Source organism: Acrocarpospora sp. B8E8 (assembly GCF_039871605.1).
GTDB classification, from domain to species: domain Bacteria; phylum Actinomycetota; class Actinomycetes; order Streptosporangiales; family Streptosporangiaceae; genus Acrocarpospora; species Acrocarpospora macrocephala.
Genome location: NZ_JBDPLV010000070.1, coordinates 1 through 56064 on the forward strand (window position 1 = coordinate 1; position 56064 = coordinate 56064).

General features: G+C 67.3%; 57 protein-coding genes and 1 pseudogene (1 of these 58 only partly in view). 23 read left to right on the forward strand and 35 right to left on the reverse strand.

The genetic code is table 11. The features are described 5' to 3' along the window. Nucleotides 1-206 (reverse strand): hypothetical protein (locus ABGB08_RS43480; protein WP_347603150.1); only part of this gene is annotated, 206 nt, incomplete at its 3' end. Between the two features lie 248 nt (nucleotides 207-454). Between ABGB08_RS43480 and ABGB08_RS43485 the strand changes: the two genes are divergently transcribed. Beyond that, entirely contained in the window at nucleotides 455-1012 is a 558-nt protein-coding gene (locus ABGB08_RS43485; RefSeq protein WP_347603153.1) for a GntR family transcriptional regulator, read from the forward strand. Between the two features lie 273 nt (nucleotides 1013-1285). Here the strand turns inward: ABGB08_RS43485 and ABGB08_RS43490 are convergent, their stop codons facing one another. Continuing rightward, nucleotides 1286-2452: a hypothetical protein gene (locus ABGB08_RS43490; RefSeq protein ID WP_347603156.1), complete on the reverse strand. Its 1167-nt coding sequence runs from the start codon at nucleotides 2450-2452 to the stop codon at nucleotides 1286-1288. A gap of 215 nt (nucleotides 2453-2667) precedes the next feature. Here ABGB08_RS43490 and ABGB08_RS43495 point away from each other — a divergent pair, with 215 nt between their 5' ends. Further along, on the forward strand, nucleotides 2668-3348 hold the full coding sequence (locus ABGB08_RS43495; RefSeq protein ID WP_347603159.1) for a hypothetical protein: 681 nt from the start codon (nucleotides 2668-2670) through the stop codon (nucleotides 3346-3348). 888 nt (nucleotides 3349-4236) lie between these two features. On the opposite strand, the gene ABGB08_RS43500 is transcribed toward ABGB08_RS43495, so the two are convergent. Then, nucleotides 4237-4962, reverse strand: a complete 726-nt coding sequence (locus ABGB08_RS43500) for an XRE family transcriptional regulator (protein WP_347603162.1) — start codon at nucleotides 4960-4962, stop codon at nucleotides 4237-4239. Nucleotides 4963-5226: 264 nt separating this feature from the next. On the opposite strand from ABGB08_RS43500, the gene ABGB08_RS43505 reads away from it, so the two are divergent. Continuing rightward, nucleotides 5227-5796, forward strand: coding sequence for a winged helix-turn-helix domain-containing protein (locus ABGB08_RS43505; protein WP_347603165.1), 570 nt, complete (start codon nucleotides 5227-5229; stop codon nucleotides 5794-5796). Then, complete coding sequence (locus ABGB08_RS43510) at nucleotides 5771-6343, forward strand: HD domain-containing protein (RefSeq protein WP_347603168.1); 573 nt, start codon at nucleotides 5771-5773, stop codon at nucleotides 6341-6343. Before ABGB08_RS43505 ends, ABGB08_RS43510 begins: the two co-directional genes overlap by 26 nt. On the opposite strand, the gene ABGB08_RS43515 is transcribed toward ABGB08_RS43510, so the two are convergent. Both ABGB08_RS43515 and ABGB08_RS43520 read right to left on the reverse strand, forming a co-directional pair. Beyond that, the gene (locus ABGB08_RS43515; protein WP_347603171.1) at nucleotides 6311-6787 is read right to left on the reverse strand and encodes an NUDIX domain-containing protein; all 477 of its coding nucleotides are present in this window, start codon (nucleotides 6785-6787) and stop codon (nucleotides 6311-6313) included. The two genes, ABGB08_RS43510 and ABGB08_RS43515, sit on opposite strands and share 33 nt — an antisense overlap. A 2-nt stretch (nucleotides 6788-6789) precedes the next feature. Further along, the gene (locus tag ABGB08_RS43520) at nucleotides 6790-7530 is read right to left on the reverse strand and encodes a DUF5919 domain-containing protein (RefSeq protein WP_347603174.1); all 741 of its coding nucleotides are present in this window, start codon (nucleotides 7528-7530) and stop codon (nucleotides 6790-6792) included. A 147-nt stretch (nucleotides 7531-7677) separates the two neighbouring features. On the opposite strand from ABGB08_RS43520, the gene ABGB08_RS43525 reads away from it, so the two are divergent. After that, a complete protein-coding gene (locus tag ABGB08_RS43525; RefSeq protein ID WP_347603177.1) occupies nucleotides 7678-7893 on the forward strand; it encodes a hypothetical protein in 216 nt (71 codons plus the stop codon). Between the two features lie 177 nt (nucleotides 7894-8070). Here ABGB08_RS43525 and ABGB08_RS43530 read toward each other — a convergent pair whose 3' ends face one another. Next, on the reverse strand, nucleotides 8071-8436 hold the full coding sequence (locus ABGB08_RS43530) for a winged helix-turn-helix domain-containing protein (protein WP_347603180.1): 366 nt from the start codon (nucleotides 8434-8436) through the stop codon (nucleotides 8071-8073). Nucleotides 8437-8543: 107 nt separating this feature from the next. On the opposite strand from ABGB08_RS43530, the gene ABGB08_RS43535 reads away from it, so the two are divergent. The 7 genes from ABGB08_RS43535 to ABGB08_RS43565 all read left to right on the forward strand — a co-directional run bounded on the left by ABGB08_RS43535 (nucleotide 8544) and on the right by ABGB08_RS43565 (nucleotide 13974). Continuing rightward, nucleotides 8544-8885: a hypothetical protein gene (locus ABGB08_RS43535; protein WP_347603183.1), complete on the forward strand. Its 342-nt coding sequence runs from the start codon at nucleotides 8544-8546 to the stop codon at nucleotides 8883-8885. After that, complete coding sequence (locus ABGB08_RS43540; RefSeq protein WP_347603186.1) at nucleotides 8878-10203, forward strand: FtsK/SpoIIIE domain-containing protein; 1326 nt, start codon at nucleotides 8878-8880, stop codon at nucleotides 10201-10203. The genes ABGB08_RS43535 and ABGB08_RS43540 overlap by 8 nt, the downstream gene beginning before the upstream one ends. A gap of 27 nt (nucleotides 10204-10230) precedes the next feature. Beyond that, nucleotides 10231-10914, forward strand: a complete 684-nt coding sequence (locus tag ABGB08_RS43545; RefSeq protein ID WP_347603189.1) for a DUF2637 domain-containing protein — start codon at nucleotides 10231-10233, stop codon at nucleotides 10912-10914. Between the two features lie 27 nt (nucleotides 10915-10941). Further along, entirely contained in the window at nucleotides 10942-11082 is a 141-nt protein-coding gene (locus ABGB08_RS43550; RefSeq protein WP_347603192.1) for a hypothetical protein, read from the forward strand. Nucleotides 11083-11177: 95 nt separating this feature from the next. Then, complete coding sequence (locus tag ABGB08_RS43555; RefSeq protein WP_347603195.1) at nucleotides 11178-12539, forward strand: replication initiator; 1362 nt, start codon at nucleotides 11178-11180, stop codon at nucleotides 12537-12539. Then, on the forward strand, nucleotides 12536-12712 hold the full coding sequence (locus ABGB08_RS43560) for a helix-turn-helix domain-containing protein (RefSeq protein ID WP_347603198.1): 177 nt from the start codon (nucleotides 12536-12538) through the stop codon (nucleotides 12710-12712). The genes ABGB08_RS43555 and ABGB08_RS43560 overlap by 4 nt, the downstream gene beginning before the upstream one ends. Nucleotides 12713-12714: 2 nt before the next feature. Continuing rightward, nucleotides 12715-13974 carry a site-specific integrase gene (locus tag ABGB08_RS43565; protein WP_347603201.1) on the forward strand — a complete coding sequence of 420 codons (1260 nt, stop codon included), beginning with the start codon at nucleotides 12715-12717 and terminating at the stop codon, nucleotides 13972-13974. Between the two features lie 75 nt (nucleotides 13975-14049). Here the strand turns inward: ABGB08_RS43565 and ABGB08_RS43570 are convergent, their stop codons facing one another. Next, the gene (locus ABGB08_RS43570) at nucleotides 14050-15213 is read right to left on the reverse strand and encodes an acyl-CoA dehydrogenase family protein (RefSeq protein WP_155361027.1); all 1164 of its coding nucleotides are present in this window, start codon (nucleotides 15211-15213) and stop codon (nucleotides 14050-14052) included. Between the two features lie 306 nt (nucleotides 15214-15519). On the opposite strand from ABGB08_RS43570, the gene ABGB08_RS43575 reads away from it, so the two are divergent. Beyond that, nucleotides 15520-16827, forward strand: coding sequence for a UDP-glucose/GDP-mannose dehydrogenase family protein (locus ABGB08_RS43575; RefSeq protein ID WP_347603204.1), 1308 nt, complete (start codon nucleotides 15520-15522; stop codon nucleotides 16825-16827). 16 nt (nucleotides 16828-16843) lie between these two features. Here the strand turns inward: ABGB08_RS43575 and purE are convergent, their stop codons facing one another. From purE to ABGB08_RS43590, 3 genes are all read right to left on the reverse strand, one after another. Further along, nucleotides 16844-17371: a 5-(carboxyamino)imidazole ribonucleotide mutase gene (purE, locus tag ABGB08_RS43580; RefSeq protein WP_347603207.1), complete on the reverse strand. Its 528-nt coding sequence runs from the start codon at nucleotides 17369-17371 to the stop codon at nucleotides 16844-16846. Nucleotides 17372-17487: 116 nt separating this feature from the next. Next, nucleotides 17488-18627, reverse strand: a complete 1140-nt coding sequence (locus ABGB08_RS43585) for a 5-(carboxyamino)imidazole ribonucleotide synthase (RefSeq protein WP_347603210.1) — start codon at nucleotides 18625-18627, stop codon at nucleotides 17488-17490. 11 nt (nucleotides 18628-18638) lie between these two features. After that, nucleotides 18639-19514 carry a hypothetical protein gene (locus ABGB08_RS43590; protein ID WP_347603213.1) on the reverse strand — a complete coding sequence of 292 codons (876 nt, stop codon included), beginning with the start codon at nucleotides 19512-19514 and terminating at the stop codon, nucleotides 18639-18641. Between the two features lie 260 nt (nucleotides 19515-19774). Here ABGB08_RS43590 and ABGB08_RS43595 point away from each other — a divergent pair, with 260 nt between their 5' ends. Beyond that, complete coding sequence (locus ABGB08_RS43595) at nucleotides 19775-20257, forward strand: GtrA family protein (RefSeq protein WP_347603216.1); 483 nt, start codon at nucleotides 19775-19777, stop codon at nucleotides 20255-20257. Here ABGB08_RS43595 and ABGB08_RS43600 read toward each other — a convergent pair. From ABGB08_RS43600 to ABGB08_RS43640, 9 genes are all read right to left on the reverse strand, one after another. Next, nucleotides 20230-21501, reverse strand: a complete 1272-nt coding sequence (locus tag ABGB08_RS43600) for an ATP-binding protein (protein WP_347603219.1) — start codon at nucleotides 21499-21501, stop codon at nucleotides 20230-20232. The two genes, ABGB08_RS43595 and ABGB08_RS43600, sit on opposite strands and share 28 nt — an antisense overlap. 6 nt (nucleotides 21502-21507) lie before the next feature. Further along, nucleotides 21508-22176 carry a response regulator transcription factor gene (locus ABGB08_RS43605; protein WP_030451323.1) on the reverse strand — a complete coding sequence of 223 codons (669 nt, stop codon included), beginning with the start codon at nucleotides 22174-22176 and terminating at the stop codon, nucleotides 21508-21510. Nucleotides 22177-22362: 186 nt separating this feature from the next. Next, on the reverse strand, nucleotides 22363-22845 hold the full coding sequence (bfr, locus tag ABGB08_RS43610; protein WP_155361021.1) for a bacterioferritin: 483 nt from the start codon (nucleotides 22843-22845) through the stop codon (nucleotides 22363-22365). 16 nt (nucleotides 22846-22861) lie between these two features. Further along, complete coding sequence (locus tag ABGB08_RS43615; protein ID WP_155361020.1) at nucleotides 22862-23041, reverse strand: (2Fe-2S)-binding protein; 180 nt, start codon at nucleotides 23039-23041, stop codon at nucleotides 22862-22864. A gap of 87 nt (nucleotides 23042-23128) precedes the next feature. Further along, on the reverse strand, nucleotides 23129-23752 hold the full coding sequence (locus tag ABGB08_RS43620) for an MBL fold metallo-hydrolase (protein ID WP_347603226.1): 624 nt from the start codon (nucleotides 23750-23752) through the stop codon (nucleotides 23129-23131). Then, nucleotides 23749-24834, reverse strand: coding sequence for an S-(hydroxymethyl)mycothiol dehydrogenase (locus tag ABGB08_RS43625; RefSeq protein WP_347603229.1), 1086 nt, complete (start codon nucleotides 24832-24834; stop codon nucleotides 23749-23751). The genes ABGB08_RS43620 and ABGB08_RS43625 overlap by 4 nt, the downstream gene beginning before the upstream one ends. A gap of 48 nt (nucleotides 24835-24882) precedes the next feature. Continuing rightward, nucleotides 24883-25866, reverse strand: coding sequence for an adenylate cyclase regulatory domain-containing protein (locus ABGB08_RS43630; RefSeq protein WP_347603232.1), 984 nt, complete (start codon nucleotides 25864-25866; stop codon nucleotides 24883-24885). Then, nucleotides 25863-26375, reverse strand: a complete 513-nt coding sequence (locus ABGB08_RS43635) for a PH domain-containing protein (protein WP_155361018.1) — start codon at nucleotides 26373-26375, stop codon at nucleotides 25863-25865. Before ABGB08_RS43635 ends, ABGB08_RS43630 begins: the two co-directional genes overlap by 4 nt. A gap of 58 nt (nucleotides 26376-26433) precedes the next feature. Then, a complete protein-coding gene (locus ABGB08_RS43640) occupies nucleotides 26434-27222 on the reverse strand; it encodes a biotin--[acetyl-CoA-carboxylase] ligase (RefSeq protein WP_347603235.1) in 789 nt (262 codons plus the stop codon). 180 nt (nucleotides 27223-27402) lie between these two features. On the opposite strand from ABGB08_RS43640, the gene ABGB08_RS43645 reads away from it, so the two are divergent. Continuing rightward, nucleotides 27403-29592 carry an FdhF/YdeP family oxidoreductase gene (locus ABGB08_RS43645; protein ID WP_347603238.1) on the forward strand — a complete coding sequence of 730 codons (2190 nt, stop codon included), beginning with the start codon at nucleotides 27403-27405 and terminating at the stop codon, nucleotides 29590-29592. Then, nucleotides 29589-30416: a formate dehydrogenase accessory sulfurtransferase FdhD gene (gene fdhD, locus ABGB08_RS43650; RefSeq protein WP_347603241.1), complete on the forward strand. Its 828-nt coding sequence runs from the start codon at nucleotides 29589-29591 to the stop codon at nucleotides 30414-30416. The genes ABGB08_RS43645 and fdhD overlap by 4 nt, the downstream gene beginning before the upstream one ends. A 227-nt stretch (nucleotides 30417-30643) precedes the next feature. Here the strand turns inward: fdhD and ABGB08_RS43655 are convergent, their stop codons facing one another. From ABGB08_RS43655 to ABGB08_RS43675, 5 genes and pseudogenes are all read right to left on the reverse strand, one after another. Further along, nucleotides 30644-33379: a phosphoenolpyruvate carboxylase gene (locus ABGB08_RS43655; RefSeq protein ID WP_347603244.1), complete on the reverse strand. Its 2736-nt coding sequence runs from the start codon at nucleotides 33377-33379 to the stop codon at nucleotides 30644-30646. 77 nt (nucleotides 33380-33456) lie between these two features. After that, on the reverse strand, nucleotides 33457-34905 hold the full coding sequence (locus ABGB08_RS43660) for a hypothetical protein (RefSeq protein WP_347603289.1): 1449 nt from the start codon (nucleotides 34903-34905) through the stop codon (nucleotides 33457-33459). 497 nt (nucleotides 34906-35402) lie between these two features. Beyond that, on the reverse strand, nucleotides 35403-36164 hold the full coding sequence (locus ABGB08_RS43665) for an ABC transporter ATP-binding protein (RefSeq protein ID WP_347603247.1): 762 nt from the start codon (nucleotides 36162-36164) through the stop codon (nucleotides 35403-35405). 123 nt (nucleotides 36165-36287) lie between these two features. Next, nucleotides 36288-37622 carry an APC family permease gene (locus ABGB08_RS43670; protein WP_347603250.1) on the reverse strand — a complete coding sequence of 445 codons (1335 nt, stop codon included), beginning with the start codon at nucleotides 37620-37622 and terminating at the stop codon, nucleotides 36288-36290. A 176-nt stretch (nucleotides 37623-37798) separates the two neighbouring features. After that, a pseudogene (locus tag ABGB08_RS43675) lies at nucleotides 37799-38164 on the reverse strand (transposase). Between the two features lie 53 nt (nucleotides 38165-38217). Here ABGB08_RS43675 and ABGB08_RS43680 point away from each other — a divergent pair. The 7 genes from ABGB08_RS43680 to ABGB08_RS43710 all read left to right on the forward strand — a co-directional run bounded on the left by ABGB08_RS43680 (nucleotide 38218) and on the right by ABGB08_RS43710 (nucleotide 44455). Further along, a complete protein-coding gene (locus ABGB08_RS43680; RefSeq protein WP_347603253.1) occupies nucleotides 38218-38571 on the forward strand; it encodes a transposase in 354 nt (117 codons plus the stop codon). 48 nt (nucleotides 38572-38619) lie between these two features. Beyond that, entirely contained in the window at nucleotides 38620-39531 is a 912-nt protein-coding gene (locus tag ABGB08_RS43685; RefSeq protein ID WP_347603292.1) for an RNA-guided endonuclease TnpB family protein, read from the forward strand. Between the two features lie 75 nt (nucleotides 39532-39606). Next, the gene (locus ABGB08_RS43690; protein WP_347603255.1) at nucleotides 39607-41193 is read left to right on the forward strand and encodes an acyl-CoA carboxylase subunit beta; all 1587 of its coding nucleotides are present in this window, start codon (nucleotides 39607-39609) and stop codon (nucleotides 41191-41193) included. Further along, nucleotides 41190-41402, forward strand: coding sequence for an acyl-CoA carboxylase subunit epsilon (locus tag ABGB08_RS43695; protein WP_347603258.1), 213 nt, complete (start codon nucleotides 41190-41192; stop codon nucleotides 41400-41402). The genes ABGB08_RS43690 and ABGB08_RS43695 overlap by 4 nt, the downstream gene beginning before the upstream one ends. A 111-nt stretch (nucleotides 41403-41513) precedes the next feature. Further along, nucleotides 41514-42461, forward strand: coding sequence for an NYN domain-containing protein (locus ABGB08_RS43700; RefSeq protein WP_155361008.1), 948 nt, complete (start codon nucleotides 41514-41516; stop codon nucleotides 42459-42461). Between the two features lie 93 nt (nucleotides 42462-42554). Next, a complete protein-coding gene (locus ABGB08_RS43705; RefSeq protein WP_347603261.1) occupies nucleotides 42555-43940 on the forward strand; it encodes an AlkA N-terminal domain-containing protein in 1386 nt (461 codons plus the stop codon). 11 nt (nucleotides 43941-43951) lie between these two features. Continuing rightward, nucleotides 43952-44455, forward strand: a complete 504-nt coding sequence (locus ABGB08_RS43710) for a methylated-DNA--[protein]-cysteine S-methyltransferase (RefSeq protein ID WP_347603264.1) — start codon at nucleotides 43952-43954, stop codon at nucleotides 44453-44455. Here ABGB08_RS43710 and ABGB08_RS43715 read toward each other — a convergent pair. The 11 genes from ABGB08_RS43715 to ABGB08_RS43765 form a co-directional block, all read right to left on the reverse strand. Beyond that, nucleotides 44445-45371, reverse strand: coding sequence for a hypothetical protein (locus ABGB08_RS43715; protein WP_347603267.1), 927 nt, complete (start codon nucleotides 45369-45371; stop codon nucleotides 44445-44447). The two genes, ABGB08_RS43710 and ABGB08_RS43715, sit on opposite strands and share 11 nt — an antisense overlap. Continuing rightward, nucleotides 45368-45976, reverse strand: coding sequence for a hypothetical protein (locus ABGB08_RS43720; protein ID WP_347603270.1), 609 nt, complete (start codon nucleotides 45974-45976; stop codon nucleotides 45368-45370). The genes ABGB08_RS43715 and ABGB08_RS43720 overlap by 4 nt, the downstream gene beginning before the upstream one ends. Nucleotides 45977-46068: 92 nt before the next feature. Further along, nucleotides 46069-49341 carry a hypothetical protein gene (locus tag ABGB08_RS43725; protein ID WP_347603273.1) on the reverse strand — a complete coding sequence of 1091 codons (3273 nt, stop codon included), beginning with the start codon at nucleotides 49339-49341 and terminating at the stop codon, nucleotides 46069-46071. 1433 nt (nucleotides 49342-50774) lie between these two features. Beyond that, a complete protein-coding gene (locus ABGB08_RS43730) occupies nucleotides 50775-51173 on the reverse strand; it encodes a pilus assembly protein TadG-related protein (protein ID WP_155360503.1) in 399 nt (132 codons plus the stop codon). 212 nt (nucleotides 51174-51385) lie between these two features. Next, a complete protein-coding gene (locus tag ABGB08_RS43735; RefSeq protein ID WP_347603276.1) occupies nucleotides 51386-51790 on the reverse strand; it encodes a TadE family protein in 405 nt (134 codons plus the stop codon). Then, nucleotides 51781-52167 (reverse strand): TadE family protein, encoded by a 387-nt coding sequence (locus ABGB08_RS43740; protein ID WP_246264914.1) that lies wholly within the window; start codon nucleotides 52165-52167, stop codon nucleotides 51781-51783. The genes ABGB08_RS43735 and ABGB08_RS43740 overlap by 10 nt, the downstream gene beginning before the upstream one ends. 359 nt (nucleotides 52168-52526) lie before the next feature. After that, complete coding sequence (locus tag ABGB08_RS43745; RefSeq protein WP_155360506.1) at nucleotides 52527-52760, reverse strand: hypothetical protein; 234 nt, start codon at nucleotides 52758-52760, stop codon at nucleotides 52527-52529. Next, nucleotides 52761-53759: a type II secretion system protein gene (locus ABGB08_RS43750; RefSeq protein ID WP_347603281.1), complete on the reverse strand. Its 999-nt coding sequence runs from the start codon at nucleotides 53757-53759 to the stop codon at nucleotides 52761-52763. Then, entirely contained in the window at nucleotides 53756-54661 is a 906-nt protein-coding gene (locus tag ABGB08_RS43755) for a type II secretion system F family protein (protein ID WP_155360508.1), read from the reverse strand. The genes ABGB08_RS43750 and ABGB08_RS43755 overlap by 4 nt, the downstream gene beginning before the upstream one ends. After that, complete coding sequence (locus ABGB08_RS43760) at nucleotides 54658-55956, reverse strand: ATPase, T2SS/T4P/T4SS family (protein WP_347603285.1); 1299 nt, start codon at nucleotides 55954-55956, stop codon at nucleotides 54658-54660. The genes ABGB08_RS43755 and ABGB08_RS43760 overlap by 4 nt, the downstream gene beginning before the upstream one ends. Beyond that, a protein-coding gene (locus tag ABGB08_RS43765; protein ID WP_155360509.1) for a hypothetical protein crosses the window boundary here: on the reverse strand, nucleotides 55953-56064 show its 3' portion. The gene runs 677 nt beyond the window's last position; the window shows 112 of its 789 coding nt (coding positions 678-789); the start codon falls outside the window, past its right edge — the gene reads right to left on this strand; its stop codon occupies nucleotides 55953-55955. The genes ABGB08_RS43760 and ABGB08_RS43765 overlap by 4 nt, the downstream gene beginning before the upstream one ends.

Sequence of the window (56064 nt, forward strand, 5' to 3'; positions counted from 1 at the left end):
CCCGATGAGAACCATCTACCGGTGACCCCAACCCGCTGACCGACCGCTCCCGCCTGCACCGGCGGCATCACATCCCGCCGCCGGACGCTGCCGCCTGCCCAGCTGAGGTCCTGTTTTCGGACTAGGCGCTGGGGTTTCTGCGGCTTCTGGCCGGAGCGCCTGGCGGGGGCTATGTGCTCTCGCCCCGCGTCGGCGTCGGGTGGCACGTGTTCATCCTTCACACCCGTGAGTACGCGGCGTTCTGTGAGGGGTTGGCGGGGCGTTTCCTGCATCACGCGCCCCGGGATCAAGACGACACCGGTTGCCACGCCGGCCCCGGGAAGAGGCAGAGGGGCGGGGATGTGGTTCGTACCGTCGCCGCGATGCGGGCGCGGGGGTTGGCGGTGGATGAGGCGCTGTGGTTCGGGATGAGCACGGGCACCTGTTGTGCGGGATACGCGGAGGAAGAGCTGGCATGAACAACGAGCAGTGGCGGCGAGCAAAGCCGGATGAGCTGGACCGGGAAGGCCCGGATCCGCTGTATCTCCAGGTGGCCGACATCCTGACGGACCGGATCAAGCGAGGGAAGCTGAGGATCGGGGACCAGGTTCCCGGCGAGACAGAACTGCTGCGGACCTATCGGATTTCGCGGGGGACGGCGCGGCAGGTGCATCGAGAGTTGCGCACGCGCGGCCTGGCTTACACGGTGCCGGCGATGGGAACCTTCGTCGGACGGCGGGACGTCACGCCCTCGCCGTATTCGATGCCCGCGTATGCGGTGATCGCCCAGGACCTGGCCACGCAGATCCGGGCGGGCGTCTACCCGCCGGACAAGGCGATCCCCACCCGTGGCGCGCTGAGCAAGCAGTATGAGGTCTCTGTGCATACGGTCCGGCACGCGATGAAGATATTGCAGGAAGCGGGCTGGGTGTTCTACCGCCACCCGCGCGGGACCTTCGTGGCGTCACCGGACCAGTGGCCCGACCCGGGAGTGTGGCGCAAGAAAATCGCGGTCGCGTGTGGTGCGGACTGAGTTTAGGAGAAATCCATATCCCGGGAAGAGCCACCGGGTTTGGCTCCCAAAGATCGGAAAGGTGCCTCGGATGGATCTGGTCGGGACGACAAGATTTGAACCTGCGACCTCTTGACCTCCAGGCAGATCGAATCCCGCTCGGTTTGAGGGCCGGGAGCGGTTTCCGCTCCCGGCCCTTTGTTTGCCTTCGGCTGGTCGTCCTGCTCGCGCATATTCCCCCGTCCTGATCTTCCAGAGTGCCCCACCTGGCATGCCTTCGCCCAGCGGTGCGGCTCAGTAATCCATGTTGTCGATCATCGCCTGCTGGTACTCGAAGAACTCCAGGAAACCCGTGAAGTCGTCCTCCTGTTGAGCCTGAGCGAGCCGCGCACGGAAGGACGCGTCGAAGCGGACGTCCAGTCCCGAGTTGATCCACCGCATGCCCTCGGGAAGCTCTGACTCCAGCCACGCGTCAATTTCGTCAAAGAGTTCGAATACCTGCGTGATGTCGGTCTCAGATGCTGGCATGAGGGAGAACAGCGGACTGCTGCGCACGCTGGTCAGACCGATCGGTATCGCTGCGTTTACCCCTGGCGTGTGCAGATAGATGGTTGCGCTATGGCCTTTCTCGAAGCCGCCGTGAGAGTAGGGATTACGCCATCGTTCGACAACGTCCGTGAGTCGCTGACGGTAGCGGGCGGCATCGTGGTCTTTGCCGAGAACGCGGTCGAACTTATCGCCCCACCGTGACCCGATCACGTCGGTGAGGTCGTCGCGATCCGGGTCAAAGCCATTGAACGCCAGGGCTAATACCAGGTCGTGCTCCAGCAAGCTGATGTACGCCGAGATCGCCGCGATCATGTCGTGGAAGGCGTTCATCTGTATCTGGAACTTGCCGCTCGTGAAGGAGTACCAGGACTGGATCAGTCCTTCGATCGGGTCGTGCGTGATGTGCTCATCCTCGATGAACAGTGGGTCGATGGCGCGTTCGCGGAAGTATTCGTAAGCACGCCGGAGCGATCTGTGCTGGTTCACTACGGTGGCGCTTCCTTTGCCAAGCAGTTCGGGTGCCGCGTCCACAATCAGCTTTTCGACCGTGCGCATCGAGGACCGGAGCTTCTTGACGATCTGGACCTGGGTCTTGCGTGCCTCCTCTTCAGGCTTCTCGGTGCACAGGTAGAGCCGGAGCCCGAACTTCTGATGCGCGAGCTCGCACCACTCGCCCCGGTAGGCGAAGTTAACCCACCACTCGACCTTCTCACCAGGTCCATACGCCGTGAGTCCGATGAGCGTGAGCGCATACTTGAACAGTGACGGAACCGGCACATCGTGCCGGCTCAGCGGCAGTTTGTAGGTCGTTCCTCGTCGATTGTGATCATCATCGGGGATCGGCTCGAAGTCACGAAACGCTGTCTGCTTCAGGCGCTTGCCCGCTTCGGCCTCTCCGGGGAGCGAGTTCATACGGGCAAGCATGCACGCATACGGGCCGAATCCGCTGCCCGATATCCACGGTAGGCCGCGGAATGTCCAGCCGCCTGTCGTGCGCCAGTATCCGGAGCCGTCCGTTGGCGTTGTCACGCAGCGAGCTCGCCGGCGTCACTCAGCCACACGGGTGAAGTCCGACGATTCGTATCAGCACGCCCACATGGCACTCGACCTACCTCTACGCTCAAGGCGTGGCAGCCGATCTTATGCCGTCGATCTTGACGGGAGCCTTCGCCCTGGGCGGTGGGCTCGGAGGTGTCCTACTCACCGGCTGGATCACTCGACGCAATGAAAAGCGTCGATTGGTCTCCGAAGATGCCAGGCGATGGTTGGCGGATCGGCGGCGCATCTATGCCAGTTACTTGGTACTTGCGCACTCAATGCTCCGAGAGATAGACCGAGTGGCGACCCGCCTGCCCTACGACGAAAGGGCACAGATATCAGAGGATGAAGCGGCTGAGATATATGAAGACTTAGTTGAGTATTTTCAGCGATGGGAAGACGAACTACAACCGATCCTCCTCGAAGTGGAGCTAATGGCTACGCCAGCAGTGGCAGATATAGCCGATCGGGTTTCAGGCGCTCTTATGGAAATCACTGTTGAAGTGGAGAGGCGAGGCAAATTCGTCGACTACTACCCGGGCTGGTTCCAAGCGAAGGATCTACTTGAAGTGCTACATAACGCAATGCGGGTAGAGTTAGGGCTGTCAGAGGCACTTTTATTGACTGATCATCGAGAGGGCAATTGGCCATGGCTGGATAGTCGCCCCTCACGAGAGTCTTACGTGCAACACCATCCAAGGAGTGAGCTCTCCCCACAAGTTGAGACTCGTGACCCGATTGACGATCAACAGCCAGTAAGCGGCGACTAGTGAATCTTGGTGCCAACGGCGGTGCCGCACAAGTTCCCCTGCCCTGATCTTCCCGTCCGCTGTCGACCCGCCCCGGAGGGGCAGTAGGCCAGCGTCGGAGGGTCAAGCTCGGCTTCGTGTGTACCTGTTCCCGGTGGCCTTCCTCGCGCGCTGGTTGCCCTGCCAGCACAGCCGGGCTTGAGCCGTAGGAGCTGGTCTGCTGGGCTTGCCCGGGTTGATGGCGGGCGGGACGATCAGGTCTCCTCAGCCATTCACGGGTTTCAGGTTCTTGATCTGCGAGCTTCCCAGAGCTGGAGCCCCCGGGGTTTGGGGCAGCGCCCCAAGGTCTCCCCCCGATTCAACCTCCCCGCTCATCCCCTCCCCTTCTCCGGCTTTCTCCCTTTCGCCAGTGTCGTCGCTCTGGTCTCCGGGAATCTTCTCGGCTCATGCTCTCTTCCCCGCCATGTCCGTTCACCCCTGCTGGGGAGAGAACCCCATCGGCACAAGGCAACTGCCGCCATCTATGTCCCACGCCGCTTGTCGGCGTGGTGCGCGCCGCTGCCGGCGGACCGGCCCGAAGAGGCCGCAGCCGCCGGCGGGCGAGCGCGCGGACCAACACATGAAACTCATCGTCGTGTGCACTCTCGTGCGGGCCGTGATGGCATCTGGGTAGCGCTGTGCACCACTCAAGACCTCGAACCCAACCTGAAGTGTCCCGGGAAGCAGCTTGAAGGAATAGCTTGTCGCCCGAACCACTTCCCCGGCGTGTCCGCTCCCCGCGGGCCGCCTTCTCTGTTGGATCGTCCAGGCTGACCCTCTCCCCAAAGGGTGTCCTCTTCCCTCGTCCTCCTCCCCTCACTCGCCCTTCCGCGATAGCGGCTTGACTACGTGAAGAGAAGTTTCTTTGGATCATGTTCCTGGGTCTGCGGTGTCCCAGGTGCGTTCGAAGCTGGTCAGGTAGACGGGGACGCTGCCCTGATCTCCGTTGGCTCGTAGGTGGACCACGGGGGCGTCGGCCGCTGGCACGCCGTAGACGTGGGCGTTGACGAGGAGTTCGTCGTCTGCTCGGTAGATCGAGTTGTAGAGGACCGTGCGGTGGAATCGGAGCTCGGCTCCTGGTAGTCCTCGCAGGGGCTGGAACAGGGTGATTGCGTTCCTGATCTTGGCGGCCATGGTGTGTCCGCCGATCCGTTCGTCGGATCCTCGTGCTGCTACCTCTTGGCTGTCGGGGTCGCCTAGAAGGATGCGGATCCTGACGCCGTTACGTGCTCGTTCGGCGATCTTGCGGATTAGTCCGGCGTCTTCGGCGAGGAAGAGGCTGCTGTAGGCGAGGATGCCGATTTCCTCGGTTGCGCTCTCGAACAGGTCTTGCCATACCGCGTGTGGTACGGCCCAGCGGTGTGGGTAGACGGCCAGGATTTCGTTTGAGACGCCTTGGCGGCGTGGCACGGTGTCGGGCCACAGTTCGCCTTCGTCGAGGTTGAGGAGTTCGGCGATGGCCCAGCGGTGGCGTGGGTAGGGGATGCGGCCTTTGAGCCACCGGTCGACGGTTTTGGGGTCCACGCCCAGTTCTGCGGCGATGTCTACGGGCCGTAGGTGGGCTCTGATCAGCGCGTATCGAAGGTTGTCGCTCACGGGCACCTCTCGTGGGCGTGGGGTTCTGCCAGAGACGCTAACATAAGAAGTCCCTAGACGTCCCTCAAGTGGGGTGGATAGGTCCTTCGCTCTGTCAGAGGCTCATCCAGCACGAACGCCGCACCTACGCCAGGGGCTAGGCGCTGTGGGCCGACCCAAGGGCCGGACCGTACCGGCCGTGGTCGTCGATGAACGAGAGGGAGCACCGTGGGCAAGCTTGACCGCGTCGTTCTCGAAGGTTCGATCGGTTTCCGGGCGTCGTAGATGAGCAGCGATCCCGACTGGCTGGTCCATCGACGGGTCTGGCCGAGAATCGTCGAGCAGCTCCGCCGGCGAATCATCGCGGCGGAATATCAGGCGGGATCGCTGCTTCCCTCCGAGGGAGTTCTTTGCAAGGAGCTCCAGATCGCGCGCAATACGCTGCGGCGGGCGCTCACCGAACTCAAACAGGAAGGCTTGTTGGACACGATCCCTTCCAAGGGCTGGATAGTCGCCGCAAGGGAACATCCGCAGCAGGATCGGTACAAGTATGAGGGCGTCGCCCGGATGCTCCGCGAGCGAATCCAGACCGGTCTCCTGCCACCAGGTGCCCTGGTGCCGAGCGAAGCAGCGTTGCGACAGGAGTTCGGAATTTCCCGATACACCGCCCGGTCAGCGCTGGCGGTCCTCGAACGTGAGGGACTTCTAGAGACGAAACACGGCAAGGGCCGGTACGTCACCCGCCGCGCACCTGCGGAAATAGGACGTCCCGGGACGTCCAACAATCGGGCTAGATGTCCCCCGGGGTCGCCTCCCTATCGTGAACAGCATGAGACAAGTCGAATGGGCTCGTGAGCTGGCACGCAAGGTCCTGGAGCGGCATCTGCCGCGCCGTTGGGAGCACTCGCAGGGCGTCGGCCGCCGCGCCGAATCCCTGGCGCCGATCCTCGGCAAGGACGCTGAAATCCTGGCCGCTTCCGCGTGGCTGCACGATATCGGGTACGCCCCTGACCTGATCGACACCGGGTTCCACCCGATCGACGGCGGCCGTTACCTCCGCGACATCCACGGGGCCGACGAACTCCTGTGTCGCCTGGTCGCCCACCACACCTGCGCCGAGATCGAGGCCGGCCAGCGTGGCCTCCTCGACATCCTCACCAGCGAGTTCCCCAAGGAGCGCGGCGACCTGGTGGAAGCGCTGACGTTCTGCGACATGACCACCAGCCCGGACGGGCTACCGCTGACGGTATTCGATCGGCTGGCCGAGATCCGCTCACGCTACGGACCGGACGATGAGGTGACCTGGTCGATCAATCGGTCTGAGCCGTGCATTCTGTCGGCGGTCCGAGCCGTGGAGACGCGGTTGGCGCTATCCGATGTGCGGCTTGACTGCCTGGTCTAGGTAGTGGCCGATCCGCAGACGCATTGAGCGATCCATCTTCAGAGTGGCCACCTGCTCGCGCGGCACCCAGGCGACCTCGGTTGATTCGCTGCTCGGGGTCGGCTCGCCGCTGACGGCCTGGGCGGTGAGGACGATGGAAAACTCTTGCCGGGCCTCGCCGTTGCTGGTGTAGAGGATCACGTGACGGGGATCGGAATAGGTCCCGACCAGTCCCGTGATCTCGCAGACGATGCCGGTCTCCTCAAGAGTCTCACGAACACCTGCGGCAGGCAGTGACTCGCCCAGATCGATCGCGCCTCCGGGGACGGCCCAGTTCCCGTTGTCGCTGCGGCGGATCATCAGAATATCCCCGGCCGAGTTGGTCACCACGACGTTGACCGACGGGACGAGGCTGTTGGCTGCGGGCGCGTCTGGGTCATCGTAGAAATCGATCCGTTTGCCCATACTCAGGACTCTACCGGGGCGGCCTCGGACCAGACGCGCTCGAAACTCTCCAGGTAGGTGGCCACCATGTCCCCGCCGGCGACCCGACGTAGATGGAGAACCGGGGCGTTGGCCGCGGGGGCGCCGTAGACATGCGTGTTGACGAGAAGCTGGTCATCGGCGCGATAGATCGAGTTGTAGAGAATCGTGCGATGCAGCCGGATCTGAACGCCTTCGATACGGAGGATGGGCCGGTAGAGAACGAGCGCGTTGCGGACTTTGGCCGCCATCCCCTCGTCAATGCCCTCGTCCGCACCCCGCTGGGCGACTTCCGTACTGTCGGGATTGCCGAGAAGAATCCGGACCTGGACACCCGTCCGAGCCTTCTCCCCCAGAACCCGGACCAACCCGGAATCCTCGGCGAGGAACATGCCGCTGTAGACCAGGATGCCGATCTGTTCCTCCGCGTCGGAGAACAGACGTCCCCAGGTGTCACGAGGGACCGCCCAGCGATGCGGATAAACGGTGACGATCTCGCTCTCTGATGCTGAGGCCACCTGGTCCCGCGTCAGCGCTTCCGGCCAGAGATAGGACTCGTCCATCCCGAGATGCGAGGAGACCGCGTACCTGTGTCTTCGGTACGGTGCGCGCCCTTTGGTGATCCACCGTTCGACGGTCTTGGGGTCCACCTCGATGGCTGCCGCCAGCTCCGCGACGCTCACCCCGCGCTCCAGCAGAGCCGCGCGCAGCCGCTCGTTCGCCATCTCACCTGCCCGTTCGGGACGTCCGGGGACCCGTTCATCCTAAGCCGGACGTCTTGAACACGTCCGGTCATGTAGTGATCTCGTCCTGACACTTCCTCGCACCCTCGGTAAGGAACAGCGAACCGACCGAGGAAAGGAGGAGTGATCATGACCAACACGATTGCTACCCCAGCGGAGGAACCCCCGGCCTGCCCCTGCGGCGCGGCCCTCACCGAAGGACAGAAACTCTGCCGCAAATGCGCGGCGCGCGAACGATGGGCCAGACGTCAGGCGGCCCGACTGCGCGTCAAGCGGCGGCGCAACCTGAACCGCCGTCCTCCCCGTGACCCGCACCGCGCCACCATCCAGGGCGTCACCTCATGAGCTGGCTGCCGCTGATCATCGCCGCGCTCCTGGCCGCCGCCGTCCTGATCGGCTTCGTCGTGGTCCTGGCCGGAATGCGCCAGGAGGACAACCGCCGGCACCTGCCCACCAACGCCCCGACCGTCCCGGCCGCGTTCGCCCGGCGGGTGACCGGCTGCCACGTCCACGACGGACGTCCTAGGCGCCGGCCTTCCGAGCAGCTGCGGGCAACGCCGCTTCCACCTGCTCCAGGCGTCGAGTCAAGTCCCGCACGGCACTTCGCAGGGCGGTGACCTCGGCTCGCAAGTCCGCATCCTGCTCGGGCTGCTCGGGCTGGTTGTCCTCCCGGACGAACACGCCCTTGCCCTGCTGGCCGACGACAAGGCCCTCGTTGCGCAAGATCCCCATCGCCATCTTCACCACCGACAACGAGGCGTCGAACTGCTCGGCCAGCTGGGCGGTGGACGGCAGCGGCTCTCCGGGCGCGAGAAGCCCGCCGCGAATCCGCTCCCGCAGTTCGTCGGCGATCTGAAGGTACCCGGGCCTGCCCGTCTTCTTGACCATCGCCCCTCATCTCACCACGAGAAACCGACCAAGCCAACCACGAGCACATTGACAACCAAGCCAACCAGGTTAACTATGTTGGCTATGTGAGCAAAGGAGGTCTCCTGATGCGAACCATCCCCATCCCGGTCGACACGGCCAAGCTCGTCTTCACCTGCGTGAAGGCTCCTCACCCCCGCGTCCTGAACCGCGACACCGGAGAAATCAAGCTCGACAAGACCGGCCAGGCCATCTACGAAACCGTCCTGTCGGTCGAAGACACCTTCGGCCGGATCGAACTCGTCAAGATCGGAACCTCCGGCGATCCGGGCGTCCCCGCCGGAGCGGAGGTAACCCCCATCGACATGATCGGTTATGTCTGGGAGACCTCCGGCCGGTGGGGCATCTCCTACCGCGCCGCGTCCTTCCGGCCCGCCTACTCCGGACCGGTGGACGGCGACCGTGCCTGACACCCTGCCGGAGCTTCTCGCCTTACCCGCAGGCCTGGCCGTCCTCGCGGCCGGGCTCTGGGCCTGGCGCCACTTCCACCCCACCTCGTTCTGGTACGTCCTCGCCTACCCCTGCACCGCCATCCAGGTCCGCGCCAGCTGGCGCAAGGTCGCCCTCGGCTGCGGCCTGACCAAGAAGCGTCAGCGCTTCTGGTGGACCATCACCCCGGCCGCACTCGTCTCCACCGGCACCGTGAAAGTCCGCCGCACCTTCCGCCGCGTCGCCGTCGACACCAAGCCGTGGATGTGGCTCCCCCTCCCCACCCGGTACGGCTGGCGCGTCACCCTCCGACTCCTGGAAGGGCAGATCCCCGCCGACTACTCCGAGGTCGCCGAACGCCTCGCCCACTCCTGGGGCGTCCACGCCGTCAGGGTCTCCTCCGACAAGCCCGGACGAATCCGCCTCAACGTCACCACCCATGACCCGCTCATCCGAGTCGACCACGTCCCACCCTCACCCGACCTCCTCAAAGTCACGGTAGGCCGACTAGAAACCGGCGGCGCATGGCTGATCGACTTCACCACCGTCCCGCACTGGATCAACGCCGGAGCGACCCAATCGGGAAAGTCGAATCTCGCCAACGCGCTCCTGGTTGGCCTCGCGCCCCAACCGGTCGCGCTGGTCGGCTTCGACCTCAAAGGCGGCGTCGAGTTCACCCCGTACAAGCCTCGCCTGTCGGCGCTCGCCACTTCCCGCAGCGAATGCAGTGAACTGCTGGCCGACTTGATCGGTCTCATGATCGGCCGCATGGGCCGGTGCCGGACCGCCGGCGCCCGCAACATCTGGCAGCTCCCGCCGGATGATCGGCCGGTTCCCATTGTGGTCCTGGTCGATGAGCTGGCCGAGCTCTACCTGATGGCCGACAAGAGCGAGAAAGACGAGATCGCCCGCATCTCCACCGCGCTCCTGCGCATAGCCCAACTCGGCCGCGCCTTCGGCATCTACCTGTTCTGTTCCGGCCAGCGCATCAGCTCCGAACTCGGCCCCGGCGTCACCGCCCTACGCGCCCAATGCTCCGGACGCATCTGCCACCGGGTCAACGATCCCGAAACCGCCACCATGACCCTCGGCGACCTCGACCCGTCCGCCCTCGACTCCGCCCGCGCCATCCCCGCCGAAAAGCCCGGCGTCGCCATCGTCGCCAACCAAGACGGCCAGTGGTACCGCGCCCGCTCCTTCTACATCTCCGAGAAGACCGCCGAACAGGCCGCGCACACCTACGCCCACCTCACCCCGGAATGGGCCGCCATCTGCGCCGAACAGAAGATCCCCGCCTGACCCGATCACGAAGGGAGGAAGCCCATCATGCGTGCCTTGTCCGCCTGGCTGATCGACACCGGCCCCGTCCTAATCCTGGCGCTCATCGCCGGTACGGGCTCCTTCACCCACATCCGCGACACCGCCACCGAACACGGCCAAGACGGCTGGATGGCCTGGGCCGTGGCCGTCTGCATCGACCTCACCTGCGTCATGGCCGCCCGCGAACGCCAACGCGACAAGAAAACCCGCCGCACGCGGCAGGGCTGGACCTCCTGGCCCACCCTCGTCCTGGTCGCCGGGATCGTCCTGTCCCTGGCCGCCAACCTCCACCAAGCCGAACCCACCCCCTGGGGATGGCTCACCGCCGCCACCCCAGCGGGCGCGTTCCTGATCGCCATCTCCATGCTCGAACGCCGCACCACCAGCCCACAATCCGAACCGTCCACGGCATCCGACCCCATCCCGACACCCGAGGACGTGTCGACCGAGAACACCGGCCTACCCGTCCTCGACCCGTCCCCATTAACCGCGCCCGTCCCCGCCGTCCGGGACGGTCGGCCTGCCCCGTCCTCGTCCCTGCTCGCCTACGCCCGCCGCGTAGCCGACGAACACCACGCCCGCCACGGCAAACCCATCACCCGCGACATGCTCCGCACCCGCCTCGGCGTGTCCAACCAACTCGCCTCCGACCTCCTCCGCGACATACGCGCCCACCCAGAACCCGCATGACCAGAGACCAGAGAAAGGAGGACACCCGTGAACGACTCCGAACCGGCCGAGCTCGACGAGCTCCCCGAGATTGCGCCCAAGCGCTGGCAGTGCTGCCACTGCGGCGGAACCGGCTCGGACTCCTACGGCGACACCTGCCGCCACTGTGACGGGCTCGGCAACTGCTGACCCGTCAACGCCCCCGGCCTGGCCGCACATCCGCCAAGACACACGCCAGGTCGGAGGCCCTCCCTCACCCGAACGAGCGAAAGGAGGTACCCATCTTGCCCACAAACCCGACCAACGCGCATGCGATCAGCGGCACGATCACCCGCCTCAACCACCTCAGCTACGAACGATGGGCCGATCAGATCAGACGGACCGGCGGATGCCGACAGCCCATCCACCTACGCGGCAAGATCGAACACCGCGACCGCACAACCGGCGCGCTACTCCACCGCTACAGCACCTACCTCGAACCGGACGGCGTCCTGCGCCTCCCGTGCAAGACCCGCCGCGCCTCCCGCTGCCCGGCCTGCGCCGAGATCTACCGCGCCGATACCTACCACCTCATCCGGGCCGGCCTCATCGGCGGCAAAGGCGTCCCCACCTCGGTAACCGCCCATCCCTGCCTGTTCGTCACCCTCACCGCACCCTCCTTCGGCGCCGTCCACACCCGTCGGGACAACAACGGCACGTTGCGTCCCTGCCACCCTCGCCGAAAGCCGATCACCTGCCCTCATGGACGGGTCCTGTCGTGCACCGCCCGGCACGGAACCGATGAGGAACGTCTCGGCGAACCCCTATGCGGCGGCTGCTACGACTACACCGGCTCGGTCCTCTTCAACGCCTGCGCTCCGCTGCTGTGGAAGCGATTCACCGATGCTCTACGACGCAACCTCGCCAAGCTCGGCGGTCACACCCTCAAAGCGATGCGGGAACAGCTCGTCGTCTCCTTCGCCAAGGTCGCCGAGTATCAGCGGCGTGGCCTCGTTCATTTCCATGCCATCATGCGCCTGGACGGGCCGAAGGGTCCCCAATCGGCTCCACCGGCCTGGGCGACCGTCGACGTACTGCGCCTCGCGGTGCATCACGCCGCCAGAGTCGTACAGGCCACCGTTCCCGCCCACGGCGACGATCCGGATCGAATGCTGCGCTGGGGCGACCAACTCGACATCCGTCCCATCACCTTGACCGGCGAACTCACCGAACAAGCCGTCGCCGGATACGTCGCAAAGTACGCCGTCAAGGGCGCCGAGAGTATCGGCATCCTCGACCAGCGCATCCTGCCGACCACCGATCTAGCCGCACTCCCCGTACGTGAGCACGCCCGCCAGCTCATCGCCGCATGCATGCGCCTCGGCGCACAAGACGAACTGGCTGACCTCCGCCTGATCCAGTGGGCACACATGCTCGGCTTCCGCGGCCACTTCTCCACCCGATCCCAGTACTACTCCACCACCCTCAACGCTCTCCGAGCCGAACGAACCGCGCACGTACAACAGGACCACGTCACCAACGGACGACTTCCCGCCTTCAACGGAAACACGGTGTTTGTCGTCTCCGACTGGCACTACGTAGGCCAGGGCTTCGCACCGAGCGAGGCGCTTCTCTCGGCCGCTATCGCGGCGGGAGGCCTCCGATGAAGACCCTCAGCCGCCTCTGGACAGTTGATGACGTCTCCGAATATCTCGGTGTCCCCATCGCGACCCTCTACCAGTGGCGGCATCACCGGACAGGGCCGCGAAGTCGCAAGGTTGGTCGACATCTCCGCTACCTCCCCGAGGACGTCGAGTCCTGGGTACGGGAACAGGAGTAGCGATGGCCTTCGTCAAGGACCTCTGGACCAAGACCATCCGCCATCCGGGTGGGCGAACGGAGAAGGCCAAGAGTGCACGTCACGGCGTCGGAAAGCGCTGGCTCGCGGTATGGCTGAACCCGGACGGCAAGGAAGTCTCCGAAGCATTCGAGCGCAAGGTCGACGCTGAGAAGAAGGCGTCCTCGATGGAGACCGACGTCAGCCGCGGCGACTACATCGACCCGAAAGCCGGCAAGACTCTCTTCGGGGAGTTCGCTGGGCGCTGGCTCGCCTCTCGTATTGTCGACCCATCAACGAAGATCCGTTACGAGTACATCCATCGCCTCCATGTCGCCCCGACGTTCGACCGGCGGCAGGTCAAGAGCATCCTCCCGTCACATATTCAGGCCTGGATCAGCGACCTGAACGAGCGCTTCGGCCCGTCGACCATCGAGACCTCCTTCCTTGTCCTACAGGGAGTCTTGGAGCTGGCTGTCGCTGACGACGCGATCAAGAAGAATCCGGCTCGATCGCCTATCGTCCAGGTGCCGAAACGGAGTGGAGAGGAGTCGCTCGCCTGGTCCGACACGCGCGTGCATGACGTGATTCACGCCCACCCTGAACTCTTTCGGCTGATCCCGATCATCGCCGCATCGTGCGGACTGCGCCAAGGCGAGCTCCTCGGCCTCGCGCTTGAAGACGTCGACTTCGATGAGGCCATCATCCGGGTTCGGCGCCAGGTCAAGAAGCTTGGGGCTGAGCACGTGTATGCGCTGCCCAAGAACGACCGTGAGCGCATTGTGCCGCTTCCACAGTGGACGGCCGCAGCCATCGGCCAGCACATCAGGGCTTTCGCGCCGCTGACATGCACGCTCCCTTGGGAGAAGCCGAACGGCAAGCTCCGCACCCAGAATCTACTGTTCCGCTGGACTGACGACAAGTTCATTCGAGCGCGCGGCTACAGCGAACTTGTCTGGAAACCCGCGATCGCCTCAGCCGGGATCATCCCCGCGCCGGAGAAAGACTCCCGTGCGAGAAAGCGGTTCTCGACCTCCCGCAAGGAAGGTCTCCACCAACTCCGCCACTACTACGCGAGCGTCATGCTCGCCGGAGCCGTCTCCATCAAAGAGCTCGCCGAGTACCTCGGGCACGCTGACCCAGGCTTCACGCTCCGTGCCTACGCCCACATGATGCCGGGCTCCCACGACCGCGCCCGACAGGCCATCGACGATCGCCTGTTCCGGCCGCGGCCGGTCTCTCACGGAACAGGGACGGAACAGTGATCGTTTAGGATGCTGAATCGGACACAAGGAACCCCGCCTCGAACCCCGCGTGGCGGGGTTTCTGCATGTCAGGGGCTACTTCAGGAGTTGGCGGGCCATCACCATGCGTTGGATCTGGTTGGTGCCCTCGTAGATCTGGGTGATTTTGGCGTCGCGCATCATGCGTTCTACTGGGTAGTCGCGGGTGTAGCCGTAGCCGCCTAGGAGTTGGACGGCGTCGGTGGTGATGTCCATGGCGGCGTCGCTGGCGGCACATTTGGCGGCGCTGGAGAAGAAGGTGAGGTCTTTGACGGGGGTGCCGTGCATGGCCAGGTCGGATTTGGCGGCGGCGGCGTAGGTGAGTTGGCGGGCGGATTCCAGTTTCATGGCCATGTCGGCGATCATGAATTGGAGGCCCTGGAAGTCGGCGATGGGGCGGCCGAATTGTTTGCGTTGTTTGACGTAGCCGATCGCGTAGTCGAGGGCGCCTTGGGCGATGCCTAGGGCTTGGGCGGCGATGGTGATGCGGGTGTGGTCGAGGGTGGCGAGGGCGGTTTTGAAGCCGGTGCCGGGGGCGCCGATCATGCGGGTGGCGGGGATGCGGACGTTGTTCAGGATGACCTGGCGGGTGGGGGAAGCCTTGATGCCGAGCTTCTTTTCCTTGGGGCCGAAGGAGACGCCCTCGTCGGATTTCTCGACGACGAAGGCGGAGATGCCGCGAGGGCCGGCGGTCGGGTCGGTTACGGCCATGACCGTGTAGTACTCGGAGATTCCGGCGTTTGTGATCCAGGATTTAGTGCCGTTGAGGATGTAGTGGTCGCCGTCGGGGACCGCGCGGGTTTTCATGGCGGCGGCGTCAGAGCCGGCGTCGGCTTCGGAGAGGGCGTAGGAGAACATGCCGTCGCCGCGGGCGACCGGGGTGAGGTATTGGGTTTTGAGTTCCTCGGATGCCGAGAGCAGGAGAGGGACGGTGCCGAGTTTGTTGACGGCGGGGATCAGCGAGGAGGAGGCGCAGGCGCGGGCGATCTCTTCGATGACGATGACGGTGGCCAGGGCGTCGGCACCGGCGCCGCCGTATTCCTCGGGGATGTGGACGGCGTGGAAGTCGGCCGCGACCAGGTCCTTGTAGACGTCGGCGGGGAACTCCTCGTTCTCGTCGGCGGCCGCGGCGCGGGGGGCGATCTTTTCGTCAGCGAGGGCGCGGACGGCTTCGCGCAGCATCTCGTGCTCTTCGCTGGGCGAGTAGAGAGGCACACTCATAACAGGATTGTAGGACGTCCAACTATTGGTCGGACGCCGGGTGGGGTCGGCGGTGATGCCATGACTGTGGCTGGGCCACACGACGGCGACCCAGACAACACCCGGAGCCAGCACTCCCTGAATGGACCGACAGCAGGTCTGGCAGCACGGCCGGGAGCCGGGCAGCATTCGAGGTTGGCTCGCTTTGGATAGGGCAATGGCAGGTCGCTGGCGGTGGGGGTGCAGTGTCAGGCGGCCCGGAGTGGGTGTCTAGCCTGGGATAACATTCCGGGACGCAAAAGGTGGGCAAATGTGGGGAGCGTGGCCGTGGCGTACCGTCTGACCGTGTTGGGGACTGGGTACCTGGGGGCCACGCACGCGGCGTGTATGGCGGAGTTGGGGTTCGAGGTTCTGGGGCTGGATGTCGATCCGGAGAAGATCGCGAGCTTGCAGCGTGGGGAGTTGCCCATTCATGAGCCGGGGCTTGAGGAGATGCTGCGGCGGAATCTGGCGGCTGGGCGGTTGCGGTTCACCACGTCCTATGAGGAGGCGGCGGAGTTCGGGGACGTGCACTTCGTGTGCGTGGGGACGCCGCAGAAGAAGGGGGAGTACGCGGCGGACGTGTCCTATCTCGACGCCGTCGTGGAGTCGCTGGCCCCGCATTTGAGGCGGGAGTGCCTGGTGGTGGGGAAGTCGACGGTTCCGGTTGGTACGGCACAGCGCCTGGCCGACAAACTCGCGCTCTTGGCGGGGCCGCATGTCGAGCTGGCGTGGAATCCGGAGTTCCTGCGTGAGGGGTTCGCGGTGCGGGACACGCTGAAGCCGGATCGGCTCGTGTTCGGGGTCGCGTCGGAGCGGGCCGAGAAGATACTTCGTGATGTGTATACGCCACTGGGTGACGTGCCGACCGTGGTCACCGATTTCCCGACGGCCGAGCTGGTCAAATCCGCGGCGAACGCGTTTCTGGCGACCAAGATTTCCTTCATCAACGCGATGGCCGAGGTCTGTGAGGCGGCACATGCGGATGTGAAGCAGTTGTCGCTGGCGCTCTCTTTCGATGAGCGTATCGGCGGGCGATTCCTCAACCCGGGGCTGGGTTTCGGGGGTGGGTGCCTGCCCAAGGATATTCGGGCGTTTATGGCGCGGGCCGGGGAGCTGGGCGCGGACCAGGCGCTTTCCTTCCTGCGCGAGGTGGACGCGATCAACATGCGACGGCGGGCTCGTATGGTCGATCTTGCGCGTGACTTGGTCGGCGGTTCCTTCCATACCCGGACGGTGGGTGTGCTCGGCGCGGCCTTCAAACCGAACTCCGACGACATCCGGGACTCACCCGCTCTCGACGTCGCTCTCACAATCCGCCAGGAGGGCGGCGCGGTGACCGTGTACGACCCGGTCGCCCTGAACAACGTTCGCAAGGCCCATCCCACCCTGGGCACTGCCGATTCCGCGCTAACGGCGGTCCGGAACGCGGACGTGGTACTCCTCCTTACCGAATGGCAGGAATTCGTCGACCTCGACCCCGAAGCCATCGGCACGGTCGTCAACACCCGCAACATCGTCGACGGCCGCAACGCCCTCGACTCCGAAATCTGGCGCGCAGCACACTGGAATTACCGCGCCCTCGGCCGCCCCTAAACCCGTGCGGTACGGCCTACAACTGAAGGCCCGACACTTCCGCGCGAAGATTCGCGCCCTTCGCATGGGCTTGCTCACGTAGCGCGATCTGAAAGGTGACCATCCGACCCTGAAGCCCGGGATCAGTGGCGGCCAGAATGCGTACAGCCAGCAGACCGGCGTTTCGGGCGCCGCCGATGGCTACCGTGGCGACAGGGACGCCTGCTGGCATCTGCACGATGGACAGGAGTGAGTCCATTCCGTCGAGGTATTTGAGGGGGACGGGTACGCCGATCACGGGCAGGGGGGTTACCGAGGCGAGCATGCCGGGCAGATGTGCTGCGCCGCCCGCGCCGGCGATGATCACTTTTAGGCCGCGGGAGTCAGCGTGTCTGCCGTAGTCGATCATTTCGGTGGGCATGCGGTGGGCGGAGATGACGTCGGCCTCGAATGGCACGCCGAATTCCGCCAGGGCTTCGGCGGCGGCTTTCATGACCGGCCAGTCGGAATCGCTGCCCATGACGATGCCGACCTGCGGGGTGGTCTCTGGCTGGGTTTGCGTCATGTCAGGATCCCTTCAATCGAAGAAGTGGTACCGAGCCCGCGTGTGAACTCCGCCCAGAACGTCATGAAGACCACGCCGGTCGTCGCCCCAGCCCGGTCATCGCCCTATTGCCAACGTCAGACCGGTCCCCTCAGGCAGGTCACGGCATGCCGGGCGCGGGCGCGTACATCCTCCAGGTCGGTGCCGAGTGCAGTGACGTGTCCGATTTTTCGGCCTGGACGGACTTCCTTCCCGTAGAAGTGCAGCTTGATGCCTGGGTCGTGGGCGAGGACGTGCTCGTACCGGGCGAAGATGTCCGGGTCGGGGCCGCCGAGGAGGTTGGCCATGACGACGACGGGGGCGGTCATGGCGGGCGAGCCGAGCGGAAGGTCGAGAACAGCCCGGAGGTGTTGTTCGAATTGGGAGGTTCGGGTGCCTTCGATGGTCCAGTGGCCGCTGTTGTGCGGGCGCATGGCCAGCTCGTTGACGATCAGGCCGGTTTTGGTCTGGAACATCTCGACGGCGAGCAGGCCGGTGACGCCGAGTTCGGCGGCGATGGTGAGCGCGATCCGCTGGGCTTGGGCGGCGTCTTCGGCGTCCAGGTCAGGAGCGGGGGCGATCACTTCCATGCAGATGCCGTCTTCCTGGACGGTTTCCACGACCGGGTAGCTGACTCCCTGCCCGTGCGGGGACCGCGCGACAAGCACGGCAAGCTCCCTCTCGAAAGGGACGAAAGCCTCAGCAATCAGCTCAACACCATTTTTCAGGACCTGGGCGGCTTCGCCAGCGGATTCGACCACCCAGACTCCTCGGCCGTCATAACCCCCGCGAACCGCCTTCAGGACGACCGGCCAGCCGTTCTCCCCCGCGAACTCCTCAACAGCCGACACCGAATCCACACGCGCCCAAGCCGGACAAGGCGCACCAATAGCCCCAAGGCGCTCACGCATGACCGCCTTGTCCTGAGCATGGATGAGCGCGTCAGCCCCGGGCCGCACCGCGACCCCCGCCTCCGCCAGCACCCGAATATGCCCACCCGGCACATGCTCATGATCGAACGTGACCGCGTCACACCCATCCGCGAACGCCCGCAGATCATCCAGATTCCGATAATCCCCAAGCACCGTCTGAGTGATCACCCGCGACGCGCTCTCATCAGGCGCGTTCGCCAGCACCCGCAACTCCACGCCAAGCGCGATGGCCGCCTGCTGAGTCATCCGGGCAAGCTGCCCAGCACCGACCATGCCGACGACAGGCGCAACGTTAGGGCTGTTCACAAAGGGCTAGCTTAGCCCGCGGTGATATGTGCGAGCTCCCGCCGAACCCCGATCGTGGTCATCTTGCCCGCTTTGCTGACCCGCGTGGTCAGAAAGAGGACCTCACTCCCGGTGAGCTTCCCCGCCTTGGCCTTCCCGGTAAACGCTTTCACCGTGGCGGAGCCGTACCGGGCATGGCGAAGAGCACCACGGCCGGCCCCGGGCTTCTGCGTGAAGACCAGCGTGATCGCGTGGAAGACCAGCGCGCCCCCGTCGGCGAGCAGCAACGCCCGGGACGCATCCGTGGCCAGCCGCACATCCACCGAAACCCGGTCAGGCCTGGCCTTTCGCGGGGTACGGAGCAGCTCCTCCAGCAGTGTCCGCACCGGATCCCCCGCCGGGAAGGTGACCCCGCTCACCCCGGCCGGATCGGTGAGATAGGTCAGATACTGCTGCGGCACCAGCCGAGCCTTGACGATCATGTCCGTCGCCCCCGTCGGCACCGCGTCCTCCGCGGGCGCCTTCCCGAGCAACGGAATCGGCCCGTACGCCAGCTGCCACACCCCATCCTCGAAAGCGAAGACGAAATACGCCGGATCAGGCTCCCGCGCGAGCGCCGCGAACCAGGCCCCTTCCTCCTGATCCCCCGGCAGAAACACCTCTATTTCCGAATAATTCGGAATATCAACCCCCGGCAGCCCATTCTGCACGGCCGCACACACGGTCGCCCCGAGCTCACCCTCCGCCCAGGCCGTCAAGGAATCCACCTTGCCGCAGTCCACCCCCCGCCAGGCATCCCGCAACTCCGGCAGAATCTCCAGCGCACGCTCGGCCGCGTCCAGCGTCAAGGCCGGCGGCGAAGGCTCGCTGGAAACCGGCGCCGCGACCGGCTGCCCCCCACATGCCACGACCCCCACCAGGCCGAAGACACAAACCCCACGACGAACGCGCCCCCCCATGAGGCCCATGATCCCGGAGTCTCCTCACCAGCGAAACGCCCAATGTCCGCGCGAGCGTAACACCGCCTTTTGCCCCAATAGCCGGAAATTTACTGAAATGTTCTTGGGTGAGCTGGGAAGAACCTGTGTCAGGGTGGAACGGGACTCCGGTACGGAGCACGGGCCGGTAGCCTGAGTCGAACCCCCAAGCAGGAAGGACCGTACGGCTCGTGCAGCTCATCCGTCGCGCATACGAGCGGTTCGCCGCACTCGTCCACGAAGTGTTGAAGTTCGGCACCGTGGGCGCCATGGCCTTCGTGATCAACTTTGGCGTCGTCAACATCCTGTGGGCCCTGTGGGGGTCGGAGGGCACCCTGACCGCGAAGGTCATCGCGACGGTGATCGCCGCGACCTTCGCCTACTTCGGGAACCGCTACTGGACCTTCCGCCATCGGGAGCAGAGCGGCCTGGCCAGGGAATACATGCTGTTCTTCATCTTAAACGGGGTCGGCCTGCTGATCGAGCTGCTCTGCCTGAGCTTCAGCCGCTACACCCTGGGCCTGGACAGCCTGATCGCCAACAACATCGCCACCCTGATCGGCACGGGACTCGGCACCTTGTTCCGTTTCTGGTCGTACAAGCGATGGGTCTTCCTGGCTCCGGAGCTCCAGCCGGAGGCGGTCGATCAGGCGGGCCCGCTCACCACCCGGTGACGGCGGCCGCTCTCCCCCACCTGGCGGAGAAATATGGCGAAGGTCGCCGGGCGCGGCTTGATCAGTTCCAGCCGCCCCCCGTCGGCCACCACCAGGGACCGCGCGAGCGTCAGCCCGAGCCCGGTCCCGCGTCCCCCGGTCACGTTCCGCTCGAACACCCGGTTCCTTATCTTTTCCGGCACGCCCGGCCCCTGGTCGGACACCTCGATGACGATCGACTTCTCCGAGCTGGTGGTGGTTATCCGCACCGGACCTCCGCCGTGCTGGAGCGAATTGTCCAGCAGGGTCGCCACCACCTGGCTTAGCCCGCCGGTGGTGGCCAGCGCGAGCAGGCCCCGGGTGCCCAGCAGCTCGATGACCCGGTGGGACCGCCGGAACGCGGGCTCCCACTCGCCGATCTGCTGGATCAGGACCTCGTCGATGTCGATCGGCTCGGCCTGGGAGTGCCGCTGCCGCCGGGCGGCGGCCAGCAACTCGTCGATGACGGCGGTGAGGCGCTCGGCCTGCAGGATGGCGGCCTCGCCCTCCTCCCGCACGATGGCGGGCTCCGCGGCGGCGGCGACGATCTCCTCCAGGCGCATGGTGAGGCCGGTCAGGGGGGTTCTGAGCTGGTGTGAGGCGTCGGTGGCGAACTCGCGCTCGCGGCCGAGCAGTTCGGAGATGCGGATGGCGCTGCGGTCCAGCACCTCGGCGACCCGGTCGAGTTCGGGGATGCCATAGCGGTGCCTGCTGGGCCGGGCGTCGCCGGATCCCAGCCGCTCCGCGATCTTCGCCAGGTCCAGGAGCGGCAGGGAGAGCCGGCGCGAGGTCACCACGGCGAGGCCGATGGCCACGCCGAGCGCGGCGACCGCCAGGGCGATGGTGAGCAGCAGCCGGGCCCGTATCTCGTGGTCGATCTGGGCGGTGTCCCTGCTGACGCGCACCACGCCGTTCTCGGAGCGCGCGTCCTCGGTGAGCGAGCGGTTCGCCGGGGGTTGCGTGCCCACGGCGATCGGGGCGATGCCCCGGAACGCGACCTGGATATACCGGTTGGGGTAGTTGCTCGCGAGCTGCTTGGGGTCGACCGGCTGCTCCTGGCTGATCGCGTACTCCACGCTGATCAGCACGCGGGTCGCTTCGGCGTTGAGCTCCTGGGCGGCCTCGTCGTTGATGAGCCGTACGACGACCACGCCCAGGGGCACACCGAGCAGCAGAACCGCGATGACCGCCACCAGCAGCATCGAGGAGAGCAAACGCCTCCGCATGGCCCCTTACTCGCGTTCGAAGCGGAAGCCGACCCCTCGCACGGTAGTGATGTACCGGGGCTTGGCGGCATCGTCGCCGAGTTTGCGGCGCAGCCACGAAATGTGCATATCCAGGGTCTTGGTGGAACCCCACCAGTTGGTGTCCCACACCTCACGCATGATCTGTTCGCGCGTGACGACCTTTCCGGCGTCCCGGACGAGGACCCGGAGCAGGTCGAATTCCTTGGTGGTCAGATGCAGTTCCTTGTCGCCCATCCAGGCGCGGCGCGAGTCGGCGTCGATCCTGACGCCCTGGACCACGGGCGTCTCCGACGTGCCGCGCCGGAGTAGAGCCCGGACCCGGGCGAGTAGTTCGGCGAGTCGGAACGGTTTGGTGACGTAGTCGTCGGCCCCGGCGTCGAGGCCGACCACCGTGTCGACCTCGTCGACACGGGCGGTGAGAATGAGCACGGGCGTCCCGTGGCCTTCGGCCCTGATGCGACGGGCGACCTCCAGCCCGTCCATCTCGGGCAGGCCAAGGTCGAGAACGATGAGGTCGACGCCCCCCGAAAGAGCCCTTTCCAGGGCCTGCGGGCCGTCCGGACTCACCTCTACCTGATAGCCCTCCCGGCGCAGTGCGCGCGCAAGCGGCTCGGAGATCGAGGTGTCATCCTCGGCGAGAAGTACGCAGGTCATGAAGCGATCGTAGGACCTTAAGCGATCGTTTCCCGGCAGCAGCGCGCGGTTTGACTCGTCGTTGACTTATCAATTGACCTGGGCAAACACTCCTAAAGGTCGGTTTATCGCGGTAGTTCATCCGCCCGAAGGGGGTAGGGGCACGGGAAAAAAGAAGCCCGCCGGGTGGACCCGACGGGCGGCCGATCACGAGGCCGATGGTGGTTCCGCGTATCGCTGGAGATACAGCTGATCGCCCAGGGTGTCCATCAACTCGAGTTCGGTCTCCAGGTAGTCGATGTGGTGCTCCTCGTCTTCGAGGATCTCCTCGAAGAGCAGGGCCGAAACGATGTCCCCACGCTCGCGCATGAGCGCGATCCCGGGCCGCAACCGCTGCACCACGCCCAGCTCCAGGTCCAGGTCGGCCTGAATCTGCTCGCGCACGGTCTGGCCGATGTGCAGGGTGAACAGCTTCTGGTAGTTGGGCAGGCCTTCCAGGAAGAGAATGCGGTCGGTGAGCTTCTCCGCGTGCTTCATCTCGTCGAAGGACTCGGCCCTGGTGTAGCTCGCCAGCTTCGTGAAACCCCAGTTCTCCTGCATCTTGGCATGCAGAAAGTACTGGTTGATGGCGGTGAGTTCGGAGGTCAGCTGCTCGTTGAGCAGCGCGATGATCTCTCTGTCGCCCTGCATGACGGGCCCCTTGGATCTATGCGGTGGTGATCAGGTCTTCGGACCGTTTCAGGATTGCACAGATCTTCCGGACACATGAGCCGCAGTCGCCTCCCGCGCCGGTGGTGTCGCGCACTTGCCGGGCGCTCTTCGCGCCTGCCGCGATACAGGCGTGAACCTCCGTATCGGTCACGGCGTGGCAAATGCAGACATACATGACGGGAGAAAGCCTCTCAGAAGTAGGTTAGGCACACCTAAGGTAGCCTACTTTGGTAAGGCTTGCCTATGTGAGGCTCACCACACGTCAATGTCCCCTGTGCAGCCACTCCGCCAGATGCGGGGCCTCCGCGCCGATGGTGGTGGAATCACCGTGCCCGGTGTGCACGATCGTCTCCGCCGGCAGCGTAAGCAGCCGATCTTCGATCGACTCGATGATCGTCTCGAACGAGGAGTACGACCGCCCGGTCGCCCCGGGCCCGCCCTGGAACAGGGTATCCCCGCTGAACACCACCCCGAGCTCCCGCGCGTGCAGGCAGACCGCCCCCGGCGAGTGCCCGGGCGTGTGCAGCACGGTGAGCGCCACCTCCCCCGCGTCGATCACCTGCCCGTCCTTCAACGGCACGTACGGCACATCGCTCCCGTAGTGCATCTCCCACAACACCTGGTCGGCCGGATGCAGCAGGATGGGCGCCCCGGTCGCCGCGGCCACCTCGGCCGCCGCGTCGATGTGGTCGTTGTGGCCGTGCGTGCAGACGATGGCGGTGACCCGCCGATCGGCCACCGCCGCCAGGATCGCGGCCGCGTCGTGCGCCGCGTCGATGATCACGACCTCGTCGCCGGAGCCGACCAGCCAGACGTTGTTGTCGACCTCCCAGGTCCCGCCGTCCAGCGAGAAGCTGCCCGAGGTGATCAGGCGGTCGATGCTCACAGCACCACCGCCGAGCGCAGGACCTCGCCGCGGTGCATCTTGGCGAAGGCCTCCTCGACGTCGCCCAGGCCGATGGTCTCGGAGACGAAGCCGTCCAGGTTGAGGCGGCCCTGCAGGTAGAGGTCGATCAGCATGGGGAAGTCGCGGCTGGGCAGGCAGTCGCCGTACCAGGAGGATTTGAGGGCGCCGCCGCGGCCGAAGACGTCCAGGAGCGGCAGGTCCAGGCGCATGTCAGGGGTGGGCACGCCGACCAGCACCACGGTCCCGGCCAGGTCACGGGCGTAGAAGGCCTGCTCGTACGTCTCCGGCCGCCCGACCGCCTCGATCACCACGTCGGCGCCGTGGCCACCGGTGAGCTCGCGGATGGCCTCCACGGGGTCGCTCTCGCGGGAGTTCACGGTGTGCGTGGCGCCGAAGTCGCGAGCCCACTCGAGCTTGCGCGGGTCCACGTCCACGGCGATGATCGTCCCGGCTCCGGCCAGCTGGGAGCCGAGGATGGCCGCGTTGCCCACGCCGCCGCAGCCGATCACGGCCACCGAGTCGCCTCGGCTCACCCCGCCGGTGTTGAGGGCGGCGCCGAGCCCGGCCATCACGCCGCACCCGAGCAGACCGGCCACGGCCGGCTTCGCCCGCGGGTCGACCTTGGTGCACTGACCGGCCGCGACCAGCGTCTTCTCGATGAAGGCGCCGATGCCGAGCGCGGGGCTGAGCACGGTTCCGTCGGTCAGGGTCATCTTCTGGGTGGCGTTGTGGGTGGCGAAGCAGTACCAAGGGCGACCGCGCAGGCAGGCCCGGCAGTTGCCGCAGACGGCCCGCCAGTTGAGGATCACGTAGTCGCCGGGTTCCAGGCCGGTCACGCCCGCGCCGACGGCCTCGACCACGCCGGCGGCCTCGTGGCCGAGCAGGAACGGGAAGTCGTCGTTGATGCCGCCCTCGCGGTAGTGCAGGTCGGTGTGGCAGACCCCGCAGGCCTGGATCGTGACAACCGCTTCGCCGGGGCCCGGGTCCGGGACCAGCACGGTCTCCAAGGTGACCGGCGCACCCTTACCTTTAGCGATCACGCCCTGGACTTCATACAACATTCCGCACCTCCGTGTGTTTGATCAGGATTTCCATGAGCGGCCTCGCCGTCAAGCTGACCCTCGCCGCAGCACATAGGGCTGGACCAGCCCGAGCCCGCGAGCCGGGCGGCGGCGGATCTTGACGACCTCGATGCCGGCCAGGCCGGTGACGCTCTCGGCCAGAGCGCTGTCGGCGACCACGCTGCCCGGGCGGGCGATGGCGGTCAGCCTGGCGGCCAGGTTGACGGTGGTGCCGAATACGTCGCCCATCACCGGCAGCACGGGGCCGTAGGCGAGGCCGATCCGCACCCCCGGATCGCCCTGCCCGAGCGCGTCGACCAGGTCGAGGGTCATCCGGGCGGCGGTCTCGGCTTCGGTGGCCGTGAAGAGGACCTCGTCGCCGAGGGTTTTGACCAGGCGCCCGCCGTGCTGGGCGACCACGTCGGAGGCGCGGGCCTCGAAGCCTTCGACCAGGTCGGCCAGGGCCAGCTCGTCGAGGTCGCGGGAGACCCGGGTGAAGGAGACCAGGTCGGCGAAGCCGACGGCCAGCGTCGTACGGTCGCCGTTCTCGGTGAGGGCCAGCTGGCGGCTGGCCGAGGCGGCCAGCTGGGCCCGCCAGACGTGCACCAGGGTGAGCTCGAAGTCGGGCAGCAGCAGCTCCGCGGCGCGCAGGACCCGGGCCAGGTCGGCGTCGGTGGGCGCTTGGTCCAGCAGGGCGCCGATCATAATCTCGGTCTGCCACTGGGCCAGCCGCGCGGTGGTCCGGCCGAGCGCCCGGGTCATCCGGATCAGGGTGACCTCGTCCAGCAATCCGGCGTCCAGGATCATCCGGATCCTTTGTAGCGCCTGGAGGTCGGCGTCGGTGAAGGCGACCGCGTCGTCGGCCAGGGTGGCGAAGCCGAGCGCGCGCCAGATCCGCTCGGCCAGCTCCTGCGGGATCCCGGCGGTCGAGGCGATCTCACGGCGGGTGTAGCGCGGCGGCAGGCCCAGAAAAAGCCGCTGGATGTCGTCCGAAGTCGGTCGTCGGTCCGGGGTCCTGCCGTCGGGCGTCACTTGCCGTCGATGTTCCCGTCGGAGGCGTCCTCCACCAGCCGGAACAGCTCGGTGCGGACGGTCTGGATCTTGGGGATGTCGCGGTAGAGGATCTCGCCGCGGTCGGAGGCCGACTCGACCTTCAGCGTGCCGCAGCCGAACAGGCGCTCCATCAGGGTCTGGTCGGAGCTGACCGAGTTGACCTTGGTGAGCGGGATGTCGTCGTCGGACTTGTTCAGGATGCCGGTGCTGATGTTGAACCGGTGCGTGGTCAGCGTGTAGGACGTGGTCTTCCAGCGCAGGTACGGCACGAAGGAGAACAGCGTGAGCGCGACGACCGCGACCACGGCGACGGTGATCCTGGCCAGCCAGGCCCACTCGAAGTCGCCGGGGATGAAGTAGATCGCGGCGCTGGAGGCGGCGACGACCAGAAGGAGCGCGAGGAAGGGCACGACGAGCCGCTTCCAGTGCGGGTGGAACGAGTGCACGACTCGCTCCCCCTCGGTGAGGTGATGATCGGGCAAACCCATGGACCGAATCGTGGCACGACGATCAGTTTCGTGTCGTGTTTTGTCCGGCACTTGGTTGTCACGGATTGGCAGGAGCGCGGACATGCACCACATCTCCCACGCTCAGCAGGTGATCGGTCCCCTCGGACCGCACTATCAGGTATCCCGACCGGTCGATCCCGGTCGCCAACCCGATCAGTACCCGCTCCCCCGGCAGCTCCACCCGCACCTCCTGCCCCACCGTCGCGCTCCCCGCCAGGTACGCCGTGCGCAACCCGCACGACTCCACATCCCCATCGGCCGCCACCCACTCCCGATACCGCGCCTCCAGCTCCCGCAGCACGGCCAGCAACAACACGCCACGATCGACGGTCGTCGAGCCGGACAGCAGCAGCGAGGTGGCCCGCTCCACCGGCAGCTCCTCCTGCCGCAACGTCACGTTGAGCCCCATCCCGACCACGACCGCCCGATCCACCCGCTCGGCCAGCACCCCCGCCAGCTTGCGCTCCCCCACCAGCAGGTCGTTGGGCCATTTGAGCCGCACGTCGACCCCGGTCTCGGCCCGTACGGCGGTCGCGGCGGCCAGGCCGAACAGCAGCGACAGCCAGCCCTGCTTGGGCAGCGGGACGTCCGGCCGCAGCAGCACCGAGAATGTCAGCCCGGATCTGGGCGGAGCGGTCCATATCCTGCCGAGCCGCCCACGGCCGGCGAACTGCGATTCGGCGACCAGGACGGCTCCTTCCCGGATGCCCTCCCTGGCCGATTGAGCAAGATCGGCATTGGTGGAACCGGTGCGCTCGACGACCTTGACGGCCGACCACAGCGAGCCGGGGCGGACGAGCGCGCTCTGCAGCGCTGCCTGCGACAACGGGGTACGTTCAAGATCGAAAGACCGTGATTCTGGCACCCGACCATTTTCCCCTCCCGAGCGGCGCTCTGTGACCGGATTGCCGCAATGACCTGGAATAACTACGTTGTGTAGTTGAACCACTACAACAAGTAGTTAAGGTTCGGCATAAGGTTGGGAAAGTACGTTTGAGGAGCGTAAATGGACCGGAAGAACTGGGCGAGCTGGAAACCCTTCGGGATCGGCGAGCGGAAGCCCAACAACTATCTGGAGCTGTGGAAGGCCTTCCGGGCGGTCAAGGGGAACCGGCGGTATGCGTGGCGGATCCTCACGCAGGGGACCTGTGATGGGTGCGCGCTGGGGACCAAGGGGATGCGCGACTGGACGATGGACGAGATCCATCTGTGCAACATCCGGTTGCGGCTGCTTCAGCTGAACACGATGCCCGCGTTGGATGTGGGGCTGTTGAAGGACGTGTCCGCGTTGCCGGCGCGGAGTGGGGAGTTGCGGGGGCTTGGGCGGTTGCCGTACCCGATGATCCGGCGGCAGGGGGAGGCGGGGTTTGCCAGGATCGGGTGGGAAGAGGCGCTCGATCTCGCGGTGGCGAGGCTTGGCGGGAAGGTGGGGGTTTATCTGACCAGCCGGGGGGTGCCCAATGAGAACTACTTCGCGGCGCAGAAGGCGGTTCGGGCGATCGGGGTGAACTCGATCGACAATGCCGCGCGGATCTGTCACTCGCCGTCCACGGTGGCGTTGAAGCAGGCGATCGGGGCGGCTGCGACGACGTGCTCGTACCAGGATTGGATCGGTTCCGATCTGATCGTGTTCATCGGGTCGAATCCCTCGAACAATCAGCCGGTCGCGATGAAATACCTGTATCACGCGAAGAAGGCGGGCACTCAGGTTGCGATGGTCAACACCTATCGTGAGCCGGGGATGGAGCGGTACTGGGTGCCGTCCAACGCCGAGTCCGCGCTGTTCGGGACGAAGATCACCGATCATTTCTTCGGGGTGAACATCGGTGGGGACATCGGGTTTCTGAACGGTGTGCTCAAGCATCTGGTCGAGAACGACTGGCTGGACAAGGCGTTCATCGATATGCATACGTCGGGGTTCGAGGCCGTACGGGAATCGGTCGCCGCGCAGACGTGGGAATCGCTGGAAGCTCTGTCGGGCGCCACTCGGGAGGATATGTTCGCGCTGGCCAAGCTGCTTGGCGAGGCCAAGTCGGCCGTGCTGGTGTGGTCGATGGGTATCACCCAGCACGCGTATGGCGAGGAGAACGTTCGGGCGATCGTCAATCTGGCGCTGGCTCGGGGCTTTGTCGGCAGGGATAACTGCGGACTGATGCCGATCCGGGGGCACAGTGGTGTGCAGGGTGGGGCGGAGATGGGGGCATATGCCACCGGGCTTCCTGGTGGGCTGCCGGTCACCCCGGAGAACGCGGCAAAGTTCGCGGAGTTGTGGGGATTTGAGATTCCCACAACGCCGGGGTTGACAGCCACGGACATGGTCGACGCGGCGCACGCGGGAGAGCTGGACGTGCTGATCTCCTCGGGAGGTAACTTCCTGGAGGTTCTGCCGGATCCGGGTTACTGCCGCGAGGCGCTGTCCCGGCCTGGGCTGCGGGTGCACATCGACATCGTGCTCTCTTCCCAGATGCTCGTTCCGGGGGCTGGCGACGTGCTGCTGCTGCCCGCTCAGACTCGCTACGAGATGGCGGGTGGTGTCACGGAGACGTCCACGGAGCGTCGGATCATCTACTCCCCCGAGGTCGAAGGCCCTCGAATCGGCGAAGCCTGGCCGGAGTGGAAGATCTTCACTGAGCTGGCCGCCCGGGCTCGGCCCGATTTGGCGGACCTGATCCGCTACCCCGGTGGAACCGCGGCTATCCGTGAGGACATCGAGCGCTCGGTGCCCTTTTATGAGGGTATTTCCGGTCTGTCTGCGTTCGGGGACAACGTGCAATACGGCGGCAGGCATCTCTGTCCCGATGGCCTGTTCCCCACTCCGGATCACCGTGGCCGTTTCAGCCCTGTGGGCCTGCCCGAACTCCAGCGGCCCGACGGCTCGTTCCTGGTCGCGACCCGGCGTGGCAAGCAGTTCAACAGCATGGTTCACGAGCGCCGGGACGGGTTCAACGGGGCGACCCGGCAGGCCGTGCTGATCTCCTCGTACGACGCGGACCGGCTTGGCCTGGCCGACGGCGCCGAGGTCACGCTGACCAGTTCGACCGGGAGTTTCACCGGGAACGTGCTGCGGGCTCCGCTGATGCCGGGCAACGTGCAGATCCACTGGCCGGAGGGCAACGTCCTGCTGGACAAGGCCCGCCGCTCCCCTGACGCGCGTATCCCCGACTACAACGCCTACGCGACACTCGACCCGTCATGATCCGCCCAGGCCCGGTGACCCGGTACCGCGTCCGCCAGGTATCCGGAAATATCGCCAAAGATCGGCGTGATGATCTCGCTACCGAGGAGCCGTTGGAGATCCGGGTGCTGGCCGGAGGCGTCAGCCGTACCGTCGCGATCACCATGCGCACGCCGGGAGCCGATTTCGAGCTCGCGGCGGGTTTCCTGCACGGCGAAGGCCTGGTCAAACCCGGCGACATCCAGGCAATCGGCTACTGCACCGACGACGACGTACTCCCCGAGGCCCGCTACAACACGGTCTCCGTCCGCCTCCCCCAAATCCCCGACATCCCCCACTTAGAACGACATTTCATGACATCGAGCGCTTGCGGCGTCTGCGGAAGCGCCAGCCTCGACGCCCTGAAAGACCGCTGCGTCCCGCTCACCACTACCGCCCTGCGCGTCACCCCCGAAATCCTGTACGGCCTGCCCGCCACCCTCCACGACGCCCAAGGCGTGTTCGCCCGCACCGGCGGCCTGCACGCAGCGGGACTCTTCACCCCCGACGGCACGCTCGTGCAGACCCGCGAGGACGTCGGCCGCCACAACGCGGTGGACAAACTCGTCGGCTGGGCCCTCCTGCACGACCGCCTCCCGCTGACCGGCCACCTACTCCTGGTCAGCGGCCGAGCCAGCTACGAGATCGGACAGAAAGCCCTGGCCGCCGGAATCGAACTACTCTGCGCGGTCTCCGCCCCCTCCTCCCTGGCCGTCGACCTGGCCAGAGAGTTCGGCATGACCTTGATCGGCTTCCTCCGCGACGAACGCTTCAACGTCTACGCGGGCGCCGAACGCATCGAATAATCGACGCTCGAACAGCACCTAGCGGAATGCCGCAGCCGCTGCTGGTGCCGGTCTCGAACAGCATTTAGCGGAATGCCGCAGCCGCTGCTGGCGCCGGTGCGGCGAGAACCACCACCTGCGTTAACGGCGCCGGATAACGGCGGGAAAGCCGACGACCTGCTCATTCTGGTACCACACTCTGCGGCCCACGCTCTGACGCCCATCCGCTGAAGTCGGGTGCGCTTTGGTCAGCCCGTGTTCTGGAGTCCGGCCGCGACCCCGTTGACGCTGAGCAGTAGCAGCGTCGACAGACGATCCCGCTCGTGTTCGGTCAGTGGCTCCTCTGAGCGCAGCGCCGACAGCGCCCGCAACTGCAGGTGCGAGAGCGCGTCCACATACGGATCACGCAGTTGGACCGCGCGCGACAGCACTCGGCGGCTCTCCAGGAGGCGGGTGTGCCCGGTGATCTCCAGCACCAGCTTGCGGGTCAGGTCGTACTCCTCCAGGACCTGCTTGGCGAAGTCGTCTCGCCCGCCCAGGGCCAGATATCGGGAGGCGATGGCCTTGTCGGTTTTGGCCAGGGACATCTCGACGTTGTCCAGCAGGGAGGCGAACAGCGGCCATTCCTTGTAGGCGGACTGGAGTTCGGCCCGGCCGCCCGCGTCCAGGACGGCGGACAGACCGCTGCCCAGGCCATACCAGCCGGGGAGGTTGACGCGGGTTTGGGCCCAGGCGAACACCCAGGGGATGGCGCGCAGATCGTCCAGCGATTTGGGTGCCCCGAGCCCACGACGCGCGGGGCGGGAGCCGAGGCGTAGGGAGCCGATCTCCTCCAGGGGGCTGACCAGCGCGAACCACTCGGGGAAGCCGGGTGCCTCGGTCAGTGCCCGGTAGGCCTGTTCGGAGGCCGAAGCCACCTGACCGGCCAGTGCGCGGAACTTGGCGGCGGCCTCGGCGGTGCGGGATTCCACGCTGGAGGTGGAGGCGAGCAGGACGGCGTTGGTGACCTGTTCGATGTGGCGGCGGGCGATGGCCTGGTGGCCGTACCTGGCGAAGATCACCTCGCCCTGTTCCGTGACCTTGAAGCGGCCGGCTACCGAGCCCGGGGCTTGGGCCAGCACCGCCCGGTTGGCCGGGCCGCCGCCCCGGCCGAGCGCGCCGCCGCGGCCGTGGAAGAGCGTGAGCCGCACGCCGTTGGCGGTCGCCCAGGTGGTGAGCGCGGCCTGCGCGTCGTAGAGGCGCATGGTGGCGGCGGCCGGGCCGAGTTCCTTGGCCGAGTCGGAATAGCCCAGCATGACCTCGATCCGGCGCCCGTTGGCGGCCAGCCTGCGCCGGACCGGTTCGGCCTCCATCATCCCGGTGAGCACCGCCACCGAATTGTCGAGGTCGGCGCCCGACTCGAACAGCGGCACCACGTCCAGCACCGGCGCCCGCTCGCCGAGCGCGTGCTTGGCCAGCTCATACACGGCCACGACGTCGTCGGCGGAACGGGTGAAGGAGACCACATACCGGGAGCAGGCCTTGACCCCGAACCGTTCCTGGATCCAGGCGATGGTCCGGATGGTGGCCAGCACCTCCTCGGTCCGCTCCGAGCGGCGGCCCCCGGAGTTGAGCTCGGCCAGCGCCTCGGCATGCACTTGCGAGTGCTGCCGCACCTCCAGCTCGGCCAGGTGGAACCCGAACGTCTCCACCTGCCAGATCAGGTTCTGGAGCTCCCCATAGGCCTGCCGGAACGCGCCCGCGTCGCGCAGCGAATCCTGGGCCAGGCGCAGGTCGGAGAGCAGGTCGACCGGCGAGAGATAGGCCAGGTCGAGGTCGCGGCGGCGGGTCGCGGCGATCCTGGCGGCGGTGAACAGCAGCCACTGCCGGTGCGGCTCCTGCGGCGAGCGGGTGGCCATCTCCGAGACCAGGTCGGGGAAGTCGCCCTCGGCCTGGGCGAGCGCGGCCTGCAGCTGCTCGGACGGCGGGGTGTAGGCGGAGGCGGCGGTCAGCGTCCTGGCGATGCGGGTGGCGGCGGTCTCCAGCGCGGTCAGCACGTGCTCGGCGTGGATGAGCACGGCCTCCCTGGTGACCTTGGCGGTGACGTTCGGGTTGCCGTCCCGGTCGCCGCCGATCCAGCTGCCGTAGCGGATGTAGGCCCGGGAGCGGGGCGCGCGGGTGCTGGTGCCGGGTTCGAGCGCGGCGTCCAGCGACCGGTAGATGTGCGGGACCGCCCGGAACAGGGTCTCGTCGAAGGCGGCCATCGCGGTGCGCACCTCGTCGAGCGGGTCCAGCTTGGTGCTCCTGAGCTGGGAGGTACGCCAGAGCAGGTCGATCTCCTCCAGCATCCGCCGGTGCGCCTCCTCCCGCTCGGCCGCCCCCCGCCCCGGCGTGTTGTACGCGTCGAGCTGGGCGCTGACCCGCTGGATTGCGGTGACCACGGCCCGCCGCCTGGCCTCGGTCGGATGCGCGGTCAGCACCGGCCGGAACTCCAGCCCGGCGATGAGCCGGTTGAGCTCGTCCTGACCGAGATCGTCCTTGAGGTCCCTGACGGCCTGGGCCAGCGACTCCGGCACCGGCATGTTGCTGCGTTGATTGCGATGCTCCGCATCGCGGTTCGGGTGCTCATCCCCGGTGTCTTCCCTCGTCGCTCCGCTCCTCAGTCCAGACACCGGCGCACCCTCACGGTCGCGGCGGCGCAGGATGCGGATCCGATAGTGCTCCTCGGCCAGGTTGGCCAGGTGGAAGTAGCAGGTGAACGCGCGGGCGATCTCCACCGCGCGTTCCACCGGCCAAGTGTTCACCAGGGCGGCCACCTCGTCCACGGTGGTCTCCCGGCGGCGCGCGGCGATCACCGCTTTGCGCAGCCGTTCCACGTCCGCCAGCAGGTCGGGCCCGCCCTGCTCGGCGATCACCTGACCCAGCAGTTCGCCCAGCAAGCGGACGTCGGCGCGGAGTTCGTCGGGCATCTCAGTGACAGCGCTGTGGCGTTCGGTCGAGGCCATGTTTCGAAGACTAGCGAGTGACCCTGACCTCCCCGATACCGGTCTCACCCATTGGACTAGACCAGTCGGGTGGCCGGTCAGGTGGGCCGGGAGACCGCCGCGAGCAGCTCCGGCATACGCCGGAAACCGATCCTGGCTGCGATCCGCCGCCCGCCCCAGGCCACCGCCGCGCCGTACAGCACGGCGATCCCGCTCACCCAGGGCGCGATGAACATGGTCGGGATCACCACCGGCAGCGACAGCAGCCCCGCCCCGAGCATGGCCCCGAATCCGGCGACGAACGCCTGGCCGCCCTGGCCGGGCGCGGCGCCGCTGAACGCGTTCATCCGCTCCGGATAGGTGTACGGCGAGACCACGCTCATCACCGAGCCGGTTCCCATGGTGAGCCCGAGCACGCACCAGGCCAGCAGCGTGGCCGGCACCGCCCAGAGCAGGTTCCCGGCCAGGGCCGCCGCGGCCACCGAGACCACGGCGAGCAGCGGCCCGGAGATGACGAAGTTGGCCAGCTGCCGCCCGGCGAAGTCGGTGCGCAGGTCACGTTCAGTGCCGAAGGCGACGGCGTTCATCCACAGCGACCTGCCGTCGATGCCGAACGTGTTGGACATCTGCACGCCGATCACGATCGCGGCGATCGCGGCGGGCCCGACCACGAGGCCGAAGCCGCTCATGCCCTGCGAGCCGCGCAGCGAGAACAGCATGACGCCGCTGACCGCGACGGCCGAGAACCAGGCGACCCGGCCGCGCGGTTCCCGGCGGGCGTACTTGAGCTCCTTGGCGAGGACCGCGCCCAGCTTGCCGTCCGGGATCAGGCCGCCGCGGCGTGAGCGCCGGACCGAGCCGCCCTGGTTGGAGGCGTCCGGGCGGACCAGCGCGGCCCGCAGCGCGACGATCCAGAGCCAGCCGAGCAGCACCACGACGGCGGCCAGGATCAGCAGGTCCAGCACGCCGACCAGGCCGCCGTCGGCGATCGCGTGCGCGGCCAGGCCCGGCGGGGTCCAGCGCAGCGCGTCGCCGGTGGCGCGGAACACCGCCAGCGAGTCGCTCGGCAGGCCTTGGTTGATGAGCAGGTTCGGCAGCTGGGTGAGCAGCACCACGAACACCACGGCGACCGCCAGCATGTCCCGCCCGCGGCGGCTGCGCAGCGCGCCGGACAGGGCGGTGGTGACCAGCCGGGAGGCGACCAGGCAGAGCGCGAACACCAGCGGCACCGCGACCAGGCCGAGCAGCACGCCCCCGATCCCTCTGGCCAGGCCGACCACGCCGCCGAACAGGGCGACCAGCGAGGCGATCGGCCAGGCGCCCGTGGCGGAGGCGGCGAACATACCGGTCGCCAACTGCCGGGTGGTCAGCGGGAACAGGGCCAACCGGGACGGATCGAGCGTCTCATCCAGACCGAACGCGAGCAGCGGCACGATCATCCAGCTGAGCACGGCCAGCGTGAACACCGAGGAACCGATCTGCAGCGCCAGCTCCGCCGACCCCAGCCGAGTCAGGCTGAACAGCAGGAACCCAAACAACGCACACACCACAGCCGCAAAGATCGAAAACCCAAACCCAAGCTGCCGAATCAGATCCCCACGCAAACTACCCGCGATCAACCGAAGCTTCAGCCGCACGAACGTGCCGACCATCGTGCCACCTGCCGAGCCAGGCACCGAGGCAGCAGTCGAGCCAGCTATCGCGCCGGAGATAGAGCCAGGCGCGGCACCAACCGTCAAGCCGAGCGTGGGGTCAGGCGCAGGGCCAGACGTCGAACCGAGCGTGGGGTCAGGCGTGGGGTCAGGCGTGGGGTCAGGCGTGGGGTCAGGCGTGGGGTCAGGCGTGGGGTCAGGCGTGGGGTCAGGCGTGGGGTCAGGCGTGGGGTCAGGCGTGGGGTCAGGCGTGGGGCCGGACCTCGAACCAGCCGTCGAGCCAGACGTCGAGCCAGACGTCGAGCCAGACGTTGAGCCGAGCGTGAGGTCAGGTGTAGGGCCAGACGTCGAGCCAGGTGTGGGGTCAGGCGTTGAGCTGGGTGTTGAGTCGGTCATCGGGCGCCCAGCCAGGACAGGCCCTCGCCGTCGCCGTGGCCGCGGGCGCCGACCAGGTCGAGGAATGCCTCGTTGAGGGTGCGGCCCTGGCGGACGTCCTGGACTGGGCCCTGGGCGACGATCTGGCCGCGGCTCATTACCGAGACCCAGTCGCAGAGGCGTTCTACCAGGTCCATGACGTGGCTGGAGAAGATAACCGTGGAGCCGGAGGCGGTGTAGCGCTGGAGGACCTCGACCAGGGTGTTCGCGCTTACTGGGTCGACGCCTTCGAATGGCTCGTCCAGGAAGAGGACGTCCGGGTTGTGCAGGAGCGCGGCGGCTAGGCCGATCTTCTTGCGCATGCCGGTGGAGTAGTCGACGACCAGTTTGTCCTGCGACTCCACCAGGTCCATGACGCGGAGCAGTTCCTCGGCGCGCTGCTGGACCTGGGCGCGGGGGATGCCGCGCAGCTGGCCGTTGTAGAGGAGGAGTTCCCGGCCGGAGAGGCGCTCGAACAGGCGCAGGCCCTCGGGCAGCACGCCGATCCGGGACTTCACGTTCAGGGGGTCGGCCCACACGTCGAAGCCGTCGACGGTGATCGTCCCGAAGTCCGGCCGGAGCAGACCGGTGACCATGGACAGCGTGGTCGTCTTCCCCGCGCCGTTAGGGCCGACAAGACCGGCGAAGCTACCTTTCGGCACCATCAGCTCGACCCCGGCCACCGCGACCTGCTGCCCGAACCGCTTGAACAGCCCCCGTGTGCGAACCGCCTCATCCATACACTCAACTCTTCTCTACGTGACGGCGCCCCCGTCCTCTGTGACAACGAACATATCCAGACCTAAGTTGCAAATACGTACCGCTACCGCTGATGACGAACGCGCGTTCAGCGTTCGGTGCGCTCACGGGCTGATCTTCGCCGGATCGAGGTCGGTCACCCGGCCGACGAAGAGCCGATTCACAAACCAGAGCAGGACACCGAGGGCGATCAGGACGGCGGCGCGCAGGTAAACCGAGCCGTCGCGGCCGGTGATCGGGAGCGCCAGGACGAGGCAGACGACCGCGCCGATCGCGGGCGCCCAGGTGGGGGCCTGGTAGTGCCAGTGTTCCACCGGATCCCGGCGCAACACCAGGACGGAGACGTTGACCAGCGCGAACACGCAGAGCAGCAGGAGCACGGTGGTGTCGGCGAGGCCGCCCACCTCGCCGGTGCTGACCAGGGCGACCGCGATGGCGACGGTGAACAGGATCGACACCCAGGGGGTGTGCCGGGATGGATGCACGGTGGCGAAGACGGCGGGCACGATCTTCTCCCGGCCCATGCCGTAGACCAGGCGGGAGGCCATCAGCATGTTGATGAGCGCGGTGTTGCCCACGGCGAGCAGGGCGATCAGCGCGAACAGTTTGGGCGGAAAGGTGAGCCCGGCCACCTTGACCACTTCGAGCAGCGGCCCGCTGGAGGTGCGCAGAGTCTCGGTGTCGACCAGCATGGTGGCGGTGAAGGCGACCGCGAGGTAGATGAGGGCCGCCGCGGCCAGGCCACCGAACAGGGCGCGCGGGAAGTCACGCTGCGGATCCTTTGCCTCCTCGGCCAGGTTGACCGAGTCCTCGAAGCCGAGCAGGGCGTAGAAGGCCAGCGCGGTGCCGCCGAGCACGCCCAGGAACGCGCCGTTGACCGGGTGGAACTCCAGCGCCCTGCCGGGATTTCCGTCGCCCACGACCAGCGCGTAGACCCCGATCGCGATGATGACCAGCAGGCCGAACGCCTCGATCAAAGTGAGGACCACATTGACCTTGATCGACTCCGAGATGCCGACGAAGTTAACCAGGGTGACCAGGCCCAGGAAGATCAGCGCCCCCGCCAGGGTGGGCAGGCTGACGAACTCGGCCAGATACTGCCCGCCGAAGGCGCGAGCGGCGGCGCTGGCCGAGGTGATGCCGCTCATCATCACGGCGAACGCGACGATGAACGTGACGAAGGGGATGCCGAACGCCTTGTTCGCGTAGAGGGCGGCTCCGGCCGCCTGCGGATATTTGCCGACCAGCTCCGCATACGCCGTCGCGGTCAGGGCCGCCAGCACGAAGGCGACCAGGAACGGAACCCACAGCGCACCGCCGACCTGCCCCGCGACCTTCCCGGCCAGGGCGTAGATGCCGGCACCCAAGATGTCACCGAGCACGAACAGCAGCAGCACCCTGCGCCCGATGACCCGCCGGAGCGATGTTTGCAATTCCATGACCGTAAGACTACCCAGCGTGACCGACACTACTCCGCAAGCGCACGGCAACGGCCGTGAGCACATGGTTATCGAGAGCCACAGAAGGCCCTGTCCTTCGGGGAGATGAATGCGGTCCCGGTAGGGATGGTCCGCCGTCAGGTGGCCCGTAGCGCGCGGCGCGGATCCGGAACCCGTCAGAATGGGCGGCGCCGTTGTTCGATGTACCGCTCGACGATCGAGAGCGGGGCGTTCCCGCAGGGCGTGGCGAAGAAAGACAGCAACCAGGATTGTCCGTGCATGAGGGTCTGGTCGACCCGTCCAGTGAACTCTTCGTGCTGGCACCTGAGCCTGCCGACCAGCTTGGAGATGGCGGCCTTGGTCGGTAGACGACGAGCAGGTGGACCAGGTCGTCCTCACCGTTGAACTCGCGGCGGGGGCGGCATCTCCTCGTCGAAGACATTCCGCCGAAATGCGATCACAAAGACCGGTTGGGCGTGGAGCGCTGGGACGAGGTGCCTGCGGCGCCGATATTTGACTTTCGCCGCCCCTTGGCCATGCACTAGCGTGTTCGAGTCGTGACGGCTTGTAGCTGGCGTACAGAAGGGGGCCAGGGGTGAGGCTGCGCTACAACTACCGGCTCTACCCCGACGACTCCCAGCGTCAGGCGCTGGCGCGGTTGTTCGGGTGTGTCCGGGTGGTGTGGAATGACGCGCTGGCGATGCGCAAGGCCGCCCGCAAGGCCGGACTGCCCTGGATCGGCGGCGGGGACCTGCAGAAGATCTGTATCACCGCGGCCAAACGGACACCCGAGCGGGAGTGGCTGGGCGAGGTGTCCCCGGTCCCACTTCAGCAGTCGCTGCGCGACCTGGACCAGGCGTACCAGAATTTCTTCGAGTCAGTCAGCGGGAAACGTAAAGGCCCGCGGATGGGGTTGCCGGTGTTCAAGTCCCGCCGGGATCAGCGTTGATCGGCCCGGTTCACCCGTACCGCCTTCCGCCTGCCCGGTGACGGGACGCTGTACCTGGCCAAGATCGGGAAGGTCGAGGTGCGCTGGTCGCGGGAATTACCCGCCGTGCCATCGTCGGTCACAGTCATTCGGGATGCGGCGGACCGCTATTTCGCCTCGTTCGTGATCGACGTCGAGGATGCCGGGCAGGTGCTGCCCGAGGCTGACGCCGAGGTCGGGATCGATCTGGGGTTGACTCATTATGCGGTCTTGTCGGACGGCACGAAGATCGCCAATCCGCGGTGGCTGCGTCGCCGGGCCAGACGGCTGGCTCGGCTGCAACGGGCGCTGTCGCGCAAACAGAAGGGATCAAAGAACCGGGAGAAGGCGCGGATCGCGGTGGCCCGCCAGCACGCCAAGGTGGCCGACGCGCGCCGGGATTTCCTGCACCAGACCAGCACGTCGATCATCCGCGAGAACCAAACGGTCGTGATCGAAGATCTGGCGGTGCGGGGTTTGGCCCGCGGTCGGCTGGCCAAATCGGTGAACGACGCGTCCTGGGGCGCATTCCGTACCCTGCTGGCTGGGAAGGCGGCCCGTTCCGGGCGGACGGTTATTGCGGTGGGCCGCTGGTTTCCCTCCTCCCAGTTGTGCCCGTGTTGCGGCTGGCGGAATGGGAAGATTCCGTTGGAGGTGCGGGAGTGGGATTGCCCGTCTTGTGGGGAGTACCACGACCGCGACGTGGCGACCGCGCTGAATATCCTGGCCGAGGGCCTTCATCAGCGCGAGCTGCGCGAGGGCCAGGTGGGGTCGACTCCGGCCGGGAGACGGCGGGACAGGAACGCTGGGTTAGGACAGGACAAGGACATGGTGGCCGCCGGGCTGGCGGACACTCGAAACGACTGTGGAGGGCGGGTAAGACCAGGTGAGGCAACTCCGACCCTGGCACCGCTCGCGACCTGCGGTGCTCACGCGGCGTAGAGGAAGCAGTAAGAACTCCGCGGCAACGTGGGGGGTCCCTGGCGTTCGCGCCAGGGAGGATGTCAACCTGTGGGCATGACGGCTGAGGGAATTCGGGCTTCCGAGATCGACATCCACACCACCGCCGGCAAGATCGCTGAGCTTGAGCGCAGGCTGCACGAGGCCGAGCACGCCGGGTCGGCGCGGGCGGTCGAGAAACAGCATGCCAAGGGCAAGATGACGGCCAGGGAACGGGTCGCCGCGTTCCTGGACGAGGGGTCGTTCGTGGAGTTCGACGAGCTGGCCCGGCATCGTTCCACGAGTTTCGGCCTCGACCGCGAGCGGCCGTACGGGGATGGCGTGGTGACCGGGCACGGGACCGTGGACGGGCGGCCGGTGGCCGTGTTCGCGCAGGACTTCACCGTGTTCGGGGGGTCGCTTGGGGAGGTCTTCGGAGAGAAGATCGTGAAGGTCATGGACCACGCGCTCAAGACCGGCTGCCCGGTGGTGGGGATCAACGACTCCGGCGGCGCGCGGATCCAGGAGGGCGTGGTCAGCCTCGGGCTGTACGCGGAGATCTTCAAGCGGAACGTGCACGCCTCCGGGGTGATCCCGCAGATCTCGCTGATCATGGGCCCGTGCGCGGGCGGCGCGGTCTATTCGCCCGCTTTGACCGACTTTGTCCTGATGGTTCAGGAAAAATCGCACATGTTCATTACCGGGCCGGACGTGATCAGGACGGTGACCGGGGAAGAGGTGACTTTCGAGGAGCTCGGCGGCGCCCACACGCACAACTCCAAGTCCGGTGTGGCGCATTATGAGGCCAGCGACGAGGAGGACTGCCTGGCGTTCGCGCGGGCGCTGTTGTCGTACCTGCCGTCGAATAACTTGGACGAACCCCCGGTTTTCCCCGCGGACGCGGCGCTCGATCCGGTGCCGGAACTCGACACGTTGATCCCTGACTCGGCCAACCAGCCGTACGACATGCACACCGTGCTGGGGCACGTGCTCGACGACGGGGAGTTCCTGGAGGTGCACGCGGCGTTCGCGCCGAATATCCTGGTCGGATTCGGGCGGGTGGAGGGGCGTTCCGTCGGGGTGGTCGCGAACCAGCCGCTGAGTTTCGCGGGCACGCTGGACATCGCCGCCTCGGAAAAAGCAGCGCGATTCGTCCGGACTTGTGACGCTTTCAATATCCCTGTACTGACATTTGTTGATGTCCCGGGATTCCTTCCGGGGACCGATCAGGAATGGAACGGCATCATCCGGCGGGGGGCGAAACTCCTCTACGCATACGCGGAGGCCACCGTGCCGCTCGTCACGGTAATCACCCGAAAAGCGTACGGCGGGGCGTACGACGTTATGGGGTCAAAACACCTCGGAGCCGACGTTAACCTGGCCTGGCCGACAGCGCAGATCGCGGTGATGGGCGCGCAGGGCGCGGTCAACATCCTCTACCGCAGGGAGCTGGCCGCGGCCGACGACCCGGACGCGGCCCGCGCCGGATACATCACCGAATATGAGGACACGCTCGCCAACCCGTACCTGGCCGCCGAGCGCGGCTACGTCGACGCGGTCATCCGGCCGTCGGACACCCGCGCGCAGGTGGTGCGCGCGCTGCGCGCACTGCGCAACAAACGGGCTTCGCTGCCCCCCAAGAAGCATGGGAACATCCCGCTGTGAGCCAATTGAACCATCTGAAGATCGTCCGGGGAGACGCCTCCCCCGAAGAGATCGCGGCCCTGATCGTGGCACTCACCGCAGCCACGCCAGCTCGCGCGCAAGCCGTACGGGCCGGAGAGGCCTGGCGGGATCCGGTCAGGAGCATGCGGCAAGGTCGCTCCTGGCGGGCCGGTCCGGGCGCCTGGCGGGCGAGCGCACGGCTGGATTAGCGATGGATTAGATCCGCCGAACCGGGTGTCAAGTGGCCCAAGAGTTGGGAGTATCTACAAAAGGGCAATTACCCTCAGCCAAACACATGGAGACGAGGCCTGGAGGACAAGATGGCCATCCCGGACCTCGCAGCGCACAGCATGGCAGCCAAATACGCGGTACTCGTCGATGTCGGATACCTCTACGCGGCGGCCGGAGAGGTTCTCCTCTCGGCCAAGGAGCGTAAGGAGTATCGGGTCGCGGCTGACGAGTTGATCCAGTCGTTGCAGAAGCACGCCCTGGAACGCATCCCCGGCGAGCTACTGCGCGTCTACTGGTACGACGCGGCCCGCGACCGCGTACCGACCGTGGACCAGCGCGTCATCGCCCAGCTTCCCTGGGTCAAGGTACGACTCGGCAACCTGAACGCGCGCGGCCAGCAGAAAGGCGTGGACGCGCAGATCCGCAGCGACCTGGAGGCGCTGGCCCGGCACCACGCGGTCAGCGACACCGTGCTGATCGCCGGCGACGAGGACATGGTGCCCGCGGTTGAAGCCGCGCAGGCTTACGGAGTGCGGGTGCACCTGTGGGGCGTGGAACCCCCGTTCGGAACGAACCAGGCGGAACGGCTGGTGTGGGAGTCCGACACGGTGGAGATCCTCAGCGCCGACTTTCTCCGGCCGTACTTCAACCGGGCCCCCATCCCGGTGCCGGTCACGCCGCCGCCGTCGCCCGCGCAGGTGTTCGCCGCCCGGGCCGCGAAACCGGCGGCGCCGCCGAAGCAGGTGCACGGCGCGCCCAGCAGCCCCAAGCTGGGCCCGAGCCGTCCCCGGGTGGAGGAGGTCGGCGAGCACGTGGCGCAGAAGTGGATCCTCACCCGCGGCCGGGACAACATCAGGGATCTGCTGCCCGGACCGATCCTGCCCACCGTCATCGACACCGAACTGCTCATCGAGGCGGAGAAGGAGCTCGGTCACTCGCTGCGGCCCTACCCGGAGGCCCGGGTGTGGCTGCGGGACGGTTTCTGGGCCCGGGTGTACCGGGAGTTCGACCTGGGGGTGGGGATCTCCAGCAAGTAGCTCGGAGGAGGTCTCGGGGCCTGCTCCGGTTGCCCACGCTGAGGTCCGATTTCCGCCAGCAGGGTCGGCTGAGCAGCGCATAACGTGTTCTTTATGAGCACGGGTCTGGACTTCGAGCGGTGTTACCTGGCGATATGCGCCCGTGACGCCCGCTTCGACGGACGGTTCTACACGGCGGTGACGTCGACGGGGATCTACTGCCGGCCGATCTGCCCGGCGCGTACCCCCGCGCGGAAGAACGTGCGGTTCTATACCCACGCGGCGTCCGCCGAGGCGGCCGGGTTCCGGCCGTGCCGGCGTTGCCGGCCGGAGCTGAGCCCGGGGTCGCCGGGCTGGGACGCCCGGGCTGACCTGGTCGGGCGGGGGTTGCGGCTGATCGACGACGGTATCGCGGACGAGGTCGGGGTGGCGGGGCTGGCGCGGCGGCTGCACGTGACCGAGCGGCATCTGCACCGGCTGTTCGTGGCCGAGCTGGGCACGGGGCCGCTGGCGGTGGCCCGGACGCGGCGGTTGCTGCTGGCCAAGCAGCTGCTCACCGAGACGTCGTTGCCGATCACCGATGTCGCGTTCGCGGCCGGGTTCGGGAGCGTGCGGCAGTTCAACGCGGCCATGAAGGAGTCGTACGGGTTCGCGCCGGGCGATCTCCGCAAGAAGGTGGGACCGTTGCGCGCGGTGGGCGGGCCGGAAGGGGTGACGCTGCGGCTCGCGTACCGGCCGCCTTACGACGCCCAGGCGCTGCTGCGTTTCCTGGCTTCCCGCGCCATCCCCGGCATCGAAAGCACGATATTTCAGGACAACCTGGTGACCAGCTATCAGCGGGTGATTCCCGGTGGGGCGATCACGCTGACGCCCGCCAGCGATCACATCCGGCTGACCGTGAGCACGGACGACACGCGCCAGCTGGCCAGGATCGTGGCGCGCTGCCGCCGCATGCTCGACCTGGACGCCGACCCCGACGCCATCGCCGCCGTCCTGGAGCCCACGGCACTGGGACCCTTGGTGATGAAACGACCGGGCCTGCGGGTCCCTGGGGCTTTCGACGCCTTCGAGCTCGTGGTCCGCGCGATCGTCGGCCAGCAGATCTCGGTCGCCGGCGCCCGTACCCTGCTCGGCCGGATCGCGGGCGGCGACACCTTCCCCACCGCGGCGGAGCTCGCGGAGAAGGACCTGACCGGACTCGGCCTGACCGGACGCCGCATCGCCACCCTGGGCGCGGTCGCCCGCGCCGTCGCCGACGGCCAGATCGACCTGGAGGGCGGCGACCCCGCGGAGACCTCGGCGCAATTGCTGGAAATTCCCGGCATCGGGCCGTGGACGGTCAGCTACATCGCCCTGCGCGCCCTCCGCGATCCCGACGCCTGGCCCGGTGGAGACCTCGTGCTCCGCAAGAAGATGGCCCAGCTGGCCATCGAGGAATCCGAAATCGAGCGGTGGCGCCCCTGGCGCGCCTACGCCGCCCTCCATCTGTGGAATGCGTAAGGAGAACCATCATGATCGTGACCCGTACCGTTCCGACACCCGTCGGCCCGCTCGCCCTGCTCGCCCGCGACGGCATCCTGATCGCCGCCGGCTTCACCGCCGACCCGTCCGACATGTTCGTACGCCTCTCGCCCCAACTCCAGGCCGAGGGCATGCGCATGGGCGAACTTCCCGAAGCCGCCCAAGCCGTAGCCGACTACCTGGACGGCAAGCTGGAGGCCCTGGACACGATCCCGGTGTCGCAGCCCGGCACGCCCACCCGCCAGCGCCTCTACGAGGCACTTCGCGCGGTGCCCGCGGGGACCACCGTCCGCTACGCCGAGCTGGCCCGCAACGCGGGACTGCCCCCGACGGCGGCCCGGGCGGCCGGTTCCGCCTGCGCCCAGAACCTCATCGCGCCGTTCGTCCCCTGCCACCGGGTGCTCCCGGCGGCAGGCGGCTACGGCGGCTACTACTACGGCCCTCCGGTCAAGCAGTGGCTGCTCAACCACGAGGCCCGGTTGATCAACGTCTGACGGTGCTCTGGACCTCGCTCACCGGGATGTCCCGGGTGACGGTTCCTTCGACCGGGTCGAAGACGAAGGGGACCACGGACTGGTCGGCGTTGGTGGTGACCGGCCAGACCGTGGTGACGGTCAGGGTGTAGACCTTGCGGGGCTGGTCCGCCGAGGCGCGCAGGTAGCGCACGCCGCAAGTGAACGTGCCGCCCTTGACGTACGGCCGGCCGCTCGGGCCGCAGTTCTCCTTGACTTCGGCCCGGTCGGCCGTCGTGCCCGCGTCGATCTCGATGTTGCCCAGGGTGGCGGTCACCGTGGCGCTGAGCAGGCCCGGCAGGGTCGCGGTGACCGAGCGGGTGGTCTGGCCCTGGCCGTCCAGCCACACCCAGGTGGGCAGGTTCACGTAGCTCTTGGCGTCGGGGTTGAGCTGGACCTGCGGCTCGGGGACGGTCAGCGCGGCGCGGGCGATGTCCAGGAGTTCGGTCATGGTGATCCCGGCGGGGGGCGTGTTGCCAGGACCCACGAAGATCGCGCCCTCCAGGGCGGTCCAGCAGGACATCCCCTCGGGATCGGCGGCGTTGTAGGCGGGTGACCACCAGCGCCCCGGCTGGCCGACCTTGTCCTTGAACTGCTTCAGGAACTTCTGGAAGTCCTCCTCGGTGCTGCCGGGGTTGGTGCGGAACCAGAACGCCCGCAGGTCCTCCTGAATCTTCAGCATGTCCTCGGCGCTGCGGCCGGGCTCGTACCAGCAGGGGCGTTTGATCCGGTAGCCGTCGGATTTGGCGCCCAGGCCGTTCCCGCTGATGACGATGGTGGAATTCTCCAGTTGCACGCCGACCGTGCGGCCGTGCTGGAAGCCCTCGCCGGAGGGTCCGCCCGGGTCGGGGGCGGCCGCCGGGGCGAGGGCGAGAGCCAGGGCGAGCAGCACTCTCATCGCAGGCACTCCTTCGCGCGTTCATCGGGATAGCTCGCGTGGCGGAACAGCTTGACCCTCCAGGCGCCGTCGTCCCCTCTCCGCACGGCGGCGACCTGGAAGTAGGTGGATTGCGGGGACGCCGTCCAGGCGGGCTGATCGTCGATCGGCGCGCCGGTGGCATCGGTGACCCGGATGCCGGACGTGTCCACGCAGGCGTTGATCTCCGCGCCCCGTCCGGTCACCGAGGCGACCCGGAGCGCGTACAGCTTGGCGGTGCCCTGGGCGGACTGCTTTCCCTTCAGGAAGCTCCAGACCCAGCGGTACGCGTCGCGGTTGGCGGGTTCCTCGACGCTGTCCAGGTAGGTGTCGTCGACGCCGGCCGTACCGACCGCGCGCCACTGGTCCACGTAGTTGTCGGTGAAGGCTTTGATCATCTTGTTGCGGTCGGATGGCCAGTCGATCGCGATCTGCAGGCCCGGGGCGGCTGTGATCGTTTCGATGCCGGGGGCGGATGACGTGGCGGGGAGCGCTTTTGTGGTGGTTCCGCCTCCTCCGGGGGCGAATTCCGGTCCGGCTGGGCTGGCGCAGGCCGATAACGCCAGGATCATCAGCGTTATGGCCACATGTCCTCCCGTGCGTCGATCGGACGGTAGTGAGGGACGCCTGGGTGGATCCATCGTTATGCGGGTTTCGGCATGGCGCATTTCGGTCCTCCTCAGGCCAGCCGCGAGGTGCGGAGAGTCCGGCGCCAGGCCGGGAGCAGTTCGTCGATGAGCGATTCGGTCTGGGGGGCCATGCCGCCGCCGTACGGGTGCGAGGCCGCGCGCCGGTGCAGGGCGTCGACAACGGCGCGGAGCCTGGCGTGGTCGCCGGTGGCGTGCGCGGCCCTCAGCAGGTCGCGCCAGAGGGCCTCGTCGTCGGCCGCCAGCAGCAGGCCCGCCCTGGCCGCCGCGACCGCCGCGTCTGGTTCGCCGCGATCCAGCCGGGCCTCGCACAGCCGGTGCGCGACGTCGGCCACGGCGGCGGTGACGTCGTATTCCAGCGAATCCGCTGCGAGCCAGGCGTATCTGTTGCCTGGGCGGGCGTTCAGCAGTGGGCCGCGGACCAGGCCGAGTGCGGGTTCCAGATCTCCTCGGCGTACGAGTTCGCGGAACAGGTCCCAGTCGGTGCGCACCTCGGAGCTGAGCCGCAACCGGCCGGAATCGTCGACATACAGGTGGGCGCGCCCGCGGGAATCCTCGCCCAGCCACTGGGCGACCCGCGCGATCGTGGCGTCCCTGACCATCGGCTGCACGCCGCGCGGCCACAACACGCCGCCCAGCACCACCGGATGTACGCCACCGGGGTGCGTGGCCAGATACACCACCAGCTCCTGGGCGAGCGCCGCCCGCCCGTCCTCCAGCGCGTTCACCGGGCTGATCTCGATCGGCCCGAGAATGCGCACCTCGATCGCGGGCGGCAGGTCGACCCTTCGCGCGTCCGGCTCGGGCAACGGTTCGCCTTCAGTCCGGCCCGCGGTGCGGAACAGGTCCACGACCGCCTGGTAGTGCCGCCGGGGCAGCAACTGCGCGTCCACGTCGAACCCGAGCGTCTCCACCACCGCCCGCCCGTCCGGGGTGATCTCCCACGTCCAGGTCGCGTGAGGTACGGCTCCCGCGACGACGAATCCCAGAGCCGTCCGCGTGCCCTTGCTCAGCAGAGCCAGCCTGCGTGCTTCCTCCGGGGTGGGCTGGATCGCCGACAGCAGGTAGTGGGGCGGCCAGGCCGGATCGTGGGCGCGTCCGTGGATCCGGCCGGTGAGCACGTCGCCGGGCTGGTCGTGGGCGTGTTCCTCCAGGTCGGGGAGGACTTCGGCGAGGCTGCCCGCCACGCGTACGCGATCGGGGGCGATCAGCGCGAGTTCTTCGCCGAAGCCGACGAGAGTGATTCGCATCTGGTCGGACCATCGGTTGGTGGCCAGTTCCACGGCGAGCGCGGAGAGCGCCGCGACCGTGTTGGGTCCGGTCATCGAGATCACGCCATGCGCGGCTTCCAGGTCCACGAGTACCCGGCCGCCTCCTGCTGTTCCGAGGGAGACCAAGCCTGGGTATGGCGCTGGGACGTCGTTCATCGCGTTCTCGTCGATTCGGCGGCCTTCGTGGGCCGCGAGTCGCCAGACCTGGCCGTCGTCGGCGACCTCCCAGGGTTCGGGGGGGTTGCGGTCCGGGGGGTGGATCCAGAGGTCCATGCTTCGGCTGGACAGGTGCACTCCGTAGATCGCCGGTGGGCGGCGGTCGGCTTCGGCCAGCAGGCGGCCCAGCAGGCGCAAGCCTGAGTCCAGCATGCGGCTGCCTGGTGCGTCGGATCCGAGGCGAATGGCCACCTCGGCGCTGGCCGCGTCGCCCCGGGGCCGAACTACCCGGTAGCCGAACGCGCGCCGCCACAGTTGCTCCCGCCGTCTGCGCCCGAGCAACGCGAGCAATCCGGCCGCCAGGAGCGAGGCTCCCGCCAGGTAGTCCACAAGATCCAGCCCAGCCGCCGCTTCCTCCGGCTCGGCTATGGCGATGTCTGTCGGCCCGGTCTGCGAGCCATCTGGCTGTACGGCTCCCGGTTGCTGAACTCCTGGCAGGCTGTCGACTCCACCGGGTCGGGTCGGGGAATTGTCCGGTTCCGCTACCTCACCCGGACGCTCGCCGGACGAGCCCGGACGGTCGCTGGAATCGCCCGAACGATCGCTGGATGCAGCCGAACGATCGCCGGAGCCGCTGGTAGAACCCGGACGATCGCCGGATTCCTCCACGGAGGAGGTGCCGGGCTGCTGCGGCTGGGTCGTCTGGTCGGGCCAGGCGGGTTTGGGGAGAACGATTCGGGGTCTGGTCGGGGAATCGTCCAGGTCCGCGCGCCCGTCTCCGGTCTGCCCGCTCCCCACGTCCCCTGTGTCCGGCCGGGTGATGTCCTGCTCCGGTTCGGCAGACCGCCCGCTTCCTTCGGTGCCCGAACGATTCACATCAGACTTACCGCTTTCACCTGGCCGGATGTCCGACTTGCCCGCGTCCGACTTGCCCGCGTCCGACTTGCCCGTGCCCGGATTACTCGCGTCCGGAATGCTCGAAGAGCGACCGCTTCCTTCGGTGCCCGAACCGGACTTACCGGTTTCGCCCGGCCTGATTTCCGGCCTGCCCGTGTCCGGCTTGGGGATACGGGTGTCGTCCACGCCTGGGGGCGCGTAGTGGGTCTGGCCGTCCAGTTCGGCGGGAGGGCCTGGGTGATCGTTGAGGACTTCGCGGCGGGAGTCGTCGGCGGAGACGATGTGCACATTTCTGGCGTCGTCCGGCATGTCGAGGACCCAGCCAGGGCGGATCAGGTCGGCCATGTGGAGGCGGCTGCCGTCCGGTTGTTCTTTGTGCTGGTTGAGTTGGTAGATCTCCGGGTATCTGCGGCCGTCGCCGAGGCATTTCTCGGCTATCTCCCACAAGCTTTCGTGATGACGCCCATGGGGGGGCTGCACCACGTACACCTTTTTGACCTCGCGCGGCTGCAGGGCGGGCCGATCTTCAGCGGTCGGGGCGAGCACCGGCGTGGTCTGCGCGGTGAGGTGCGACTGAATCGGCGGCGGCGCCGCGACCCTGGCGAACGGAACCGCTACCGCGGTCGCGGTGAACAACACGAGCACCGCGCCCACCAGGCGATTGGCCAGCACCTGAGTGCCACCGGCGAGGGGCACCCTGGCAGGCATGCCAATCCGCCGGATCCCGGCATACACCTCGACGATTACGCAAACGACCAGTTGCAGCCACGCCAGCCAGACCAGCAGCACCAGCACCGCGATGATCGTTTCCGGGCCGACCTGGCTGGTGAACACATCCAGATCGAAGAGCCCTTCCGGCACCGGCGGCCCAGCCAGCCGGATCAACGCGAAAGGCACCCCACCGACCAACCCCGCCAGAGCCACCATCGCGGCCAGCCCCGCGAACACATCCCCCACCGTCCGCCGCCGCGAAATCCGCACCGGCTCCCCTCGCCGTCGCACAGTCCCCCCTTGCACAGTCCCCCCTTGCACAGCAAGCCGCTGCGCCCCCACCGCCCGCTCCCCCCGAACCGCCCGCTCCCTCCGCTCCCGAATCATTTCCCTACTCGGCCGCCCCCCAGGAGTCCCCAACTCCCACTCCCCCCGCCCCGCCCGCCGCTCCCTCCGCGCCGAACCCGCCTCCCCGCCACCCGACACACCGGGCGTCTCCAAATCCCACTCCGCCCGAGCGACCCAACGCTCTCCGCGCTCCGAAGCCGACTCCCCGCCACTCGACATACCAGGAGCACCCAAATCCCACCCCGGCTGAACCGCCCCACGCTCCCTGTATTCCGAAGCCGAGTCCCCACGCCTCGTTGCCTCGGGAGCCCCCGACTCCCAGCCTGCCTGAGCTGCTCCGCGGTCCCTCCGCTCCGAAGTCGACTCCTCGCTACTCGACATCTCGGGGGCGCCCAAGTCCCACCCCGCCCGAGCTGCCCCGCCCCTCGGCACCTCGGGAGTCCTCAGGTCTCGGTCCGTTCCGCGCTCTTTGGGGTCCGAAGCCGAGTTTCCGCCGCTCCGTACCGGAGGCGAACCAATGACTGGCTCGCCCTGAACAGATTCATCGTTTGACGAATCCCCAGGGAACTCGCCACCCTGCCGGCCCCGGACCAGGCCTTCGGTCAGCGGGGCGCCCGACAGACCCGGAATCCGTCGGTCTGTCGGGAAGTTGCGGCCTTTTTGGTCCACTGTCGAATCCGGATCCGGCCAGTCCACCTCGGAACCGGGGATCCGCTGATCACGCAGTGAGCCGTTCCCCTGGCGTCCTCCATTCGCCCCAACGCCTGGCCAAGGGCGTGTGTAACCCTCTTGCCTGTCGGCGAACCCGGTGACTTCGCGATCTTTCTGTGAGCCCGGCCCGTAACGATCATTTGGCCGATCCGTGCGACCTGAGTCCTGCGGCGGAATCTTGATGGAGTTCCAGGGTCTGGGTTCGCTGAACGGGTCTAGGGGTGGTCGTGGTGGGTGGTCGTCGTGGGGGGTTTCGGCCTTTCGGTCGGCGTACCAGGCTCGGACCCAGTCGGTCTTGGGGGTTGGGGCGGGGCGAGGGGCTTCGGGTGTGGCCGGACGAGGCATGAAGGAGCCCGCGACGGGGAGGTCGCCCGGTTCGCCGCGGTTGCCCCGTTGCGGTGGGATTGGGGGTGTGGTTTGGGGTGACGGCGTGATTTGGGGTGAGGTTTGGGATTGAGGTGGGATTTGGGTTGTGGGTGGATTTTGGGTTGGTTGCCAGGGTGAGTCCGGGTCTGACTGAGGGTGAGGGGTGGGGTTGTTGGGCATGCGTCAGACCTCCCCGGGGGTGTGGGTGGTGGTTGGCCCTTTCAGGGTGGTGACCGGCCGTGTGGTAGGCCAGCGAGGCGACCGGATCGGCATGGGGATCATGCGTCCCCCTCGTCGGGGACCGCTGTCGCGGTGGCGATCATGTCAGCGCCGCCGAAGCCGATGACGGCCAGGAAGAAAGCGTCCCAGTGCACGCTGACGCCCACGGTCACCTCGGTCTGGCCGCCGCCGACCGTACATTCGGTCAGCTGCACGCCGTCCAAGGCGTGCGCGGAGATGATCTCCTCCGCTCGTCCGCAGACTTCGGTATCAGCGAGCAGGCGTACCTGACCAGTGTCACGAAGCGTCTCAACATCGATCTGGTCAGCGGCCCCGCGCGCACCCTGCTCAGCGATGTCAGCCGCCTTGAGCCGCGAATTGATAGCAGCCCCACCGTCGACAAGCAGCCCCGCAAGCAGAAATACCGCCACCGAGAACAGCACCACAAAAACGGACATCGACCCACTATCGGGGCGATGTATGCCTCTAAGGCGCGAGGCCCAAAGGTGCGGGCATCTCCGAACACCTATTGGAATGCCGCTACCACTCCTAGCGCCGGTGCGGCGAGAACCACCACCAGCGTTAACGGCGCCGGATAACGGCGAGCAATCCAGCGACCTGCTCATCGTGTTAGGTGCTCTTAAGCGTGGATCTCTAAGGTGTGGGCTCCTCATTCGACCCTCCGGAACTGTTCCAGGGGGACCACTGAGTTGCCGGTCATTTGCTTGGTCGTACCGAATCCGAGGAAGTCCAGGTCGAGTTCGCAGGTGACGGTCACGGAAACCACGCCGCCTTCGACGAAGTCGGTTCCGGTCATGCTGACCTGTGGTGGGCATTCGTCCCCCAGCACCGATTGAGCCGTCTGCTCGGCCGCTCCCGTGGCCTCGTCCTCGGTGCGCTGGACCGAAGCCGCCCTGGCTGCGTCCCTGGCCGCTCCGTTGACCTCACCCTGAGCCTCGACGACCCTGCCCGCCCCTACGAGGAACATGAGGAACAGCAGGAAAACCGGTGCCAGCATCACGGTTTCCGCGGTCATCGACCCGCGGTCGCGGCGGCTGGGGGAGGTCACTGGCATGTTTCACTCCCGTCGTCGGGGCGGAAACATTCGATTGGACCACCGGACCGGGCCGTGATGGTGAAGGCCAGTTCGGGGAGCAGCGGCACGACCTGAACGGCGGTGCCCCTCACCTCAACACCCCGCTGGTCACCTTCCTCAAAAGCCGTCGCTGTCGCCGACTGCAACAGTTCCGGCCCGATCGCCTGGATTATCTGCGTCGCCTTGGCCTCGGCTTCCGACGGCCAGGCATCAGAATCGCCAGCCAATCTCGCCACTCGAGCACCCTCACGAGCAGCCGCGTCCGCAACCTGCCGCCCGTGAAACCACAACGCCATCTGCACCACAAGCAGAACCACCACAAGAATGACCGGCATCAAAATGGCCAACTCGATCACCGTGGCCCCACGATCCCGACGAAACCCACAAGCTGTAGCCCCGCGACCTGGATGACGGCGCTCGTAAGCAGTGGCTCCGCCATCCCGACGACGGCACCCCCAGGCCGTGACTCCGCCCTTCCCCTGGCAGCGCTCACAGGCCGTAGCACCGCCATCCTGACGAAGGCGCTCGTCAGCCGGGGCCCCGCGATCCCGACGACGGCACCCACAGGCCGTAGCGCCGCGATCCCGATGGGGTTCGCAGGCCGTGGTCGTACGAGCCCTCGGGGTGTGCCTGGGCCTAGGGGTGCTCAAGGTCCACGAGATCCCTGAGGTTCTGAGGGTTCCCGGGGTTCTTGAGGGCGTTGGGGTTCGTTGGGTCATTGACCGACACCGCTCCCGTCGCCGCCACCGCCACCGCCACCACCGAAGTTGCTGGTGATTTCGGCGGATTTGCCTTCGACCAAGCCCCTGATGAGGGTGGCCAAGCCGAGGGCGACACCGGCGATGATCGCGGTGATGATGACCCATTCGACGGCGGAGGCGCCTCGGGTGGGGGCGTTGCGGGCGTGCTGGATTCGTACGTTCAGCAGGGCTATCAGGTACTCGATCATCTATGACCCCAACATCTTCATGGCTGCCGGAAAACTGAGAAAGATCACGAAGCCCGCGCACAGCAGGAGCTGGGCCACGAGCATCGATTGGGAGCGCTCGCCGGCCTTGCCCTCGATTTCGGCCAGTTCACGCCGTCGGAGGGTGGCGGATCGGGCGGTCAGCGAGGTCCGGACCTTGGCGCCGTCGTCGGCCACCAGACCGAGCGCGGCCGACAGATCACGCAATTCGTCCACGTTGATCTCGTCCCCGAGCTGGCCAAGCGCCTGCCAGGGCGTGATGCCGACAATCCGGGCGTTCGACAGCGCTTCCCTGATGCGCTCCATCGCCCAGTTCGACCCGGCCGCGTCGGCCATCGACCCATTCGATCCTGCGGAGCCAGCAGACCCAGACCCTGAAGACCCGGACCCGCCCGAAGCGGGGCTGCCGACGGAGACGGCCATCAGCAGGGCCTCGGGCACCCCCCGCCCCCCGGCCAGGTTCATCGCCACCAGGTCCAGGAACGCGCCGACCGCGTGCCGGAAATCGCGCCGCCGTACAGCCGCGTCCCGCCGGATCTGAGCGTCCGGCAGCAGGAAGAACACCGCCGAAACCAGCAGCGCCGACCAGAACGGCACATGCAGCGAAACGCCCCACCCCATCAGCGCCAGCCAGCCGACCAGCAGCGGAAACGCGAACAGCCCGGACACCGCGAGCAGCACCTTGGTAGCCAGGAAGCCCTCGAACGACTTCCCCAGCAGCGTGAGGTCGGCCCGTACCGAACGGGCTTCCCAGCCGCGGGCCAGATAGAAGCGCGCCAGCCGGAGCCCCAGCGCCCGCCGGAACGCGCTGACCTGCTCGTCGGGCGCGACCAGCGGCGTGCGCACCACATCCTCGCCCGCCCTGGCCTGATCGAGCGCGGCCAGCCGCGTCACCAGCCCGGGCCGGGGCGGGAACAGGGCCCGGAACAGCAGAAAGACCCCCAGCCCGAGCACGGCCCCGGCGAGTACGGTCTCCGTCACACGATCACCTCGGCTTCCTCCTGGCGGGCGGGCGCCTCGGCACGGCGGTAGGGCGCGAGGATCCGGGCGGGCTGGTCGAATCTGGCCAGCCGCCGCATCCAGGCGAAACCCGCCCCGAACAGACCGGCCACCACGACCAGGACGGCCTGGCCCAGGAGCGAGTTGTACTCCTGGACGTACGAACGATTGAAGATCACGAGGAAGGCGGCGAAGGCGAGGGCGGTGCCCACCACGATCTGCACGCTGCGGCGGGTGGCCCGGCGTTCCGCCTCGACGCGGCGACGCATGTCCAGCTCTTCGCGGGCCGACAGGGCCAGGGCGGAGAGCACGTCGCGCAGTCCTGGACCGCGGAGTTTGGAGTTGAGGATCAGGGCGGCCACCACCAGGTCGGCGGAGGGGTCGTCGAGTTCGTCGGCGAACATGCGCAGGGCGTCGGAGAGCGCCATCCGGGTGTGCATGCGGTCGACCAGGGAGCGCAGGTGCGGGCGCAGGCTGGGCGCGGCGGCCCGGATCGAGACGGGGATCGCCTGTTCCAGACCGGCGGCCCCGGCGATGGTGTCGCGCAAAGATTCGGTCCAGGCGGCCAGGCCCTCCAGGCGACGCATCGAGGCGCGTTCCTCGGCCGCGCCGCCGGTGAGGCCGCGCCAGGCGATCACCAGCAGGGCCGAGCCGACGGCGACGACGGGCCAGCCGGTCAGGACCAGGACGACGGCGGCGGTGATGGCGGCGACCGCGGTTCTGGTGGAGAGCGTGCGCACCAGTTCCATCCGGCGGGCCGCGCCGTCGGGGCCGGCGGGGCGGGGGCGCATGCCGTACAGGGCGAGGCCGAGGAGGTAGAGGCCGCCGCCGATGGCGGCGCCGGCGAGCAGCACGAGCGGGTCCAGGAGGCCGGGTGGGATCATGACCAGGCTCCTTCGTAGCCGTGCGCGGCCAGTTCCTCGATGCAGGCGATGGGGGCGTGCGGCACCACGGATCCGTTCTCGGTGGCGATGAAGACCTCCGAGGAGAGCACCCGGCCGTCGCAGCCGGCCACCTCGCGGACCGAGGAGACGAACCGGCGCAACCGGCCGCCGCGGTGGTAGTCATTGCGTTTCTCGATGAAGACCACGAAGTCGATGGCGCCCGCGATGAGCATGTGGCTGGCCTCGATGGGGAGGCGCTCCTCGGCCTGCAGGGCGTAGGTGGCGATGCGGTTGAAGACCTCGATCGAGGAGTTGGCGTGGATCGTGGACAGCGAGCCGTCGTTGCCCTGCGTCATCGCGTTGAGCATGGTGACGATCTCGTCGCCCAGCACCTCGCCGACGATCACCCGGGACGGGTTCATCCGGAGCGAGCGGCGGACCAGCTCGGCCATGCTGATCTCGCCCTGACCCTCGGAGTTGGGCAGGCGCTGCTCGAACGCGACCACGTTGGGGTGCAGTTCGGGGAACTGGTCGAGGCCGAGTTCCAGGGCACGTTCCACGGTGATCAGGCGTTCCACCGGGGGGATCTCGTTGGCGACCGCCCGCAGCAGGGTGGTCTTCCCGGCGTTGGTGGAACCGGCGATCATGATGTTCTTCCTGGCCTGCACGGCCGCGGAGAGGAATCGCCCCAGTTCCGGGGAGAGCGTTCCATTGCCGACCAGGTCGCTGAGGAAGACCTTGCCCAGCCGGGCCCGGCGGATCGAGATCGCGGGGCGGACCGTGACGTCCATCACGGCCGACAGGCGGGAGCCGTCCGGGAGGCGCAGGTCCAGCTGCGGGTTGGCGGTGTCGAACGGGCGGGAGGAGAGGCCGGAGTAGGCGGCGAGGATCTGGATGAGCTCGATCAGCTCCTCGTCGGATTCGGCCACCGGCTCGTGGGTGAGCTCCTGGCCGTCCGCGTAGCCGACGAAGACCCGGTCGCAGCCGTTGATGTCGATGTTCTCGACCTCGGGGTCGTCCAGCAGCGGCTGCAGGCGGCCGACGCCGAACAGGGCCGCGTGGATCCCGGCGGCGAGCGCCTCCTCCTCTTCCGCGCTCGGCGGCGTACGGCCCACGCCGATCTCGCCGCGGGCGAACTCCTCCAGCACCTGCGCGATCAGCGCCCGGGCGAACTGCCGCTCGTCCTCGCCGCTCATCGGCCGCAGGCCGCTGGCTTGATCCAGCCGCCGCTGCTGGGCGAGCCGGTCGCCGACCTCCTGCCGGAACCGTTTCACCAGGGTGTGGTCGATGGTCATGGGCTCTCCTCGCGGGGCCCCGGCACGATCGGCCGCCCGTTGACCCGGCGCGGTTCCGGCGCGCCGACCCGGCCGGCCAGCCGCCCGGCCAGCTCGCGCGCGGTCCTG

What these genes read in the sequence shown, in the direction of transcription:
- ABGB08_RS43485 (WP_347603153.1), top strand. Translation starts at nt 455, where the DNA reads ATGAACAACGAGCAGTGGCGGCGAGCAAAGCCGGATGAGCTGGACCGG.
- ABGB08_RS43600 (WP_347603219.1), bottom strand. Translation starts at nt 21,501, where the DNA reads ATGCGGAGGCGTTTGCTCTCCTCGATGCTGCTGGTGGCGGTCATCGCG.
- ABGB08_RS43735 (WP_347603276.1), bottom strand. Translation starts at nt 51,790, where the DNA reads ATGCCAGTGACCTCCCCCAGCCGCCGCGACCGCGGGTCGATGACCGCG.
- ABGB08_RS43700 (WP_155361008.1), top strand. Translation starts at nt 41,514, where the DNA reads ATGGCCATCCCGGACCTCGCAGCGCACAGCATGGCAGCCAAATACGCG.
- ABGB08_RS43625 (WP_347603229.1), bottom strand. Translation starts at nt 24,834, where the DNA reads ATGTTGTATGAAGTCCAGGGCGTGATCGCTAAAGGTAAGGGTGCGCCG.
- ABGB08_RS43690 (WP_347603255.1), top strand. Translation starts at nt 39,607, where the DNA reads ATGACGGCTGAGGGAATTCGGGCTTCCGAGATCGACATCCACACCACC.
- ABGB08_RS43645 (WP_347603238.1), top strand. Translation starts at nt 27,403, where the DNA reads ATGGACCGGAAGAACTGGGCGAGCTGGAAACCCTTCGGGATCGGCGAG.
- ABGB08_RS43760 (WP_347603285.1), bottom strand. Translation starts at nt 55,956, where the DNA reads ATGACCATCGACCACACCCTGGTGAAACGGTTCCGGCAGGAGGTCGGC.
- ABGB08_RS43530 (WP_347603180.1), bottom strand. Translation starts at nt 8,436, where the DNA reads ATGGTCAAGAAGACGGGCAGGCCCGGGTACCTTCAGATCGCCGACGAA.
- ABGB08_RS43710 (WP_347603264.1), top strand. Translation starts at nt 43,952, where the DNA reads ATGATCGTGACCCGTACCGTTCCGACACCCGTCGGCCCGCTCGCCCTG.
- ABGB08_RS43565 (WP_347603201.1), top strand. Translation starts at nt 12,715, where the DNA reads ATGGCCTTCGTCAAGGACCTCTGGACCAAGACCATCCGCCATCCGGGT.
- ABGB08_RS43670 (WP_347603250.1), bottom strand. Translation starts at nt 37,622, where the DNA reads ATGGAATTGCAAACATCGCTCCGGCGGGTCATCGGGCGCAGGGTGCTG.
- ABGB08_RS43490 (WP_347603156.1), bottom strand. Translation starts at nt 2,452, where the DNA reads ATGAACTCGCTCCCCGGAGAGGCCGAAGCGGGCAAGCGCCTGAAGCAG.
- ABGB08_RS43655 (WP_347603244.1), bottom strand. Translation starts at nt 33,379, where the DNA reads ATGGCCTCGACCGAACGCCACAGCGCTGTCACTGAGATGCCCGACGAA.
- ABGB08_RS43525 (WP_347603177.1), top strand. Translation starts at nt 7,678, where the DNA reads ATGACCAACACGATTGCTACCCCAGCGGAGGAACCCCCGGCCTGCCCC.
- bfr (WP_155361021.1), bottom strand. Translation starts at nt 22,845, where the DNA reads ATGCAGGGCGACAGAGAGATCATCGCGCTGCTCAACGAGCAGCTGACC.
- ABGB08_RS43745 (WP_155360506.1), bottom strand. Translation starts at nt 52,760, where the DNA reads ATGATCGAGTACCTGATAGCCCTGCTGAACGTACGAATCCAGCACGCC.
- ABGB08_RS43730 (WP_155360503.1), bottom strand. Translation starts at nt 51,173, where the DNA reads ATGTCCGTTTTTGTGGTGCTGTTCTCGGTGGCGGTATTTCTGCTTGCG.
- ABGB08_RS43665 (WP_347603247.1), bottom strand. Translation starts at nt 36,164, where the DNA reads ATGGATGAGGCGGTTCGCACACGGGGGCTGTTCAAGCGGTTCGGGCAG.
- ABGB08_RS43545 (WP_347603189.1), top strand. Translation starts at nt 10,231, where the DNA reads ATGCGTGCCTTGTCCGCCTGGCTGATCGACACCGGCCCCGTCCTAATC.
- ABGB08_RS43520 (WP_347603174.1), bottom strand. Translation starts at nt 7,530, where the DNA reads ATGGCGAACGAGCGGCTGCGCGCGGCTCTGCTGGAGCGCGGGGTGAGC.
- ABGB08_RS43605 (WP_030451323.1), bottom strand. Translation starts at nt 22,176, where the DNA reads ATGACCTGCGTACTTCTCGCCGAGGATGACACCTCGATCTCCGAGCCG.
- ABGB08_RS43615 (WP_155361020.1), bottom strand. Translation starts at nt 23,041, where the DNA reads ATGTATGTCTGCATTTGCCACGCCGTGACCGATACGGAGGTTCACGCC.
- ABGB08_RS43515 (WP_347603171.1), bottom strand. Translation starts at nt 6,787, where the DNA reads ATGGGCAAACGGATCGATTTCTACGATGACCCAGACGCGCCCGCAGCC.
- ABGB08_RS43510 (WP_347603168.1), top strand. Translation starts at nt 5,771, where the DNA reads ATGAGACAAGTCGAATGGGCTCGTGAGCTGGCACGCAAGGTCCTGGAG.
- ABGB08_RS43705 (WP_347603261.1), top strand. Translation starts at nt 42,555, where the DNA reads ATGAGCACGGGTCTGGACTTCGAGCGGTGTTACCTGGCGATATGCGCC.
- ABGB08_RS43755 (WP_155360508.1), bottom strand. Translation starts at nt 54,661, where the DNA reads ATGATCCCACCCGGCCTCCTGGACCCGCTCGTGCTGCTCGCCGGCGCC.
- fdhD (WP_347603241.1), top strand. Translation starts at nt 29,589, where the DNA reads ATGATCCGCCCAGGCCCGGTGACCCGGTACCGCGTCCGCCAGGTATCC.
- ABGB08_RS43715 (WP_347603267.1), bottom strand. Translation starts at nt 45,371, where the DNA reads ATGAGAGTGCTGCTCGCCCTGGCTCTCGCCCTCGCCCCGGCGGCCGCC.
- ABGB08_RS43570 (WP_155361027.1), bottom strand. Translation starts at nt 15,213, where the DNA reads ATGAGTGTGCCTCTCTACTCGCCCAGCGAAGAGCACGAGATGCTGCGC.
- ABGB08_RS43535 (WP_347603183.1), top strand. Translation starts at nt 8,544, where the DNA reads ATGCGAACCATCCCCATCCCGGTCGACACGGCCAAGCTCGTCTTCACC.
- ABGB08_RS43560 (WP_347603198.1), top strand. Translation starts at nt 12,536, where the DNA reads ATGAAGACCCTCAGCCGCCTCTGGACAGTTGATGACGTCTCCGAATAT.
- ABGB08_RS43505 (WP_347603165.1), top strand. Translation starts at nt 5,227, where the DNA reads ATGAGCAGCGATCCCGACTGGCTGGTCCATCGACGGGTCTGGCCGAGA.
- ABGB08_RS43635 (WP_155361018.1), bottom strand. Translation starts at nt 26,375, where the DNA reads ATGGGTTTGCCCGATCATCACCTCACCGAGGGGGAGCGAGTCGTGCAC.
- purE (WP_347603207.1), bottom strand. Translation starts at nt 17,371, where the DNA reads ATGACGCAAACCCAGCCAGAGACCACCCCGCAGGTCGGCATCGTCATG.